The 55,330-nt window shown below is 48.2% G+C and carries 64 protein-coding genes and 4 riboswitches (2 of these 68 running past the window's edge); of the genes, 6 read left to right on the top strand and 58 right to left on the bottom strand.

Annotation, left to right across the window (positions count from 1 at the left end):
- The 10 genes from ACLQ3M_RS06065 to queA form a co-directional block, all read right to left on the bottom strand.
- Positions 1-731 carry the 5' portion of a DUF624 domain-containing protein gene (locus ACLQ3M_RS06065; protein WP_411676796.1) on the bottom strand. It extends 70 nt beyond the left edge of the window, so the window shows 731 of its 801 coding nt (coding positions 1-731); the start codon lies at positions 729-731; its stop codon lies beyond the left edge, outside the window.
- Positions 732-745: 14 nt separating this feature from the next.
- The gene (locus ACLQ3M_RS06060) at positions 746-1,639 is read right to left on the bottom strand and encodes a tyrosine recombinase (RefSeq protein WP_411676795.1); all 894 of its coding nucleotides are present in this window, start codon (positions 1,637-1,639) and stop codon (positions 746-748) included.
- 23 nt (positions 1,640-1,662) lie between these two features.
- Positions 1,663-2,307 (bottom strand): stage II sporulation protein M, encoded by a 645-nt coding sequence (locus tag ACLQ3M_RS06055; protein ID WP_411676794.1) that lies wholly within the window; start codon positions 2,305-2,307, stop codon positions 1,663-1,665.
- A 63-nt stretch (positions 2,308-2,370) separates the two neighbouring features.
- Positions 2,371-3,180: a pyrroline-5-carboxylate reductase gene (gene proC, locus ACLQ3M_RS06050; protein ID WP_411676792.1), complete on the bottom strand. Its 810-nt coding sequence runs from the start codon at positions 3,178-3,180 to the stop codon at positions 2,371-2,373.
- Between the two features lie 145 nt (positions 3,181-3,325).
- Entirely contained in the window at positions 3,326-4,696 is a 1,371-nt protein-coding gene (gene scfB, locus ACLQ3M_RS06045) for a thioether cross-link-forming SCIFF peptide maturase (RefSeq protein WP_411676791.1), read from the bottom strand.
- A gap of 83 nt (positions 4,697-4,779) precedes the next feature.
- Positions 4,780-4,926 carry a six-cysteine ranthipeptide SCIFF gene (gene scfA, locus ACLQ3M_RS06040; RefSeq protein ID WP_411676790.1) on the bottom strand — a complete coding sequence of 49 codons (147 nt, stop codon included), beginning with the start codon at positions 4,924-4,926 and terminating at the stop codon, positions 4,780-4,782.
- A gap of 73 nt (positions 4,927-4,999) precedes the next feature.
- Positions 5,000-5,401: a TIGR04086 family membrane protein gene (locus ACLQ3M_RS06035; protein WP_411676789.1), complete on the bottom strand. Its 402-nt coding sequence runs from the start codon at positions 5,399-5,401 to the stop codon at positions 5,000-5,002.
- Between the two features lie 90 nt (positions 5,402-5,491).
- Complete coding sequence (gene yajC, locus ACLQ3M_RS06030) at positions 5,492-5,815, bottom strand: preprotein translocase subunit YajC (protein WP_411676788.1); 324 nt, start codon at positions 5,813-5,815, stop codon at positions 5,492-5,494.
- A gap of 67 nt (positions 5,816-5,882) precedes the next feature.
- Complete coding sequence (tgt, locus tag ACLQ3M_RS06025; protein ID WP_411676787.1) at positions 5,883-7,013, bottom strand: tRNA guanosine(34) transglycosylase Tgt; 1,131 nt, start codon at positions 7,011-7,013, stop codon at positions 5,883-5,885.
- A gap of 12 nt (positions 7,014-7,025) precedes the next feature.
- Positions 7,026-8,054 (bottom strand): tRNA preQ1(34) S-adenosylmethionine ribosyltransferase-isomerase QueA, encoded by a 1,029-nt coding sequence (gene queA, locus ACLQ3M_RS06020; RefSeq protein ID WP_411676809.1) that lies wholly within the window; start codon positions 8,052-8,054, stop codon positions 7,026-7,028.
- A gap of 123 nt (positions 8,055-8,177) precedes the next feature.
- Positions 8,178-8,349: riboswitch (Lysine riboswitch) on the top strand.
- 131 nt (positions 8,350-8,480) lie between these two features.
- On the opposite strand from queA, the gene asd reads away from it, so the two are divergent.
- From asd to ACLQ3M_RS06000, 4 genes are read left to right on the top strand one after another with little or no spacing between them, the layout of a single operon-like run.
- Entirely contained in the window at positions 8,481-9,560 is a 1,080-nt protein-coding gene (asd, locus tag ACLQ3M_RS06015) for an aspartate-semialdehyde dehydrogenase (protein ID WP_411676786.1), read from the top strand.
- Positions 9,561-9,589: 29 nt separating this feature from the next.
- Positions 9,590-10,480, top strand: coding sequence for a 4-hydroxy-tetrahydrodipicolinate synthase (dapA, locus tag ACLQ3M_RS06010; protein WP_411676808.1), 891 nt, complete (start codon positions 9,590-9,592; stop codon positions 10,478-10,480).
- Positions 10,481-10,519: 39 nt separating this feature from the next.
- The gene (gene dapB, locus ACLQ3M_RS06005; protein WP_411676785.1) at positions 10,520-11,284 is read left to right on the top strand and encodes a 4-hydroxy-tetrahydrodipicolinate reductase; all 765 of its coding nucleotides are present in this window, start codon (positions 10,520-10,522) and stop codon (positions 11,282-11,284) included.
- 2 nt (positions 11,285-11,286) lie between these two features.
- Complete coding sequence (locus tag ACLQ3M_RS06000) at positions 11,287-11,748, top strand: ACT domain-containing protein (protein ID WP_411676784.1); 462 nt, start codon at positions 11,287-11,289, stop codon at positions 11,746-11,748.
- A 52-nt stretch (positions 11,749-11,800) separates the two neighbouring features.
- On the opposite strand, the gene rlmH is transcribed toward ACLQ3M_RS06000, so the two are convergent.
- The 16 genes from rlmH to rplU form a co-directional block, all read right to left on the bottom strand.
- Positions 11,801-12,280, bottom strand: coding sequence for a 23S rRNA (pseudouridine(1915)-N(3))-methyltransferase RlmH (rlmH, locus tag ACLQ3M_RS05995; protein WP_411676783.1), 480 nt, complete (start codon positions 12,278-12,280; stop codon positions 11,801-11,803).
- On the bottom strand, positions 12,280-13,074 hold the full coding sequence (locus tag ACLQ3M_RS05990; RefSeq protein WP_411676782.1) for an MBL fold metallo-hydrolase: 795 nt from the start codon (positions 13,072-13,074) through the stop codon (positions 12,280-12,282). The genes rlmH and ACLQ3M_RS05990 overlap by 1 nt, the downstream gene beginning before the upstream one ends.
- 79 nt (positions 13,075-13,153) lie before the next feature.
- On the bottom strand, positions 13,154-14,437 hold the full coding sequence (locus ACLQ3M_RS05985) for a UDP-N-acetylglucosamine 1-carboxyvinyltransferase (protein ID WP_411676781.1): 1,284 nt from the start codon (positions 14,435-14,437) through the stop codon (positions 13,154-13,156).
- Positions 14,438-14,694: 257 nt separating this feature from the next.
- Positions 14,695-16,188, bottom strand: a complete 1,494-nt coding sequence (locus ACLQ3M_RS05980) for a peptidoglycan DD-metalloendopeptidase family protein (RefSeq protein WP_411676780.1) — start codon at positions 16,186-16,188, stop codon at positions 14,695-14,697.
- A gap of 326 nt (positions 16,189-16,514) precedes the next feature.
- Positions 16,515-16,979, bottom strand: coding sequence for an S-ribosylhomocysteine lyase (locus tag ACLQ3M_RS05975; RefSeq protein ID WP_411676779.1), 465 nt, complete (start codon positions 16,977-16,979; stop codon positions 16,515-16,517).
- Positions 16,980-16,990: 11 nt separating this feature from the next.
- Positions 16,991-17,866: a zinc dependent phospholipase C family protein gene (locus ACLQ3M_RS05970; protein ID WP_411676778.1), complete on the bottom strand. Its 876-nt coding sequence runs from the start codon at positions 17,864-17,866 to the stop codon at positions 16,991-16,993.
- A gap of 91 nt (positions 17,867-17,957) precedes the next feature.
- Entirely contained in the window at positions 17,958-18,692 is a 735-nt protein-coding gene (locus ACLQ3M_RS05965) for an amino acid ABC transporter ATP-binding protein (RefSeq protein WP_411676777.1), read from the bottom strand.
- The gene (locus ACLQ3M_RS05960) at positions 18,679-19,455 is read right to left on the bottom strand and encodes an amino acid ABC transporter permease (protein WP_411676776.1); all 777 of its coding nucleotides are present in this window, start codon (positions 19,453-19,455) and stop codon (positions 18,679-18,681) included. Before ACLQ3M_RS05960 ends, ACLQ3M_RS05965 begins: the two co-directional genes overlap by 14 nt.
- Positions 19,456-19,531: 76 nt before the next feature.
- Entirely contained in the window at positions 19,532-20,404 is an 873-nt protein-coding gene (locus ACLQ3M_RS05955; RefSeq protein WP_411676775.1) for a basic amino acid ABC transporter substrate-binding protein, read from the bottom strand.
- Positions 20,405-20,504: 100 nt separating this feature from the next.
- On the bottom strand, positions 20,505-21,359 hold the full coding sequence (locus ACLQ3M_RS05950) for an RluA family pseudouridine synthase (protein ID WP_411676774.1): 855 nt from the start codon (positions 21,357-21,359) through the stop codon (positions 20,505-20,507).
- A 394-nt stretch (positions 21,360-21,753) separates the two neighbouring features.
- Positions 21,754-22,680 carry a YitT family protein gene (locus ACLQ3M_RS05945; RefSeq protein ID WP_411676773.1) on the bottom strand — a complete coding sequence of 309 codons (927 nt, stop codon included), beginning with the start codon at positions 22,678-22,680 and terminating at the stop codon, positions 21,754-21,756.
- Positions 22,681-22,686: 6 nt separating this feature from the next.
- Entirely contained in the window at positions 22,687-23,082 is a 396-nt protein-coding gene (locus ACLQ3M_RS05940; protein ID WP_411676772.1) for a Mini-ribonuclease 3, read from the bottom strand.
- A gap of 11 nt (positions 23,083-23,093) precedes the next feature.
- Positions 23,094-24,365, bottom strand: a complete 1,272-nt coding sequence (obgE, locus tag ACLQ3M_RS05935; protein WP_411676771.1) for a GTPase ObgE — start codon at positions 24,363-24,365, stop codon at positions 23,094-23,096.
- 136 nt (positions 24,366-24,501) lie between these two features.
- The gene (gene rpmA / locus ACLQ3M_RS05930; RefSeq protein WP_066644197.1) at positions 24,502-24,786 is read right to left on the bottom strand and encodes a 50S ribosomal protein L27; all 285 of its coding nucleotides are present in this window, start codon (positions 24,784-24,786) and stop codon (positions 24,502-24,504) included.
- A gap of 3 nt (positions 24,787-24,789) precedes the next feature.
- Positions 24,790-25,110 (bottom strand): ribosomal-processing cysteine protease Prp, encoded by a 321-nt coding sequence (locus tag ACLQ3M_RS05925; RefSeq protein WP_187036595.1) that lies wholly within the window; start codon positions 25,108-25,110, stop codon positions 24,790-24,792.
- Between the two features lie 5 nt (positions 25,111-25,115).
- Positions 25,116-25,424, bottom strand: coding sequence for a 50S ribosomal protein L21 (gene rplU, locus ACLQ3M_RS05920; RefSeq protein ID WP_066644195.1), 309 nt, complete (start codon positions 25,422-25,424; stop codon positions 25,116-25,118).
- A gap of 375 nt (positions 25,425-25,799) precedes the next feature.
- Between rplU and ACLQ3M_RS05915 the strand changes: the two genes are divergently transcribed.
- Entirely contained in the window at positions 25,800-26,699 is a 900-nt protein-coding gene (locus tag ACLQ3M_RS05915) for a hypothetical protein (RefSeq protein WP_411676770.1), read from the top strand.
- Positions 26,700-26,774: 75 nt separating this feature from the next.
- Here the strand turns inward: ACLQ3M_RS05915 and ACLQ3M_RS05910 are convergent, their stop codons facing one another.
- The 25 genes from ACLQ3M_RS05910 to ACLQ3M_RS05790 all read right to left on the bottom strand — a co-directional run bounded on the left by ACLQ3M_RS05910 (position 26,775) and on the right by ACLQ3M_RS05790 (position 47,580).
- Positions 26,775-27,317: a hypothetical protein gene (locus tag ACLQ3M_RS05910; protein ID WP_411676769.1), complete on the bottom strand. Its 543-nt coding sequence runs from the start codon at positions 27,315-27,317 to the stop codon at positions 26,775-26,777.
- Positions 27,318-27,396: 79 nt separating this feature from the next.
- On the bottom strand, positions 27,397-28,284 hold the full coding sequence (locus tag ACLQ3M_RS05905; RefSeq protein WP_411676768.1) for a polyprenyl synthetase family protein: 888 nt from the start codon (positions 28,282-28,284) through the stop codon (positions 27,397-27,399).
- Positions 28,271-28,492 carry an exodeoxyribonuclease VII small subunit gene (xseB, locus tag ACLQ3M_RS05900; RefSeq protein WP_411676767.1) on the bottom strand — a complete coding sequence of 74 codons (222 nt, stop codon included), beginning with the start codon at positions 28,490-28,492 and terminating at the stop codon, positions 28,271-28,273. Before xseB ends, ACLQ3M_RS05905 begins: the two co-directional genes overlap by 14 nt.
- Positions 28,489-29,730: an exodeoxyribonuclease VII large subunit gene (xseA, locus tag ACLQ3M_RS05895; RefSeq protein WP_411676766.1), complete on the bottom strand. Its 1,242-nt coding sequence runs from the start codon at positions 29,728-29,730 to the stop codon at positions 28,489-28,491. Before xseA ends, xseB begins: the two co-directional genes overlap by 4 nt.
- Positions 29,727-30,659 (bottom strand): peptidase M22, encoded by a 933-nt coding sequence (locus ACLQ3M_RS05890; protein ID WP_411676765.1) that lies wholly within the window; start codon positions 30,657-30,659, stop codon positions 29,727-29,729. The genes xseA and ACLQ3M_RS05890 overlap by 4 nt, the downstream gene beginning before the upstream one ends.
- On the bottom strand, positions 30,652-31,059 hold the full coding sequence (gene nusB, locus ACLQ3M_RS05885) for a transcription antitermination factor NusB (RefSeq protein ID WP_411676764.1): 408 nt from the start codon (positions 31,057-31,059) through the stop codon (positions 30,652-30,654). Before nusB ends, ACLQ3M_RS05890 begins: the two co-directional genes overlap by 8 nt.
- A 117-nt stretch (positions 31,060-31,176) precedes the next feature.
- Positions 31,177-31,755 carry a SpoIIIAH-like family protein gene (locus tag ACLQ3M_RS05880; protein WP_411676763.1) on the bottom strand — a complete coding sequence of 193 codons (579 nt, stop codon included), beginning with the start codon at positions 31,753-31,755 and terminating at the stop codon, positions 31,177-31,179.
- Positions 31,756-31,777: 22 nt separating this feature from the next.
- A complete protein-coding gene (locus ACLQ3M_RS05875; protein ID WP_411676762.1) occupies positions 31,778-32,368 on the bottom strand; it encodes a stage III sporulation protein AG in 591 nt (196 codons plus the stop codon).
- A complete protein-coding gene (locus tag ACLQ3M_RS05870) occupies positions 32,358-32,837 on the bottom strand; it encodes a stage III sporulation protein AF (RefSeq protein ID WP_411676761.1) in 480 nt (159 codons plus the stop codon). Before ACLQ3M_RS05870 ends, ACLQ3M_RS05875 begins: the two co-directional genes overlap by 11 nt.
- Complete coding sequence (locus ACLQ3M_RS05865; RefSeq protein ID WP_411676760.1) at positions 32,834-33,994, bottom strand: stage III sporulation protein AE; 1,161 nt, start codon at positions 33,992-33,994, stop codon at positions 32,834-32,836. Before ACLQ3M_RS05865 ends, ACLQ3M_RS05870 begins: the two co-directional genes overlap by 4 nt.
- 3 nt (positions 33,995-33,997) lie before the next feature.
- Positions 33,998-34,387, bottom strand: a complete 390-nt coding sequence (locus tag ACLQ3M_RS05860) for a SpoIIIAC/SpoIIIAD family protein (RefSeq protein WP_411676759.1) — start codon at positions 34,385-34,387, stop codon at positions 33,998-34,000.
- Position 34,388: 1 nt separating this feature from the next.
- Complete coding sequence (gene spoIIIAC, locus ACLQ3M_RS05855; RefSeq protein WP_066644185.1) at positions 34,389-34,583, bottom strand: stage III sporulation protein AC; 195 nt, start codon at positions 34,581-34,583, stop codon at positions 34,389-34,391.
- A gap of 16 nt (positions 34,584-34,599) precedes the next feature.
- Positions 34,600-35,097, bottom strand: a complete 498-nt coding sequence (locus ACLQ3M_RS05850; protein WP_411676758.1) for a stage III sporulation protein AB — start codon at positions 35,095-35,097, stop codon at positions 34,600-34,602.
- A complete protein-coding gene (locus ACLQ3M_RS05845; protein WP_411676757.1) occupies positions 35,027-36,046 on the bottom strand; it encodes a stage III sporulation protein AA in 1,020 nt (339 codons plus the stop codon). The genes ACLQ3M_RS05850 and ACLQ3M_RS05845 overlap by 71 nt, the downstream gene beginning before the upstream one ends.
- Before the next feature lie 135 nt (positions 36,047-36,181).
- Positions 36,182-37,066 (bottom strand): aldose 1-epimerase family protein, encoded by an 885-nt coding sequence (locus ACLQ3M_RS05840; protein WP_411676756.1) that lies wholly within the window; start codon positions 37,064-37,066, stop codon positions 36,182-36,184.
- 44 nt (positions 37,067-37,110) lie between these two features.
- Positions 37,111-39,099, bottom strand: coding sequence for an NAD-dependent DNA ligase LigA (gene ligA, locus ACLQ3M_RS05835; protein ID WP_411676755.1), 1,989 nt, complete (start codon positions 39,097-39,099; stop codon positions 37,111-37,113).
- Positions 39,100-39,121: 22 nt separating this feature from the next.
- Positions 39,122-39,751: a sporulation protein YunB gene (gene yunB / locus ACLQ3M_RS05830; protein WP_411676754.1), complete on the bottom strand. Its 630-nt coding sequence runs from the start codon at positions 39,749-39,751 to the stop codon at positions 39,122-39,124.
- Between the two features lie 120 nt (positions 39,752-39,871).
- On the bottom strand, positions 39,872-41,857 hold the full coding sequence (locus tag ACLQ3M_RS05825; RefSeq protein ID WP_411676753.1) for a bifunctional 4-hydroxy-3-methylbut-2-enyl diphosphate reductase/30S ribosomal protein S1: 1,986 nt from the start codon (positions 41,855-41,857) through the stop codon (positions 39,872-39,874).
- A gap of 28 nt (positions 41,858-41,885) precedes the next feature.
- Entirely contained in the window at positions 41,886-42,473 is a 588-nt protein-coding gene (locus ACLQ3M_RS05820; protein WP_411676752.1) for a lysophospholipid acyltransferase family protein, read from the bottom strand.
- Positions 42,474-42,530: 57 nt separating this feature from the next.
- Positions 42,531-43,199, bottom strand: coding sequence for a (d)CMP kinase (cmk, locus tag ACLQ3M_RS05815; protein ID WP_411676751.1), 669 nt, complete (start codon positions 43,197-43,199; stop codon positions 42,531-42,533).
- A complete protein-coding gene (locus ACLQ3M_RS05810) occupies positions 43,180-44,445 on the bottom strand; it encodes an NAD(P)/FAD-dependent oxidoreductase (RefSeq protein ID WP_411676750.1) in 1,266 nt (421 codons plus the stop codon). The genes cmk and ACLQ3M_RS05810 overlap by 20 nt, the downstream gene beginning before the upstream one ends.
- Positions 44,442-45,314 (bottom strand): MurR/RpiR family transcriptional regulator, encoded by an 873-nt coding sequence (locus ACLQ3M_RS05805; protein WP_156991435.1) that lies wholly within the window; start codon positions 45,312-45,314, stop codon positions 44,442-44,444. Before ACLQ3M_RS05805 ends, ACLQ3M_RS05810 begins: the two co-directional genes overlap by 4 nt.
- A gap of 177 nt (positions 45,315-45,491) precedes the next feature.
- The gene (locus tag ACLQ3M_RS05800) at positions 45,492-46,034 is read right to left on the bottom strand and encodes a hypothetical protein (protein ID WP_411676749.1); all 543 of its coding nucleotides are present in this window, start codon (positions 46,032-46,034) and stop codon (positions 45,492-45,494) included.
- A gap of 30 nt (positions 46,035-46,064) precedes the next feature.
- The gene (locus tag ACLQ3M_RS05795; RefSeq protein ID WP_411676748.1) at positions 46,065-46,694 is read right to left on the bottom strand and encodes a J domain-containing protein; all 630 of its coding nucleotides are present in this window, start codon (positions 46,692-46,694) and stop codon (positions 46,065-46,067) included.
- Complete coding sequence (locus ACLQ3M_RS05790) at positions 46,687-47,580, bottom strand: DUF5685 family protein (protein WP_411676747.1); 894 nt, start codon at positions 47,578-47,580, stop codon at positions 46,687-46,689. The genes ACLQ3M_RS05795 and ACLQ3M_RS05790 overlap by 8 nt, the downstream gene beginning before the upstream one ends.
- Before the next feature lie 220 nt (positions 47,581-47,800).
- Here ACLQ3M_RS05790 and ACLQ3M_RS05785 point away from each other — a divergent pair, with 220 nt between their 5' ends.
- Entirely contained in the window at positions 47,801-48,037 is a 237-nt protein-coding gene (locus ACLQ3M_RS05785; protein ID WP_066644175.1) for a hypothetical protein, read from the top strand.
- Between the two features lie 55 nt (positions 48,038-48,092).
- Here ACLQ3M_RS05785 and ACLQ3M_RS05780 read toward each other — a convergent pair whose 3' ends face one another.
- The 7 genes from ACLQ3M_RS05780 to ACLQ3M_RS05750 all read right to left on the bottom strand — a co-directional run.
- The gene (locus ACLQ3M_RS05780; protein ID WP_411676746.1) at positions 48,093-49,118 is read right to left on the bottom strand and encodes a rod shape-determining protein; all 1,026 of its coding nucleotides are present in this window, start codon (positions 49,116-49,118) and stop codon (positions 48,093-48,095) included.
- 91 nt (positions 49,119-49,209) lie between these two features.
- The gene (locus tag ACLQ3M_RS05775; RefSeq protein ID WP_411676745.1) at positions 49,210-49,884 is read right to left on the bottom strand and encodes a ComF family protein; all 675 of its coding nucleotides are present in this window, start codon (positions 49,882-49,884) and stop codon (positions 49,210-49,212) included.
- Positions 49,874-52,090, bottom strand: a complete 2,217-nt coding sequence (locus tag ACLQ3M_RS05770) for an ATP-dependent RecD-like DNA helicase (protein ID WP_411676744.1) — start codon at positions 52,088-52,090, stop codon at positions 49,874-49,876. The genes ACLQ3M_RS05775 and ACLQ3M_RS05770 overlap by 11 nt, the downstream gene beginning before the upstream one ends.
- Before the next feature lie 65 nt (positions 52,091-52,155).
- Complete coding sequence (locus tag ACLQ3M_RS05765; RefSeq protein ID WP_411676743.1) at positions 52,156-52,491, bottom strand: hypothetical protein; 336 nt, start codon at positions 52,489-52,491, stop codon at positions 52,156-52,158.
- Between the two features lie 44 nt (positions 52,492-52,535).
- Positions 52,536-53,720 carry a methionine adenosyltransferase gene (gene metK, locus ACLQ3M_RS05760; protein WP_411676742.1) on the bottom strand — a complete coding sequence of 395 codons (1,185 nt, stop codon included), beginning with the start codon at positions 53,718-53,720 and terminating at the stop codon, positions 52,536-52,538.
- A 92-nt stretch (positions 53,721-53,812) separates the two neighbouring features.
- A riboswitch (SAM riboswitch) is annotated at positions 53,813-53,914 on the bottom strand.
- A gap of 89 nt (positions 53,915-54,003) precedes the next feature.
- Positions 54,004-54,645: an ECF transporter S component gene (locus tag ACLQ3M_RS05755; protein ID WP_411676740.1), complete on the bottom strand. Its 642-nt coding sequence runs from the start codon at positions 54,643-54,645 to the stop codon at positions 54,004-54,006.
- 12 nt (positions 54,646-54,657) lie between these two features.
- Positions 54,658-54,789, bottom strand: a riboswitch (FMN riboswitch).
- A gap of 92 nt (positions 54,790-54,881) precedes the next feature.
- A riboswitch (FMN riboswitch) is annotated at positions 54,882-55,014 on the bottom strand.
- Positions 55,015-55,051: 37 nt separating this feature from the next.
- A protein-coding gene (locus ACLQ3M_RS05750) for a CapA family protein (protein ID WP_411676739.1) crosses the window boundary here: on the bottom strand, positions 55,052-55,330 show its 3' portion. It continues 972 nt past the right edge of the window; the window shows 279 of its 1,251 coding nt (coding positions 973-1,251); its start codon lies off the right edge, out of view; the stop codon is at positions 55,052-55,054.

Raw genomic sequence — 55,330 nt, 5'->3', positions numbered from 1 at the left:
GGATAGATTGTAAAATTAATCAAAAACATTCCGAAAGAAAACAGCAACGTTAATACAAATACGATCCCAATCATCAAACTGAGCGCCATAATCTGAGATAAATAGAGAATCAGTGTCAAAACCGCCAATAGTATGGTAATCAGAATATTACGCCACAATCCGATAATTGCAAAGATTAATGCATTTTTGTAAATTTGCAGAAGATTTAAGTCAAATGTTACCGCCATGAGCGGAACATAATATTGGGCAAATAACAGTAAGAGTGCTATTGCGATGCAAAGGCACAAAGCAACCGCGTATAAAGTTCCATCCGTAAGTTTATGATAATAAAACCGAATCGAAACGCTAAGCACCAAATACAGGAGAATACAAACAACTCCGTTTGCCAGAAACATCTTCCAATTTTGTTTTATCGCATCGAAAAAATCTCCCATTAAAAACGCGTGTTCTTCGCGGGCATAATTTCTTGTTACAAAAGTCAAACCTGCTAAAGACGGTGATATCAGCAGAATGGGTATGATGACCAGCAAAAAATCAGGAATCAGATTTCGAAGCAAATAAGTGATTGCCAGCGCAATGATAGCAAAAACAGAGAATAGTAGATTAAGTTCTACCAATTGAGTAAACTTTCGAAAAAGGATTGCAAAGAAACGGATGAACGCATTCTTTTTCGGCTCGTCTTTCCTTACGCCGGGGCCAGGCTTATTATAGTCAATGTGAAAAAGTCCCAAAAAGTATCTCTCCCCTACCCTAATTTAGCCCTGGGATGGCATTGATTATACACTTCCTTGCAATGATCATTTAATAAATGGACATAAACCTGTGTGGACGAGATGTCGGCATGACCCAGCATGGCCTGAATGTCCTTCAGTTCAGCCCCGTTTTCCAAAAGATGAAGCGCAAAAGAATGGCGCAAGGTGTGCGGTGTAATTTCTTTCACAATTTTGGCCTGTTCCGCATACCCCTTTACGATCTTCCAAAAGCCCTGACGGGTTAACCGGCGCCCGTTCAGGTTGACAAACAAGGCCTGTCCCCCCGCGGGTGTGATCATATGGGATCGTACCCTGACAATGTAATCGGATATTGCGCTGATCGCGGTGGGATATACCGGAATCACACGCTCGCTTCGGGCTGTACTGCAACGCAGCATTCCGGTTCGCAGATTTATGCTGCCGATATCCAGATCCACCAACTCGGTTGCCCGGATCCCCGTCGCATAAAGAAGTTCCAGCATTGCCTTATCGCGGCACCCTTTTGGCTCTCTGGTGTTTGGCTGCGATAACAGCAGTTCAATTTCTTTTCCGCTTAAGATCTGTGGGAATTTTTTTTCGATCTTCTCCAGGTGAATCGCTTTTGCCGGATTAACCGTAGTATAGCCGAAAAGAAGCATATACTGATAAAAGCATCGAATGGATGCGATATTTCGTGTGATGGTTGCGTCGGACTTTTTGTTCTGTTTCATGTCCTCAATATAAGAGTTGATTTGGTCCGCATCAACCAACGCCGGATCATCCTTCCCGCTTTTGGTCAAATAAGAAATAAAATGTTCCACATCTCTTACATACGACTCCAGTGTATTCGCTGAAACCGATTTTTGGTTCACTAAATAATCACTGAAACTTGAACAAAAATCCTTCATTTTGTTCTATCCCCTCAATTTTGTTAAAAAGAAAACAGGCCGCCGAAACAGGCGGATAAAAGCAAATCAATCAGTGCCGATAAAAAAGCGACTCCCAAAATGGCGCCGAATTGCAAAATGTAAATTTTCAGCTTTGCTTGGTTTACCGTTTTGGAACCGCAGGACACCAGCAGGCGGGAAAAACCAATTCCCTCCCTGGCGGCAAGCAAAACCGATATGCAACAGGCTAAAGCGCCGGGCAATATCACGACCAGATTAAATAAAATCCCAAGCCCGCCGTAAGCCGCGTAAAGGTACCCGGAAGTAAGTCCCAGTCCAAATCCTCTGAAAAAAGGAATAAACGGGATCAGCAGCACTCCCCACATGGAAAGACCGCATAAAAAACACGCGAAAACGAAAAGGAAAGCCGAAGCAAAAGACGCTGTGAAAATGGAAAGAAAAGAAGCGGTCAGGCGCGCTTTAAAATTCCCGGCAAAAAGGAAATCCATCCGCTCCAGCGCCTGCGTATCCGCATTTCTTGCGTAAACGGCCCCCACGGCCATTCCCGCCAAAAACACAAGCGCCAGAAGTACCAGCTCCCAGTTCAGCCGCGCCGCTTTCAACATCTCACGCCCGCAGAATGTTGATTTTTTACGAATTCCGCGGGCAACAACAATTACCCTGCTCATACTCATACATTCCTCCCAACGGAGCATCTATCAAAATGTATGAGGGACAAACGGATTCTATGTTTACTTTCCCAATTCAATCGCTCGCTCAGTACAAGCTTTCATGGCTTCATCGATAACCTTTTCGAATTGGCTCTTCTTCAAAACATCCAGCGCCGCAACCGTTGTGCCTCCCTTGGAAGAGACTTTCTGAATCAGCTCATCCGGCGTATTTCCCGAATCCAAAAGCATTTTAGCACTGCCTTCCAGCGTCTGGCAAAAGAGAGGAAGCGATATGCCAGGCTCTATTCCCTGCTTCTCCGCGCTTTCGATTACCGCTTTGGCAAACAGATAAATATAAGCCGGGCTGCTGCCGTTTACGCTGATGACAGCGTCCATTTGGCTTTCAACAATCTGTGAAACGATACCGCAGGAAGAAAAAAGATTTAAAACCAATTGATAGGCAATGTCCGTTACATTTCCGGTTCTGCAGACGGCAGTAGCACCCTTGCCCATTAAAAGCGGGGTATTCGGCATTGCGCGAATCACAGGGCAACTGCAGGCAAGGGCATCTGTAATGGACTCTGAAGAGATGCCGGCTGCAATAGAGACCAAAGTTTTCGTTTCATTGACCGCCGAACGGATTTCAGAAAGCATCTCAGGAAAGCTCTGGGGTTTTACAGCGAGAAAAATAATATCACATGTTCTGACCAGATCGAGGGCCGAATCCACGGCCAAAACACCTGCTTTTTGGTGCAGATTCTCCCGTTTCTCCTGATGAATATCAAATACATAAATGTGATCCGCAGGGAAAGTATTTGCTTTGGCGACACCACAAACAATGGCGGACGTCATATTTCCGCCTCCGATAAATCCAACTTTCTGAGATTCCATTATCTTCCTCCGGACGATTTTATATCTTTATACTAAACCAATTCACGACTCGAATCAATACAAAAAAATACAGGATCTTCATTTTTATAAATTATGTAAAAATTAGGCCTGCAAATTTATGTAAACCTATAAAAATGAAAAAAACTTATTTTTGATCTGCCAGCGCCGCCTGAATCATGATGGCACATTCAAGCCTCTTCTTTTCCAGCGAACAGGAAATGGCATGCGGCTTGTGAATATCTCCCTCGTACTGCAGGTTGTTTGCGTTGCAGCCGCCGCTGCAGTAAAATTTAGCCCAGCAATTTTTGCACTCCGGTTTAGAATAAACGTTGGCTAGAGCAAAGCTGTCCTTCATGCCGGTATCCAGACTGCCGTCCAGGACACTGCCCATTTTCCATTCTTCCTGGCCCACAAACTGATGGCACGGATAAATGTCTCCCGTGGGGGTTATCGCAACATATTCGTTTCCGCAACTGCAGCCGCGCAGCCTTCTGATGGCACAGGGGCCCTGATTCAGATCGATCATAAAGTGGTAAAAGTCAAATCCCTTCCCCTCTTTACTGCGCTGAATAATCAAATTGGACAGTGTTTCATATTCCTCGAAAATTCTGGGCAAGTCCTCTTCCTTGACGGAATAATCCAGCTTTTCTTCCGAAACGACCGGCTCCATAGAGATTTCATTGAAGCCCAAATCCAACAAATGCTGAATGTCCTTTGTAAAATCCAGATTATATTTCGTGAAAGTTCCCCTGACGTAATAATCCTTATCTTTACTGCGCTTCTCGACCAGCTTTTGAAATTTCGGCAAGACGCTGTCATAGCACCCAGAACCGTCCACTCTGACTCGAAGCCTGTCATGAACGCTCTTTCTGCCGTCAAAGGATAAAATACAGTTGGACATTTCGCGGTTAATAAAATCGATCTTATCATCACTTAACAGCAAACCATTCGTCGTAATGGTAAATCGAAAGTTTTTATCGTATTTTTTTTCAATACTGCGCGCGTATTCCACTGTTTTTTTCACTACGTCAAAATTCATCAGCGGTTCGCCGCCAAAAAAATCGACCTCAAGATTATGGCGCCCTTTTGATTTCTCAATCAAAAAATCGATTGCGCTTTTTGCAACCTCAAACGGCATCAGCATTCTCTCTCCGCCAAAATCCCCCTGAGCGGCAAAACAGTATTCGCACCTAAGATTGCAGTCGTGCGCAATATTCAGACACATGGACTTGATTGGCGCGCTTTTCAGCATAGCCGCAAATTTTTCATACTCATCCGGAGAATACAGCTGGCCTTTCCTGTTCAGCTCCCGTATTTCCTCATATGCTTCCCGCACTGTCTCTTCATCATAACGGTCCTTTAAAGCGTCCATCATCGCTTCAGGCAGGTGTTCGGGAATTTCGCCTTCCTCCAAATAATCCAGCATGTCAAACGGAGCGTCGTCAAACAAATGCACGGCACCGCTGTTGGCATCCAAAACGATATGATAGCCGTTTAAGGAATACTTGTGAATCATTTACATTTCTCCATCCGAACAAAATTTAAGGGACAGAATTCTGTCCCTTTTGCGGTTATTTTAAAACCATTCAAATTCTGTTATTATCTGTTCTTATTTTCGCATTTCTGGTTGGAAACCGTGCAGGAAGTCTTGCATGCCGACTGGCAGGATGCCTGGCATTCGCCGCAGCCGCCTTTTGCAGCGCTTTCCTTAAGATTCGCTTGATTCAGCGTTCTAATCTGCTTCAATTTAAAAGCCTCCGTTTCACTGTGTTAGATAAGGTCGAAACTATTATAGCAACGTTACAAGAAATAGTCAAAATTATTTATGCTTCGACTTCGTTTTTTTGCTGACCGACAGAACACCGCCGACAGAACCGGACAAAACCATAACCAACAGACGGACACCGGATTGGGCCGGCTCCGTCGCTTTATTAGAAATTGCAAGTCCCGAGAACAAAAGCAGCGCAAAAAGAAGCATTCCGGCCGCCGCGCCGAACAATAGCCCACGTTTTTTCGAAATTTTAGCCGCAATATATCCGGCGGCAAACGCGCTGAGAACAGACACTGCTATGACCAAGGGCGACAAAAGCCCCTGCGGGATGCTTTCTGCCGAAACAAAAGCCAATGCTAAAACTCCCAAAAAAGCAGCACATAGGAAAGCCCCTGCAACGGAGCCGATCACAATCGCGCGAACAGCGTCCAGAACAGGTTTTTTATTCATTGACTTAGAACTTTTTATCGTAACCGCCCCCTCCAATATCCTGACTAATAGATATTCAGAGAAAGCGGCGGATATTACTGCTGAAAATGACTATTCCGCAGTATCATGGACCGTATCCACACTTCCAACTGCCCATTTTTTAATTTTCATTTTTGCACGGTCGGTACCGGTTTCAATAATCAGTGTGTTCGCATCGTCTTTCATTCCTACAACACGGCCAACAATTCCGCCGATTGTCGTGATATCATCGCCGATCTGAACACTGCTGCGCATTTTTTCTTCCTGTTTCTTCTTCTTTTGCTGGGGTCTCATCAAAAGGAAGTAAAAAATGCCGACGATTACAGCCATATAAAGGATGGTAATCCAAAGGCTGTCGCCCGCTCCGGCAGCTCCGCCGGTCAGTAAAAAGTTCATTAGTAACCAACACCTCTCTCTTAATGCTTAGATTATATCAGCAAAAATGTTTTCATGCAAGGTTTTCTCAAATTCTGCGGTTTAAAACTTCCAGATTCTCCTGATAATACCGTTCAAAGGTCCCATTGTCCAAAGAAATCCTGATTTTTTCAAACAGACTGTTGTAAAAATAAATATTATGCATGACGCAAAGCCGCATGGCCAGCATTTCCCCGCTTTTGAATAAATGATGGATATAAGCACGGGAAAAATTTTTGCAGACCGGACAGTCGCAGTCGGAGTCCAGCGGGGATTCATCCAACTCGTATTTTGCATTGAACAGATTCCGCCGTCCCTGCCAGGTGAAAACATGCCCATGCCTGGCGTTGCGGGTGGGCATGACGCAGTCGAACAGGTCCACACCCCTTTTGACCGCTTCCAAAATGTTCTCCGGCGTTCCAACACCCATCAGGTATCTCGGCTTGTCCTGCGGCATTTCCGGAATAACCGCATCAATAATGCGGTACATTTCCTCACTGCGTTCCCCGACAGCCAGACCGCCGATTGCATAGCCATCCAGATTAAGCTCCCGGATCCTTTTCATGCAGTCGATCCGAAGATCTTCATAGGTGCTTCCCTGATTGATTCCGAACAGCATCTGTCTCGGATTAATGGCTCCGGGCTCCCGATTCAGACGATCCATCGCCGCTTTGGAACGTTTCAGCCAGCGGATGGTACGTTCGCAGGATTCCCTCGCATATTCGTATGGTGCGGGATTCTGCACGCACTCGTCAAAGGCCATTGCAATCGTGGATGCAAGGTTCGACTGTATTTTCATGCTTTCCTCCGGCCCCATGAAAATTTTCCGGCCGTCAATATGGGACGCAAAGGTAACGCCGTCTTCCGTAATATTTCTCAGTTTTGCAAGAGAGAAAACCTGAAATCCACCGCTGTCCGTTAAAATCGGGCCGTCCCAACGGGTAAACTTGTGAAGTCCCCCCAGTGATTTTACAGTTTCATCGCCAGGGCGGAGATGCAGATGATAGGTATTGCAAAGCTGCACCTGACATTTCAGTTTTTTTAAGTCCAGCGCGGATACCGCGCCTTTAATTGCCCCGGCGGTTGCGACATTCATAAATGCCGGCATCTGAATCGTACCGTGCGGCGTTTCAAACTCGCCGCGCCTGGCCGTGCCGCAGTTTTTCATGAGACGATACATAGCAGCCATCCTTTATTCATAGATAAACATCGCGTCACCGAAACTGAAAAAGCGGTATTTCTCTTCAACCGCTGTCCGGTAAGCATTCATAATATAGTCATAACCGGCAAGGGCGGAAACCAGCATGATTAATGTGCTTTCGGGAAGATGAAAATTTGTAATCAACCCATCCAGCACCTTGAACCGATAACCAGGATAAATAAAAATATCCGTCCATCCGGCACATTCCCGAATACAGCCTTCTTTTGTCCCTACTGCCTCCAGCGTCCTGCAGCTTGTGGTTCCAACGGCGATCACCCGCCCTCCGTTCTTTTTCGTCCTGTTGATGAGGTCAGCCGTCTTCGCGGAAAGATAGTAATGCTCCGAATGCATCTTATGCTCCGTAATTTTTTCGGCTGTGACAGGGCGAAAAGTGCCAAGACCAACGTGAAGCGTAACAAAGGCGAGCTCAATTCCTTTGTCCCTGATTTTCTGGAGCAGTTCCGGGGTAAAATGAAGCCCCGCCGTCGGCGCGGCGGCCGACCCAACTTCTTTTGAATAGACAGTCTGATACCGTTCGTTATCTCTCAGTTCTTCTTTGATATAGTGCGGCAGCGGCATCTGTCCTATTTTGTCCAGTATTTCATAGAAATTTCCTTCACAGGTGAAACGGGCAAGGCGGTTCCCGTCTTCTATGATATTCAGGACCTCCGCATGCATAAGTCCGTTTCCAAACGTAAATTTCGATCCGATTTTAGCCCGTCTTCCGGGTCCGGTCAAAACCTCCCAGATATCCCCTTCCCGGTGATTCAGCAGCAGGAATTCAACCTTGGCGCCCGTTTCGTCTTTTATTCCGAACAGCCTCGCCGGAAGGACACGGGAATCATTGAGCACCAGGCAGTCCCCCGGATTCAGGTAATCGATGATATCATAAAAGTGCCGATGCTCTATTTCTCCCGTTTTGCGGTTCAGCGTCAGCAGGCGGGAAGAATCCCTCGGTTCCGCCGGCGTCTGCGCAATCAATTCCTCTGGAAGATCGTAGTAAAAATCTTTTGTTTTCAGATTTTTTAAATCAAGTTCCATTTTTATTCTCCCATTCAGTTGCTATTAGTCTACCAACAGTCTATTATAAATAAATTGACAATCAATAGCAACCCATGCTATTATATTTTAAGATTTATCTATACTACAGATAGAGGCGCGAATTTCAAAATTAGCGGGTGCGAGGCAGCCAAAGCCGAAGACCCCCCGCGAAAGGGAAAATCGCCGAAGGGGATGCCGCGGCAAGGGATCCGCCTGGTTAACCTGCGAACAGCATGTTAACTGTCATCAGTTTTGATGGAGAGCTATCGGCTTTATGAACGCGGCGTTTGCCGTCTTATAAATCGACAGTACCAGAATATTCTGATGACCGGTATTTTACCGGCTTTTTTATTACACAGATATTTTTTCTTGTCCTTTCATATATTATTTAGGAGGCCTGTTGTCATGAAAAATTATCGGGTTGGAATTATCGGCGCGACAGGCATGGTGGGGCAGCGTTTCGCCGTGCTTTTGGAAAATCATCCCTGGTTTACCGTAACCGCGTTGGCTGCAAGTGAACGGTCCGCCGGAAAGACCTATCGCGAAGCCGTGGGCAACCGTTGGCTGATGACCTCTCCCATGCCGAAACCTATGGAAAACATGATTATCATGGATGCCGAAAAAGACAAAGACAGAATTGTAGGAATGGTCGATTTTGTCTTCTGTGCGGTTAATATGGAGAAACAGAAAACCCGTGAGCTTGAAGAGATGTATGCAAAAGCGGAATGCCCCGTTGTTTCCAACAACAGCGCCAATCGCCTGGTTCCGGATGTTCCGATGCTGATTCCGGAAATCAACCCCGGCCACACAGACGTCATTCCGGCGCAGCGGAAGCGGCTCGGGACAAAACGCGGCTTTATCGCGGTAAAGCCAAACTGTTCCATTCAGACTTATGTTCCGGCAGTCACTCCCCTTCTGGATTTAAACGTTACTAAAATTCTCGCATGTACCTATCAGGCAATTTCCGGGGCCGGCAAAACCTTTGAAACATGGCCGGAGATGATCGACAATGTGATTCCGTTTATCGGCGGCGAAGAGGGCAAATCGGAAAACGAGCCGATGAAAATCTGGGGCCATGTTGAAAACGGCTCCATTGTAAATGCACCGACCCCAAATATTACGACGCAGTGTCTGCGCGTTCCGGTAAGCGACGGTCATACGGCTGCCGTATTTCTATCCTATGAAAAGAAAATCCCGATTGATGAAATGATTCAGCGTTGGGAAAATTTCAGCGGGGAACCACAGAAATTGGGACTCCCCAGCGCCCCGAAAAAATTCCTGTATTATTTTCAGGAAGAGGATCGTCCGCAGTCACGCCTGGATCGGAACCTCGAAAACGGTATGGCGGTTTCGATCGGACGTTTGCGCCCGGACAGTCAGTACGACGTTAAATTCGTCTGCCTGTCGCACAATACGCTGAGAGGGGCCGCCGGGGGCGGTGTTTTGATGGCTGAATATCTCTGTGCAAAGGGATTCATGGATTAATATATTGATTACCGGGAGGTAGAATAATGATGAAAAGGCTTGTCTTCACGGGTTCCGGCGTTGCTTTGGTAACTCCTATGAAACAGGACGGCTCCGTGAATTATGAAGTACTGGAACGTCTGGTCGATTTTCATATCAAAAGCGGTACCGACGCGATTATAGCCTGCGCCACAACCGGCGAATCCCCCGTCCTCAGTCATGAAGAGCACTGCAAGATCGTCGAATTTATTGTAAAGAAAGTTGATAAAAGGATTCCGGTGATCGCAAGTTCCGGAAGCAATGATACCAGATATGCCGTGGAATTGTCACAATCGCTTCAGGATGCCGGCGCGGATGCGCTTCTGCTGATCACGCCCTACTACAACAAAACGTCGCAGACCGGATTTATCAGGCATTTCCATTACATTGCCGACCGGGTAAATCTTCCCATGATTTTATACAACATCCCATCCCGAACCGGCTGTAATATTAAACCGGAAACTTATGTCGAACTGGCGAAGCATCCTAATATCGTCGGAACAAAGGAAGCCAACGGCGACCTGGCCGCCTGTGCAAAAACCATCTCTTTGTGCGGTGACGACCTCGCCGTTTATTCCGGGGAAGACAATCTGACTCTGCCGATTCTTTCCTTAGGAGGCAAAGGGGTAATCTCTGTTTTCTCCAATCTGCTTCCGAAAGTGATGAAGCAGATCTGCGCGGATTATTTCAACGGAAACACAGAAGCTTCCCGTCGATCGTTTTTAAAGTATCTGGAACTGATGGACGCGCTTTTCTGGGATGTGAACCCCATTCCGGTCAAAGCCGCAATGAATGATATGGGATTCGACTGCGGAGAATGCCGTCTTCCCCTGACCAGTTTAAGTGACGATTTAAGCCATAAACTGCTCGGGGTACTGGAAAAATATCAGTTAGTCAAATAGAAACACAGCAAATCATTGAAAAAGGACGAATCAAATAAAATGATAAAAATGATCCTAAGCGGATGCAGCGGCACAATGGGAAAAGTGATTGCCCATTGCACGGCTGAACGTAATGATATTGAAATTGTCGCAGGGATTGACCTGCACACCGGGACCGATCATTCTTTTCCGGTTTACCCTTCGCCGGAACAAGTCGACCGCGCAGCCGACGTCCTGGTCGACTTCTCGAATCCGGCCCTTTTAAATCCGCTTCTGGAATTTGGCAAAAAGACAAAACTGCCTGTTGTGCTCTGCACAACAGGGTACGATAAAAGCCAGGTCGAAGCCCTGAAAGAAGCCTCCGGGGAAATCCCGATATTTTATTCCCGCAATATGTCCATGGGAATCAACTTGTTGATCGAGCTTGCCAAGAAAGCGGAGCGTGTTCTTGGCAGCGGCGGCTTTGATGTGGAAATCGTCGAAGCGCATCACAATCAAAAGCTCGACGCCCCAAGCGGAACCGCGCTGATGATAGCAGATTCCATTGCCGAGGCTTCCGGGGAACAAATGCACTATCTATATGACCGCCATTCACAGCGAAAAAAGCGTTCCGCCCGGGAAATCGGAATCCATTCGATTCGGGGCGGCACCATTGTCGGAGAACACCGGGTGCTATTTGCGGGTCCGCATGAGGTTCTTACGATTTCTCACTCCGCTCAGTCCAAGGAGATTTTCGCGCACGGTGCGATCAATGCGGCCGTATTCCTTGCGCGTAAAGAAAAAGGACTTTACAGCATGGCTGATCTCATTCAAGAGGAGGACTGAAAATGAATTTGTCGCCAAAAATCACCACCGTCTCCGACATTACGCTGATCACTCTTCAGAAATGCCCGTCGGAACTGGAATTCATTGCAAACATCTTCCAAAGAATTGCAGGACTTGGCGTTGATGTAGACATGATTTCTCTGGCCCCTACGCAGGGAGCTTATACCTCGGTTTCCTTCACAATTTCGGATAATAGCCTTGACAAGATATTAAGCTTTACATCCGAGCTTCGCAACCAACGCCAAATCAGCGCGGTTGCCAGCAGCGGCAACTGCAAAATATCTGTTTACGATGCCGGAATGATCAATTCGCCGGGTGTTGCGGCCGAGGTTTTTGATGTTGCTTCTACGGTTCACGCGGATATTCGTTTGATCACAACTTCTGAAGTTGACATCTCGCTTCTGGTTACTGCGGCGGATTTTCAGGAAACCCTGAACGCGCTGACAAACAGGTTTCACAAATAATTGCAGGATGAGGGAATCCCCGGTTACAGAAAATTTGTAACCGGGGATTCCCTTATTTATGGTACTTACCGTGATTGATGATTTGAAACGCACGGTAAATTTGTTCGCAAAGCATTACTCTGGCAAGCTGGTGCGGAAAGGTCATCGCAGACATGGAAAGGCGAATAGAAGCATATTCTTTGACTCGGTCCGAAAGGCCAAACGAGCTTCCAATAACAAAGCTGATTTCGCTGGTACCGTGCAGGCTTAAAGTACGAATCAAATCCGCCATCCGCTCTGAGGAAACGGGCTCCCCCTCGACGCACAATGCCGCGGCGAAGGTATTTGCCGTCAGATTCAAAATCCGGTCGGCTTCCGCCTCCAAAGCCGCTTGTATCTGTGCTTTACCGGGGTTATCCGGCAAGCGGCTTTCCGGAAGCTCCGTGATCGTAAACCGACAAAAGGAATGCAGCCGTTTTTCATATTCCTCACAGGCTTTTCTCCAGTAGTCTTCCTTCAACTTTCCAATACAAATCAAATTGCATCTTAACATTAAAAAATAATTATTTTCCCTTCCGCGTTTTCCTTCGGCGCGATAGAAAGCTCGAAGTCAACCCCCTGCTTTAACCCTGACATGGTCAGGGAGCACAGAGAGGTTTGATAAGCCAGCTCCGGCGTATTGTTTTCTGAGCTGAGATGCGCCAGCACAAACCGGGTTGTTCCGCTTGCCGCCAGGCCATTTAATTCTTCCGCGCAATCCGTATTGGACAGGTGCCCTGTTTTTGACAAGATCCTTCTTTTGAGCGGGTATGGATACGGCCCGTTTTGCAGCATTCCAACATCGTGGTTAGACTCTAAAACCACCATGTCCGCGCCTGTAAGCTCGTGACGAACCTCATCCGACAAAAAGCCAAGGTCAGTCGATACCGCGACCGTTCTGCCGTCACGGGTTTCAATTCTGTACCCTATGCCCTCCGCACAGTCGTGAGACGTATGAAACGGCTTTATGTACATACCCGCATATTCCACGCCGTTTCCGCCGATCATTTGCGCTTCATATTTTTCGCTGAGGCAGTCAAGAAGTTCCAGCTCGGATAAGGTTCCTGCAGAAGCAAAAACAGGCAGTCGATGGCGCGAAGCAAAAACCCGAAGTCCTTTGATGTGATCGGAGTGCTCATGCGTTACAAAGATTGCCTTAACCGCCTCGCATTTAATTCCGCAGTGTTCCAGCATTGCATCCAGCTGTTTTGCGGTTCTGCCCGCATCGATCAGAATTCCCGATTCTTCGGACCCTATGTAATAACTGTTCCCGCTGCTTCCGCTGAAAAGGGTACAAAAACGTGCCAATTTATTTCCTCCATTGTCTTTTCTCGCCAAAATACTAAAAAAAGGGACGACTTTTGTCCGTCCCCTTCCCCTGAAACCGTTAAACAACTTTAGCCGATTCGCTGTCGGGAATATGAATCCGGCGAATATCCGCACCAAGCAGACGCAGCTTGTTTTCCAAATCTTCATAGCCGCGTTCAATGTGGCGGATATCTTCAATCTGCGTTACTCCGTGCGCGCAGAGAGCCGCTATGATCATCGCCGCTCCCGCGCGAAGATCCGTAGCGCGTACCGGGGCGGCATTCAGGTGGTCTATTCCCTCTATGACGGCAATTTTTCCGTCAACGGATATCTGGGCTCCCATCCGCTTCAGCTCCTCAACATAGCGAAAACGGTTATCCCACACGCTCTCGTTAATCATGCTCGTCCCGTTTGCAATAGAGAGAAGCACCGCAATCTGAGGGTGCATATCCGTAGGAAAGCCGGGATGAGGCATCGTTTTGATATTGCACTTATTCAGCAATCCGTTTCGGGCCACACGAATGGAATCGTCAAATTCTTCGATTTCAACGCCCATTTCTTCCAGCTTGGCGGAAATGGATTCCAGATGCTTTGGAATTACATTTTTTACCAGTATATTGCCACCAGTTGCCGCCGCGGCAACCATATAAGTTCCCGCTTCAATCTGGTCCGGAATAATCGAATAAGTGGTGCCGTTTAAATGATCGACGCCGTAGATTTTAATGACATCGGTACCGGCCCCCCTGACATCGGCCCCCATGGAATTTAAAAAGTTGGCCAGATCGACAATATGCGGCTCTTTGGCGGCATTTTCAATAACCGTCGTACCTTTCGCCCTGACGGCGGCCAGCATAATATTAACCGTGGCGCCAACAGACACGACATCAAGATAAATGCTGCATCCGGTAAGCTGGTCGGCAGATACGTCCACCATACCGTTTTCCAGCTTATATTTCGCGCCGAGGGCTAAAAAGCCTTTCAGGTGCTGATCGATCGGACGGACCCCGAAATCACAGCCGCCCGGCATTGTAACCACCGCATGATGAAAACGCCCCAGCAACGCCCCCATCAAATAATAGGAGCCGCGGATATGCCGTGCAAGTTCGTCAGACACAATATGGGTATGAATGGATCTGGAATCAATTTCAAACGTCGATTTATTGATCGTGCGAATTTTAGCGCCCATATCATATAAAATGCCTGTAATGGACGACACGTCCGTAATATCCGGGACATTTTCAATTCGGCAAACACCGTCTGAAAGAATCGCCGCCGGTATGATTGCAACAGCTGCGTTCTTCGCGCCGCTGATATTGACCTCCCCGGAAAGACGACATTCACCTTTAATAACGAATTTATCCAATGCGGTCGCTCCAATCTTAATTGACAATACTATTATAACAAGTTTTTTTCAAATATTTAGACTATTCGTCATTTTACCGCACTTGTAAATATTTGAATAAAACCACGCAAATTTGAACATAAAAAATGGTATAAGCCTACATCCAATTAAAAGGGAATTCAGCCATATTACACCTTATTGATAATAATACAAGGAACTTTAAAAGTCAATATCAACACAAAAATGATTCGCCGTTTGAAGAAACGGCGAATCTCTATTTAATTGTGGACATATAACATAGGATTTACCTTTGTTCCATTTTTTATAACCTCAAAATGACAATGTGGCCCGGTAGAATTCCCTGTGCTGCCCACTTTCGCGATTGCCTGACCTTTTGAAACCTTTTGTCCCACCGTAACAAGAATTTTGCTGCAATGTCCGTACAAAGTGCTTATGGTGCCGTTGTGGCGGATGACAACACGGTTTCCGTAACCTCCGTCCCATCCTGCCGCCGCTACAACGCCGCCGTCTGCGGCGACAATCGTCTTTCCATATGCGCTTGAGCCGGATATATCAATCCCGGTATGAAAGCTCCCCCAGCGCCAGGTAAAATAAGTTGTAATCGTATGCAAAGACGGCACAGGCCACATCAGATTTCCGCTGCTGACACCGCTTCCCGTTTTCGGTCTCTTTTTGGTGCCCGTCAAAACAACTTTATTAACAGGCTGAGAGAGTACGGTATTGCTGATGGATTCCCGCTTTGTTTCTACTCCGTTTACGGTATATACCTTATCGACGCACTCCTGTAATCCATCTGCGCCCTGTGTCAGAACTTTCGTGTAGTCCGTATATTTGGTATCATCATTTTGGGTAATTGTTTTAAATGGAATCGAAACCCGATAACTCTCGGTCTTAACGAGCTCAACCTTCAGCTTTGGTTCGGCAATTTCAAGATTAATCAGGTCGCCCGGATGGATGGAATCGCCAAGTTGATTGTCGTTAATTTTGTTGAGATCGGAAAGCGTCATGTTATTTGCTTTGGCGATGGATGTAACGGTATCCCCATCCTTGACGGTGTAAGTTACCCCCGCTTTCGAGGTACTGTTCAGAATTTTTTTCATATCATCCGTTGAAATGATTGAAATCGTTGGGTACAATCCGTTTTCAATTTCAACATTCTGTGTAAACTGAGCCGTTGCGTTTTGATCATTGCCCTTTGCAGTATCCAGCAAATTCTGAATCAAATATCTTAAGTCCGCACTGCTTTTCACAGCGCCAATCAGTTCACCGTCAACATATAATCCGCTGGCTTCTTCAATAATGCCGTTGGACTGCTCGATCAACTTGTTACAAACAAAAGAGGCGGTTGCAAAGGCACTGTTCCCTACGGAAAGCTTAAAATTCGGTTTAAAGCTCAGCTGAGATTCACTGTCCACAGTATCGTGGACCATTCGCTGGTTCACCATTTCCGTGGCCTGTTCATAAGTGTTTTCGTTCTGTATTACGGCGATTTGTTTCCCGTTGTTCTCAAGAACCAGTCCATAACTTAAATGATTCCAGTATTGAACGGTGAAAAACAAAGCTAAAATAGATACGGTCGGTACGGCAATATTGAGGACGGAAAAAACAAATCTTTTGTGAAGCCGGAAGCTGATACCGGTAATGTGAAAACATTCTTTTAAAACAGCCAGCGCGCCCTCACGCCGGGCATCCGATAACCGTTTTTTCGCGATCGAAAAGCCCTTTCGAATCGAATGAAGCTCCGTTTTCAACCAAAGAAATCTTCTGCCCAGCAAAAGAAAGTACAAGCGCTTACAGACATTCGTAAACGGTCGAAAGAATATCGATAATTTGCGCCGCTGATGCTTAAGAATCCGGATCGATTGTATTCCAACAATATATAAGAAGCGGCAAAAGCAGGTACCTGTATCCTGTAACTTCAGCCGGGCCGCCCCCCAGTCAGGGTCCGGCAGCTTGGCCAGCTTTTGAACCCGCATGCAAACAAATCCTTTCAAGGTTTAAATAATTACAACTTTGTAACTCCCGCTCTTTATCATATAACAAAAGTTACAAGTTTGCAACCCTTTAAAAGGAATTCCTATCCTTGGAAATTATAATTCAATTTTTCAACCGTCCAGTTTTCAATGACCGGCAGAAAGGCTTTAACTTCCTGTACCGTACCAGACAGGTCATGCTCCAGGTAATTGCCGCATTCCGAAGCCGCAGCCCCGGGAATAGGCCCGTCATATTCCGAAATTTTCTGAAAAGTATCGACAATCAGGCGAATCGCTTCGGACGGTTTCGTATTCCGAAGCAAAAGATAAAAGCCGGTTCTGCATCCCATCGGCCCAAAATAGATCACATGATCTTTTGTCTCCGAGTTCCTTGCAAAAGTGGCAAACAAATGCTCTATGGTATGAAGAACCGGATTTGGAAGAAACGGCGGAATATTCGGTCTTCTCATCCTAATATCGTAGGTGACAATATCTCCGTCAACGCGTGAGGTGTAAATACCGGGTAAAAGTTTGTTGTGGTCAACGCAAAAGCTCGCAATTCGTTCCATAATAAGCCTCCTTAACAAAATGGAATATCATGTGTCAACTCGGTCAGGTCAGACGTTTTAAACTCATGCAAAAAATACTGACTTTCCTGAACGGACAAATCAAACAAATCAAAAAAGCTTTCTTTTCTTACGATCGAGTCTTTTTCCGGATTCTTCCATTCGGAATGCAGGATATTCGCGTAATCAAATTCATCCTGTTCGTTGATTCCGCGAATCACGCTGGAAACAAGATATTTTTTCGTCAGCTTTTCCAGCGCTTCCGCAACCGGTTTTTTAATCATCCATTTATCGTTGAGGAATCCGCAGACCTTTCTGCAGTCCGCCAATGCATGAAGCAGCTCGTTCTGCCGGTTGTGGATCCCATAGAGCCGTTCAAAGACATAAGAGTACAGCCGCACGACTGATTCCTGTACTTCCTTATTTTCAGGCACTGTGATTCTTAAATCGAAGTCATTCGCAAGAGTCCCGGTGATTGAGCGCAGGATAATGCCGTCCAATACGGATTCCACGTGATTGTGAAGAAATCCGTCCCCTCTGCCGGGATACTTTTTGCGCAAAGTTTTGACGTTCCAGTAAACAAACGGATGGGCAGTCCTATCCAGACTGTAATGACATAAAAATCCGGAAAGATAGGCCTCCGACCTTTCATCTCCTCTTGTTTGCTGATAATCGCGCATTGCGGATAGCAGCCGGGACGGCTTTTCATGGTGCAGCCGGCTGCCCATGGTGCGCAGATTTTCCCGAAACGGCTGAAAAAGTCTGTGGTAATAAAGAAAATCAGGCCCCTGTGCGCCCCAAAGAAAAGCGTCCCTGGATTTCGGGCTGTTGCTTTCCTGAACCTGTAGCGCATGGTAGTAATGTGTAATGGCGGCGGGCAATTCTATCATCGTCCCAACTAGAAAAATTTATTCCTTTGCAAATAGAAAAGGAATGCAGCAGTCTGCCGCATTCCTCATTTTAGCACAGGACCAAAGGATTTTAAAGGACCTTTGATAAAAAGTCTTTCAGCCGCGGATTTTTCGGCTGCGTAAAAAACTCGTCGGGCTTGGCCTCCTCCAGAATCTGACCATCCGACATAAACAAAACCCGGGTCGCCACTTCTCTCGCAAATCCCATTTCGTGGGTTACGACGACCATGGTCATACCTTCATCGGCCAGTTCCTTCATCACCTGAAGGACTTCTCCAACCATTTCCGGGTCAAGCGCGCTGGTAGGTTCGTCGAACAGCATGACATCCGGCTCCATCGCAAGCGCCCGAACAATGGCAATACGCTGCTTCTGACCGCCGGACAACTGCCCCGGGTATGCGTCCGACTTATCGGCTAGTCCCACCCGCTCCAAAAGCCGCTCTGCCTGCCTGTCGGCGTCCTTAGGGGCTTTCAGCTTCAAGGTGACGGGAGCAAGGGTAATATTCTGTCTTACCGTAAGGTGAGGAAACAGATTAAAGTGCTGAAAAACCATTCCCATTTTACGGCGGTGACGGTCAATATCGCACTTGGGGGTGTTAATCTGCTGACCCTCAAACCAAATTTCGCCTTTCGTCGGCTGTTCAAGAAGATTCAGGCATCGCAGAAACGTGCTTTTTCCGGAACCGGACGGTCCGACTACAACAACCTTTTCCCCTTTTTCTATCTCCTGATTAATCCCTTTGAGAACCTCGATGTCACCGTCAAGCGTATGAAAGCTTTTGGAAAGATTTTTAACGGTTATCACTTCTGTGCAGCCTCCTTTCAAAGCGAGTGAGAGCTGTGGTGAGTCCTATCACGATCACTAAGTATACCGCCGCGGTCGTTAAGAGCGGCGTATACGGCTGGTAAGTAATGCTGAGAATAATATAGCCGCCCTTTGTCAAATCCTGAATCCCAATATAACCGGCCACGGATGTTTCTTTCAGCAGAGCGATAAATTCATTACCGATTGCGGGAAGGACATTTTTCAAGGCCTGCGGAAAAACTATTTTGATCATTGTTGTTCTCTGGCTTAAACCGAGCGATCGCCCTGCTTCAATCTGTCCTTTATCAACCGACTGAATTCCGCTGCGGATGACCTCCGCCACATAAGCCCCCGAATTAATTCCAAACGCTAAAATAGCTGCGGTAACGTCACTGACCTTTGCTTGATTCAAAATAATATAATACATAATCATCAGTTGAACAACCACAGGTGTTCCACGGATTAATGTTAAGTACAAACTGCAGATGTTATTCGCAATCCGTAGTTTTTTAGGATTATTTCCATGGCCTACTTTGACTAACGCTACCAGTGTACCAAGCAGCACCCCCAGCAGCACTGCAAACAGCGTGATAATCAAGGTGTTTTTCAAACCATCTATAATGTAATGATAGCGGTTCTTATAAATTAAACACTGATAAAGCTGATCGGACAGTTTCAGGTATAGGTTTACAAAAAACCGCGTAAATTTGCTGCCCGTATCCGCCGCTAAAGTGATTGAAAAAAAAGAAAACAGTAGGTTCATTAGCATCCTCCCGCTGAAAACAGCAGTATGCAGGGCGCAGAAACACTCTGCACCCTGCATATTTTATTTCTTCAAATTATTCCCCAGTCAGTGAAGATTGATATTTTTCTATAATCTGATCCAATTCTCCACTTGATTTCATCTCTTTCAGGACCTCATTAATTTGATCCAGCAGCGCAGTATTTCCTTTTTGAACTGCGATTGCGTACTGTTCGCTGGTTAATGAATCGTCCAGCTTAACAAGTTTATCAGAGTTTTTCTGAACAAATTTTGTGGCCGGGAAATTATCTATGACAACCGCGTCGATTCTTCCGTTGATCAAATCGGAAATGGCATCCGACCCTTTGTTATAGCGCTTCACGGAAGCTACCTTAATGTCACTTGTTCCGTCTTCATTTGTGCAAAAAGTATCACCGGTCGTGCCCTGTTGAACTCCCACATTTTTACCATTTAAGTCCGTACGGGATTTAATAGCACTGCCCTTTGGGACAATGATTGCCTGTGACGCGTCAAAATACGGATCAGAAAAATCGACATTCTTTCTACGATCATCCGTTGCCGTCATGCCGGCTGCCACAAAATCACATTTATTCGTCTGCAATTCCATGATCAAAGATGCAAATTCAACATCATTAATCTTCAACTCAAGGCCCAGTTTATCAGCAATTTTATTCGCGATTTCCACGTCAATGCCGACAATCTTGCCGCTGTCTCTATACTCAAACGGTTCAAATTCCGCATTGGTGGACATGGTCAGCGTACCGTCCGTAATCGTCTTTACAGCACCGGAAGAAGATGCCGAAGACGCCGTCTTCGCGGAAGAAGACGTTTCCGCAGAAGCGTCTGATGCAGCCTTACTGGAAGAACTGCTGCTTTGCGAGCAGGCTGCCAAAGAAGCAGACATAGCAATCGTAAGGACAAGCGCCGCAAACCTCTTTGCTTTTTTCATAACGAACAACCCCTTTATTAAATTCGGAAATCATTGTCTGAAAGGATTATACCGCATAATTATTCACAATTCAAGTCGTTTTACGAAATATATTGAAAAATTATTCACAAAAATCGGTATATCCGGAATTTCGCATAAATTTCAGAAGCTTTTCCATGTCATCTGGTAAACTATGAACAAATCTCATTGTTCGCCGGTCAACCGGATGAAGGAACCGGATTTCAGTACAGTCGAGGGCCTGTCTGCTTACTTTTAAAAGATTCCCGCCATAGAAATCATCCCCCGCAAGAGGATGGCCGGCACTGGACAAATGAACTCGAATTTGATGAGTCCGTCCCGTTTTTAATTTTAGAGCCAGCAGGCTGTGTCCGTGCCCGGAAAAAAGGCTGCGCCATCGGGTCAGTGCATATTCGCCGTCAGAACGCACAGCCCGCTGCAGCTTGTGACCTTCCTTAATCCCAATCGGTTTCTCAATTTCTCCGCTTCCGGTCAAAATACCTTCGCAAATGGCCAGATATGTCTTTTTTACATTTTTGGCAAGCACAGAGGCCGCATAGGAATGCTTTGCCAATAAAACAAGACCGGTTGTATCGCGGTCAAGCCGGTAAACCGGCCGAAACGAGTGCTGTTCCCCTCGGCCCGAAAAATAATTTGCAACCGCGTTTGAAAGGCTGTCGCGGTCATGTCCCGGCGACGGATACATCGGCATTCCAGACGGTTTATCAACCACAATCAAGTCCGTGTCTTCATAGACAACCACAATTGGAATATCCGCAGTTTGGGGTATTTTATGATCCTGAGGCAGGCAAAGGCTGATGTGGTCTCCTTCCCCTAAACAGTCGGTTACGATCGCATGTCTTCCGTTTACGACAATCCCCATGGGCGTTCTTTTCAATTTTGCCAGCAGTCGAGTCGATATCGCACAATAATTTCGAAGAAAACTTTTCAGTTTCACACCCTGATATCCGGACGGTACCGTAAATTCAATGATTCGTATTTTAAACTCCACCATTCACACAAATCTTTTCATTCCGATCACCAAAGCAAAATTCTCCTTTGGCAAAGATCCGTTTCACCTCTTGAAAAGATTGGTATATTTGCAGGAAAAAGAATCATAATAGACTCTGAAAAGGAGGTGAAGTGGCTTGGATAAGCAATCTTCAAGGCAGGACAGTCAACAATGCTCCGGCCGGAACACAAAATATGACAGCAATATGAAACAGAATAAAAACAACAAATCCTGCGAGAGTACGGAAAGCCAAAAAAACACTCAGGCCTGCAACAGGAACAACCAAAACAGCAAAGGCTGAAAGACACTTGTACCGGACGATTCTGCTGAATTCGCCCGGTTATTTTTTTTCGGATTTTAATCTTTCAATCAGTTCGCGAAGTGTTTTATCTTCCGGTCTAACTTCCCGAAAACCCTCACCCGTAATTTCACCTGCATCCCCAACAATCAAAAAAGCGTTTCTGTCAATGGTCCGGACAATATCCTTGATTTTTACGACCTCATAACGACGCGCGGCGCAAAGCAGGACCTCGCCTTTCCTGCCGGTATAAGCGCCTTTGGAATCCAGATACGTCACACCGCGTTCCACGTCCGTCAGAATTTCCTGCGCGATCTGATCATTCTTTTCCGAAATGATAAAAATCACCTTGCCGGTCCCAACATCCGTGCCGTATAAGATTGTGTCGATCATCCTGGATGAAACAAAAATCGCAATCAAAGCATACAGCGCACTTTCAATGCTGCGATAAGCGATCGCTGAGATCACAACAATTACAAAGTCCACGCACAGCATCAGCTTTCCCATCGAAACAAACCGCACTCTGCGGTTCAGCAACCGCGCGATCAAATCAGTTCCGCCGGTCGTAGCGCCACGCATAAAGACAAGGGAAAGGCCCGTGCCGTCCAACAGCCCCCCAAAAATTGCAGCAAGCATCGGATTGCCGCTATAGGGCGGGATCAAAACGGAAAGGATATCGATCGCACTGGCAACAAAAACGGTAGCGATCATGGTCTTTCCAACCAGCTTGTAGCCGATTTGCAGAATTGCCCAGATAAAAATCGGTATATTTAGAATCAGACTCATCATTCCGATCGGCAAACCGGACAGATAATTGATTACCGTGCTGAGCCCGGTTACACCGCCGGGCGCAATATGATTCGGAGCAGTAAACATTCTGACGCTGACAGCGCACAGAATACTCGCAGCGGCATAGTAAAGAAAATCAAGCAGCAGCTCTTTCGCTCCGTTTTTCAGGTGCAGCAGCATAAACTTTTAATCCTCCCCGCAAACAGTTTCAAACAGTTCGCGCAGACGGTCCAGTCTCCCGCTCAGATATAGATATCCGAAAAGGGATTCAAAGGCGGTAGCGGCATGATATTCAGCGGGGTCCGAATTTTTGGGGACATGATTGCTGTGGGCATTTCTGCCTCTCCGCAAAACATCCTGCTCTTCCTGGGTCAAAACAGGCAGAAGCTTTTGTACAAATGCGGCCTGTGCGTGTGCGCAGACCTGTTCAACGGCAGCCCGGTGTAATTTTGAAACCGGGCGCTCTGCCTGACAGACCAGTCTTTCACGAACAAACACTTCAAATACCGCGTCGCCGATAAATGCCAGGGACAAAGCCCCCATCCGTTTTGGGTCACATGCAACATTGTAAAATCGTTCCAACCGGCGCACTCCTACTCCATATAATCAAATTCAACCCCGTAAATACTGACCGTGTCACCCTCGTGAACTCCCGCTTTCCGCAGCGCATCATCCACACCGGTATGAAGCAGCACTCTTTCAAAATAACGAAGAGAATCCACGTCGTCAAAGTTGACAGAGCGCAGGACCGGAATCAGCCATTCGCCCTCCACAACATAAACGCCGTTGCTGTTTTCGACATTCACTTCGTGCCGGCCAATCTCTTCAACCGGAAGCTGCGGCTCCGGCTCCGGATCATAACGCCGCACCGGCGGAAGCTTCTGCAGCAGCTCATCAATTCGTTTCATAAGCGGATCCACCTGATAGCGAATTGCCGCCATCATCGGGAAAAATTCAAATCCCTGCTTCTCGACAAACGCTTTAAAATCCTGAATCTTGGTATCATCCGTCAGGTCGCATTTATTGCCGGCAACCAACATCGGCCGTTTCGCAAGTTCCGGATTGAATTTTTTCAGTTCGGAATTAATGACCTGAAAATCCTCTTTCGGGTCGCGTCCTTCGCTTCCGGAGACGTCGACAATATGGATCAGCAGCCTGCACCGTTCCACATGCCGCAGAAACTGATGTCCCAATCCGGCTCCCTCGTTCGCCCCCTCAATCAGCCCCGGGATGTCGGCGATGACAAACGAGCGCTCCGGCCCCATGCGAACAACGCCAAGAACCGGCGTAAGAGTAGTAAAATGGTAATCTGCAATTTGAGGCTTCGCCTCGCTGACAACGGAAACCAAAGTTGATTTCCCAACGTTCGGAAATCCGACAAGTCCGACATCCGCAAGCAGTTTCAGCTCCAACTGAACTTCGAACGCTTCACCCGGTACGCCGGGCTTTGAAAATCGGGGAGTTTGCCTGGTTGCCGTCGCAAAGTGGGAATTTCCCCAGCCGCCCCGGCCGCCCTTAGCAATAACCTGAGGTTCATCCGCCGAAAGGTCGGCAATCAGCCGTCCTGTTTGGGCGTCTTTCACAAGCGTGCCCCGCGGAACGCGGATGACCAAGTCTTTGCCGCCCCGCCCGCTGCAGCGCTTTCCAGACCCGTTCTGTCCGTTTTCCGCCGCAAACTTTCTGCGGTAACGAAAATCGGACAGCGTTGATTGATTATCGTCCACCTGAAAAACAATGTCTCCGCCCCGGCCGCCGTCGCCGCCGTCCGGACCGCCCGACGCGACATATTTTTCTCTGTGGAACGCGACGGCCCCGTCGCCTCCGTCTCCCGCTTTTATATTGATTTTTGCGTGATCTATAAACATAAGTGAAGCTCCTTTACTCCCGCTTCTGCCGGATCGACCATAACTTTCCAGTAGCAGTATACCATATTTTGCTCCATAATAGCAAAAAAATCCCGGGTTTACCACCCGGGATCTTTTTCTGTACCGTAAGGCGGAATTACTGCTCCTCGGCATAAACGCTGACCTTTTTACGGTCGCGGTCATAACGCTCGAACTTCACCTTGCCGTCAATCAGGGCAAACAGAGAATCATCGGACCCAATGCCGACATTGTTGCCCGGATGAATATGGGTACCGCGCTGTTTTACCAGAATATTGCCGGCCAGAACAAACTGACCGTCACTGCGCTTCACGCCGAGGCGTTTAGACTCGGAATCACGGCCGTTCTTGGTGGAACCCATTCCTTTTTTATGAGCAAAAAGCTGAATGTTAATCTGCAGCATGCTTTACACCTCCGTATCAATGATCTGAATATTTTGAGGATACTGCTGACGGAGTGCCGTCAAATGAAGCCGCAGCCCCCTTAGTGGAACTTTACAGGCTTCGGCATCCTCCGAAGCAATTTTACAGTCCAAGTAACCGTCTTTTACGCACAGCGAAGCGTTCACTCCCACGACATCCGTAATCGTGTTTGCCGTAAGATAAGCCGCGGAAGAAACCGCAGCACATACAATATCGTAACCCGCTTCGTCGGCTCCGGAATGGCCGCTGATACAAAAACCGGCGTTCTTCCCGTCGCGAAACGTAAAAAACTCAGCACAAATCATAGGTTTCAGGCGTTGATTTCCGCAATCTGAACCTGAGTGTACGGCTGCCTGTGACCCATTTTGCGCTTTTCATTCTTTTTAGCCTTATAGGTAAAGACCGTAATCTTCTTTCCCTTGCCCTCTTTCAGGACCTTGCCCGTTACGGTTGCGCCGTCAAGATACGGCGCTCCAACCTTTGCGCCATCCTCGCCGACAATGGCAAGTACCGGGAACTGAACCGTGGAATCTTTTTCCAGCGCAAGCTTTTCCACAAAAATGACATCGTCCTTCTGGACTTTGTACTGCTTGCCGCCGGTCTCAATCACTGCAAACATGAAATGTAGTTCCTGCCTTTTCTTAGTCTCGCTATTCTCGGGCGGGTTTCCCTCTTTCAGCCCGGAATAAGCGGCTTATCTATGGTATCATATTCCGTCAAATTTGTCAATGTGTAATATTGATATACCAATTAAACATTGCCGTAGTTTGATGGGGAAATCATGAAAAGTCTCATACCAAGGCAGTTTTAAGGCCATTTATAGTGGAATGGTTTATTCGGGGGAGCAATAGCATAGACTGAAATACTTCTATATAAAACTTGATATTTTTTCCAAAATAGTATATTATTGGGTATAGTGATTTAAAAGGCAGGTGAAAATAGTTCCATCGAAAAAAAGTACGCAATTAAATCAAAATTGAAAGGATGGTATTACATGAAAAAGTTAATTTGCACTCTCTTAGTTAGTCTACTGTTGATAACAAGCGTTTCTCCGGCATTTGCTATCAGTAAAAGTACAAACGCTATATCAGCACTAAGTGCTTCTGTAACCTCTAATGAATTTCCAAACGCATACATTAAGCAGCGTTTTGTTGCTAATCCAAAATCATTGGAGAGCTTCTCTCTTTTAAAAGATGGAAAAAACGTCGGCTATGTTACTGCAACAGCTTATGTAGAAGAAACTTACGAAATTTTAAATAGCAAACCGATGATTACTAGTAGTAGATTGCTTTCCAAAAAAGAAGTTAAGACTATTGGAGAACAGAATTTTTCTGATATAAATTCTGCAATGAGCTCGTTTTCTACTACTAAACATAAGCATAAAGTAAGAGGAAAGTTTAGTATGACTTTTACTGTAAAAAAATACAGCAATCAATATAAACTGCAACTTATAAATAATTGGGATATAAACGGCTTCTGGAATTCAGGTAGTAATGGTCCTGCGGCTGGTCCGGACTACATGGGTTTCGCGTGGGGTGGTGGTTTCGACTATGACAACTATGATGCGGATACTGAAAACTCCGAGAATTATCATTCAACACCCGACGTGGCAGATATTTCGCCCAACGGAGGGATCGCTTGGTCATTTGATGATCTACAATGGGGTAGCCATACAAATATCTGGGTTAAAAATTCGTCATGCTGGACAACAATCGGCAAAAATACATTAACAGGTAAAGGTAACACCACAAGTGTTGTTGGAGAATATATACACACTTGGAAAGATGTTCAAGGTTCATTGTCTTTTTCGACTTCAGGTGATATAGGCATTAACTATTCTATCAAGGATAAAAAATGGTCATTAAAGCTATCTATTTCCGGAATTCCATATTAAATTAGACACTAACAAGTTAAGGCTGATTCTATAGGAACACATCCTGCTAAGATTTTTCTCAGCAGGATGTGTTCCTTATTCATTAATCGCACAAATTTTATTTCCGTTTTTGTTATAAACAAACCCTTTATCGCTCTGATCCGTTGCATGTTTAATCCAATAAATATCCAGCACATACCGCCCCAGATTTTGCTTGGAATACATTCTGCCGCTGTTTGTAAACTGATAAGATGCTGCTCCTAACTTTGTATTGTCGCCATAAACAATAATCAACGATTGCTGCCCGTCCCGCGTCCCTTCCTGATAATTATACGTTTCAATTTCAGAGCCGCCGCTCCCTTCTCCGAAATAACGGTACCGGTCAGGAAAAATGAGGTCTCGCTCCAGGATAATCAGTTTCGCTTCGTTCCCTTTGTCATATAGGGCTGCCAAAAAATTGTTTTTCCGGTCAACGGCATCTACCCGAATCTGTCCCTCTTTAGATTCGGTTTTTTGGGTGATATAATCGTGCAGGTCACTCTGATTTAAAATTTGCACCGTTGAGATGCAATGCCAGCCTAAAAAGAGCAAAATACAGAAACATAAAACAATAAATATAGAAAAGGTTGATTTTTTCATAATGTTTTGCCACCGTCTTCCTTTATTCAAGTATAGCATAAATAAAGTGAAAGAAGCAAGATCTAAGCACAAACTCGACTCAGCTTTTCCGCTGAGCTAAGTTCCCGGCCAGTTCGCGCAAATAATCTCCCCGCGTGCCGAAACAGGAAAGCGCTTCCGTTGCCTCATCGGTCAGCTCCCGTACGAGCGCATGGGCTTTTTCCATACCGAGGATGGAGACATAGGTGCTTTTAGAATTTTGCAGGTCGCTCCCGATCGGTTTGCCAAGCGAGTCCTGCTCGCCTTCCACGTCGAGGATATCGTCCTGAATCTGAAACGCAAGACCGATCGATTTGGCGTATTTTTCAGCCGCATGCAGTTTTTCCTCCTCTGCGCCTGCAAGGACGCAGCCCATTTTTGCGGCCGCCACGATGAGTGCGCCCGTCTTGCACTCATCCATGTAAATCAGAGTATCGGCTGAAATCCGCTTGTCTTCGCTTTGCAGGTCGATCATCTGCCCGCCCGCCATTCCGTAGGCGCCGGAGGCCTTTGCCAGAATACCGGCCGCCCGTGCAGCGCGCTGTGGGCCAACCGAAGCAATGCTGTCTTGCGAAAGCATCGTTTCAAAGGCCATCGTCAAAAGCGCGTCTCCCGCCAGCAAAGCCCGGGCCTCTCCAAACACAACATGATTTGACGGTTTCCCCCGGCGCATGGAGTCGTCGTCCATACAGGGAAGGTCGTCGTGGATCAGCGAATAGGTATGGATCATTTCGAGAGCACAGGCAAACGGAATCGCGGATTCCTGGTCGCCCCCGCAAGCGCCGCAGAATTCCAGAAGCAGAATCGGTCGGATTCTCTTGCCGCCTAACAGAAGGCTGTACCTCATTGCCTGAAACAGCCCGCCCTGCAAGAGCTTTTCCTCGGGGATGTACTTCTCAAGGCTTGCCTGAATTACTTTCATATAATTCTGCGGCTCAATCCTGCTCATCCGCTTTTCCTTCCTTATGATCCATTTCCGTAATCGTTCGAACCTTTTGCTCGGCCTCGGTCAGTTTCCGGTAACAGAGCGAGGACAGGGCGGAACCTTCTTCAAAAAGTTTCAGGGATTCTTCCAGAGAGGTCTCCCCCGATTCCATCTTCCCGACGATTTCTTCCAGCCTCGCGGCGGCCTCTTCAAAGGTCAGCTTCTGTTTCATAACTTACCCGCCTCCGATCGTTTCTTTTTTTGCATCCGGACATTTTCCACCAAACAGCCGACATTGCCATCGTTCATTTTGATCGTAAGAATTTCGCCTTTCCTTACTTTGGAAGCACTGCCGACCGGGCTCCCGTTTTCATCACAGGTTACCGCGTATCCACGCGACAGCACGGCAAGAGGACTGAGTGCGTTCAGCCGCCCGCTTTCGGATGACAAAATAGTGTGACAGCTCTGTATTTTCCGGGTCATATGACTGTTCAATACGGAAGAAAGCTGTGTGATTTCCTGCTTTCTCTGTTCCAGCCGCTCCGCCGGGTTTCGAAAAACATCGCTGTCGGAAAGTCGGTCAATTCGCCGGCCCGCGTCGGAGAGAACGGACTCTATCGCCTGATGAAGGCGCTTTCTCATACCGCGAAGCCCCGCCGCCAGCTCTATTCTGTCGGGGACCGCCAATTCCGCCGCTGCGGAAGGCGTCGGTGCCCGCAGGTCTGCGGCAAAGTCACAAATCGTAAAATCCGTTTCGTGCCCGACCGCGGAAATCACCGGAATACGGGAGGCCGCAACCGCACGGGCAACCGATTCCTCGTTAAACGGCCACAAATCCTCCAGCGAGCCTCCGCCTCGCCCGACGATCAACACATCGGCGCAGTTTAAACGATTGAACCGTTCAACCGCATCGACGATCTGGGGCGCGGCCTCCGTTCCCTGCACCGCCACAGGACAAAAAACAATTTCAGCCGCCGGGTATCTTCGGCCCAGCACCGTAAGAATATCATGTACCGCAGCGCCGGAGGGCGAAGTGATGACTCCGATTCTCTCCGGATATTTCGGAATCTGCTTTTTCTTTCCGAATAAGCCCTCGGCCTCCAGTTTTCTTTTGAGCTGTTCAAACGCAACGCTCAAAGCGCCGACTCCGTCGGGCTGCAGATCTTCAATGTAAAGCTGATATTGACCGGTCGCCTCATAAACGCTTACACGGCCCCGGGCAATTACTTTCATGCCGTCCTCCGGCACAAACCGCAGGCGCTCCGTATAACGCGCAAACATCACCGCTTTTATGACGCTCTTTTCATCCTTTAACGACAGATATAAATGCCCTGAGCGATAATAATTTTTAAAATTTGAAATTTCTCCCGAAACAAAAACCTGCGTCAGGTGCGGATCCTGTTCAAAAACGGAACGAACGTACGTATTCAGTTGCGTAACGCTCAAAACCATCGGCGTAATCCGGTTCACTGCAAATAACCTTCTTTCCGGGCGGCAAGCACGGCGATCCCGGCGGCGTTGTCACAGGAATATTCGGGCTCGGCAAAAAACGCTCCGTACTTTTTTTCCAGTGCGATCCGAAGAATGCCGTCACTCATGACGCCGCCCGCAAATACAAGAGGTAGTTCCCCATACTGCTTTAAAAGGACTTCCGCCATTTCGTCCAATGCCGCCAGAATAGAAGCAAGGCAGAACGCGGCAATCTCTTCTTTCGGTGTGCCCCTGTCCAGCATGGCCCTGCAACGATTTTCGATCCCGGAAAGTGAGCAGTCCGCTCCCTTCAAAGTCGCCCGAACGACTGATGGACGCTTTGCTCTGCCCGCGAGCGCCTCCAGTTCCTTTCCTGCCGGAAAAGGGAGTCCCAGCATGGCGCCAACCCGGTCAACTGCCTGTCCGCCTTTCAGGTCCAGCGACCTGGCTACGATTTCAGTCAGAAAAATCTGTTGCTCATCCGGCGTTGCCAGCACGGCTTCCGTCGTTCCTCCGGAAACGTGAAACGCAAGGAACCGCGTCTTAAGAAGATCGACTTTACCCGCAGAATACAGTGCCGCGGCTATATGCCCCTGCTGATGGGAAAACAAATGCAGCGGCGACCGGCAGACCTGGGAAATTGCTTTCGCAGATCCAAGGCCGGCAAGGAAGCATGGCATATAGGAACTCTCCATGCTTCTTGGCCGGTCGGATGCTCCAACCGCCTCGATTTCCGAATCAGCAAGAGGAAGCGCGGAGAGCACCTGTGGCAGCTGGACCACATGATGGAAAACGGCGTCGCTCTGGCGAAGGCCCAGTTCCCCTTTCTTCACCGGCAGCAGCATTTTGTTCTGGCGGACTACTCCGTCATTCCAGAGAGCCGCGGAGGTCGTATAGTTACTGGTATCGATTCCCAATACGCTAGGCATGTTCCGCTTCCTGTGTCTTTGCCAGCGAACCCAGGACTCCGTTTACAAACGGAGCGTCTTCGGCGGTTCCATATTTCTTGGCAAGTTCGACCGCCTCGTTGATGGATACACTGATTGGAATATCTTTTTCATATAATATCTCATATACTGCCAGGCGCAGAATGGAGAGGGACACCTTTGAAAGGCGGCTGACTTTCCACCCGCGGGTAAAACTTTCGATTGTTTCATCCAGCGTCGATTCATTTGTCTGCACGTTTGCCGCGACCGTTTCTGCAAAATCGTCGATTGGAAAGTCATTGGCCTCGTTTGCGGCGGTTACGACGTCGTCTATGTTTTCATGGTTGATGCTCCTTGCAAAAATCAGAGCAAAAGCCTGCTCGCGCGCTTCGCGTCTTTTCATTGATTTCCCCCGTGAGTTTATAGTTTCGATGAAAAAACCCTCCACATTGTGGAGGGTTCAACCCGTTCACCGTATCATCCACGGGAATTATTATACCACATTTGCCTGTGAACACAACTATTCGCATTCAACAATCTTGATTTTATCATAGGAAATCCCGGCCTGATCGGCAACAATGTCCCGGATCACGATCGCGTCGTTCTGCGTATTGGTCTTGGTCTTAACAACGACGCTGCATTCATCGTTCTGCAGGAATACGACGCAGTCGTTAAAACCTTTCGCCTTAATCAGATTTTCGATCTCAGCTTCCTTCACGATGTTCTGGGCAATCGTGTTTGCCTGCGACACAGCCGTTTGCTTTGCCGCGTCTGTTTCGCCGGAACCGCTTACAACCTTTTGCAGCATTTCAACGGATTCGTCCCGGGCCTTTTCCCGCGTAAGTCTCGCAGATGCAAAATAGTCGTCTCCCGCGACGCTCGCGCTGGTATCGACCGCCGAAGAATTTTCGCCGGAATTTGCGCCACTTTCATTTCCGGACGCGTTGACCAGCAGAGTTTCACCCAGCTCCCGTCCGGACGTGACGGCATTCGTCGCGGAAAGCTGCGTATTCCCCATCAGCGCCCAGTTCAGATAGACGGCCGCCCCCAGCGCAACAACCAAAGACGCAAGAACGAGCTGCCGTTTGCCCATTGTCATAATCGAATTCCCCCTGTTTTCTTTATTTTGCTTTTATGACGCACACCCGTACGGAAGAGATATCGAGAGCCGTCGTGACGGCGTCGATGACGCTCTGCTGTACCACCGGATTTCCGCCGCCCTCGCAGACCACAACGACGCCCTTGACAACCGGCTGGATCTCGGTGACCGAAAGCGCCTGTTCGGAACCGTCGGCGCCTTTCACCAGAATGTAATTTGTCTCGTTGCTTTGATCCTCTTCATTTCTGGTCGTGCCGTCCGACTGGTCCTTCGTCGTCTGGCCACTGGCCTTTTCTTCCTTTGCGTAAACCGACTGCTTGGTCTGTTCCAGGGTCACCATGACGCTCGCGCTGCCGACCCCCTGAATTTTAGTAATCAGCTCCGTCAGTTCGTTTTCAAGATGTGTTTCGTATTCCTCCGCCGTATAAGTTTTTGATGGTGAAGCCGCTGTTTGCTGCGTTTTCCCGCTGTTTGTCAGAAACCCGGAAAGAAAAATGAGCGCAATTCCAACCAGACCGGCGCCAAGAATAATTTTACGGTAATTTTCATTTTCTGCCAAAAGGTCCAAAAGACCGGTTCCCCGGGCTTTTCCCTCTTTTTCGTCACCCTTCATTGGAAACGACCTCCGTTTTGATTCCCAGCGTCTTTTCCAGCGCGGACGACACACCGGCGCGTCCAGATGCTGCTTCCCCATCAACAGTCACAACGACTTTATTAATTGATATGCTGCCGTTTTCATCCGTATCCATAATCACCTGAACATTTTTACAGTTTATCCCCATTCTCTTTAATTCCGAGTGAACCAGTCCGGTAATGCTCTGCTGCGCGGCGTCCTCAAACTGCCGGTCCACTGTGGAGTTCAACCGTTCGTTTTCTTTTGCCGGATGATTTTCCGTTTCCAGTCCGGCCCGTATCTGCGGAACAGCCTTGGAGATTGGAGCAACAAGGGCACAAATGATAAAAGCACCGATGACAAACCTCGCCATCCGTTCCATGGAACCGTTTGGGACAAGGCTCTGCAGCATGGCGGCGGACAGAGCGGCAAGGCAGATCACCGTCGCCCATTCCCTGACCCCGTTCATTTCACGCCCCCGACAACAATCATAATGACTGTTGAGATAATCAGAATCATCATACTGCAAAGCAGAACCGCCAGCATTGTTGATACAACGTCCGAGGATGCTTTCAGCAGCGAGGAAATATCGTTTAGATCGAAAATCTGCCCGATGCCCGCACACAGATTCAGGGTCAGTATCCAGACAATACATTCCGCGATAATCGGCAGAAAGATAAAGATCCCGGCAAGAAGCCCAAATGCACTGACGCCTGATTTCAGTAATTTGACACAGCCTGTTACGGTCTGCAATGCCTCTCCAAGCGCATTGCCGACCACCGGGACAAAACTGCTGACAACAAACTTTGCGGCTTTCGAACTCGTGTTGTCCAACGACGAAGCAACAATGGAGTGCATGGTGATCAGGCTGGTGAACAGCGTCATGCACAGCCCCATGATCCATTTGACCATTTTATTGAGCGCCGCGCACAGCCCGCTCAGATTAATGCCGGGTGAAACGGCCGATACAATTGACAGCGCCAAAAATATATTCAGCATCGGAATAAAAAAGGTCGATGACAGGATAGAGATCGCATTTCCGGCTGCGAGCATCAGAATGTGGTACGATCCGGCGGAAACCGGCTGCCCCGCCGCGATCATGATTCCGGTAAGAACCGGGATGCAGGCCAGCAGAAATCCGGAGGCGGCGTTCAGCACATCCGCGGCGTCATGAATACAGGATACAATCGGGACAACCACAATCGTACAAATGCAAAGCGTCCCGACCATTCCGATTACCCCGCCCATCGGTTTTTCTCCGAAGGACAGCTTCATCCCGTTCAAAAGTGCACAGAGCAAAATCACGGCAAGCACGCCGCATAGTATTTTCAATGGATTTTTAGCCTGTCCTGTAAATACGCTTAAGATTTTCTGAAAGTAATTCTGAGGTGAAATAGAGGTGATGGTCTTCCAGTCCGTTCCTTCCACCCCGAGATCGCTCAATATTTTTTTCGTTTCCGGAGACAAGCTGTCCGGCAGCTCATCCGCTCCGCTCTGCTTCAGCTGGTCCTCATAAAATTTATCCGTCAGCTGAGGCAACCCGGATTCCGTCGCCGCCGCGAATATCGGATGTGAAAATAAAATTGCGGCGGCTACCGCAATGATCAGGCAGACTGCTTTTTTCATTCTTCACCCACCGATCAGATTCACCGCTGTCTCCGCAATTTTTTCAAACAGAGGCAGAGACAGAATCACGATAGAAATTTTTCCGGCAAGTTCCATTTTAGAGGCCAGCGCGTTTTCCCCCGCGTCCCGGCAGGAGTCTGCCGCAAACTGTGCCAGGAAGCTGATTCCGAGCGTTTTCAGCAAGATCAGGATATAGTCCGTGGTCAAGCCCGTTGCGGAAAACAATGTTTGAATCTGATGCATGGCGGGAGCGACGCTTGCAAAAATTTCGAGCAGAATCACAACTCCCGCCGCAATGCTCAGTAAAGCGGCGTACTCCTGATGATACCGGCGCAGCATGGCGGCAATTACCGCCGCGCAAACGGCGATTCCCGCAATTCCAACGATATTCATGTTATAAACTGAATATGGATTTGATCGTCTTAAACAATGTGCTGATCTGCTGGATAATCATCATCAGAACAACGATCAGCCCCGCCAGGGTGGTCATCATGGCCTGCTCCTGACGGCCGGAACGCTCCAGCAGCTGATTTAAAACCGCGACAATGATACCGATTGCGGCGATTTTAAAAATCAAATCCACATCCATTTTTCTTCCTCCGTTTTCAGCACAGCAGCAGCGCCGAGGATAAGCCGGCGAATATGCCGAGCATCAGATATAATTTTGATTTCCTGTTCCGGTCTTCCCGAGCCGATTTCAGATTTGCCCCGAATAACCCGGAAAACAGTTCCAGGTGTGAAATCTGGCCATCCGTATCGCTGGCTCCGAAATCCTCTCCGAAAGAGAGCAGCATTTCCCTGTCCCGTGCGGTAAATCCGTCGTATTTTGAAAAGCATACCACGGCGGAATTCCATGCTGCGGCAAACCCCTTTCCGCCGTCGGATTGTTTCGCACACTCCCGCATAAAACGAAAATCTGTTCCATGCCTTTTTAAGACCTGAACGACAGGAACTGCGGAATAACGAACCTCCGTTTTTGCGGCGGAAAGGAACCGCAGAAACGATTCCAGGCTTTCTACTCTTACGGAAAGCTTACGCGATTCCATAAAGCCCCAGAGAGTTCCCGCCATAATCAGCAGAAGCGCCCCCACCAGCTTCAGCAAGCAAATCACCCGCTTTATAAATTCCTGCAATTTTTCCGGGCCCGTTCTTCGCATCCAAAAGAGCGACAGAGGCAAACGCTCCCGTTCTCAGCAGTTTTTGCGTCTGCACGCGCCGCATCAGTTCCTGAACGGACCCGGCATGAATGCTTGCAATCATCGTGACGCCGGTATTTAGCCCCTGCTCCACCGCGGTTACTTCACTTTCAGATCCGATTTCATCACAGATGATAATTTCCGGCGATAAGGTTCGCACGGCAAGCAAAATTCCATCGGCTTTGGGGTATCCGTCCAGCACATCGCAGCAGCACCCCAGATCATTCTGCGGAACGCCCATATAGGTCCCGGCGATTTCTCCGCGTTCGTCAACGACGGCAACCTTCTTCAGGTTTCCGCGGGAACCGCCGGACAACTGCCTTGCAAGGTCGCGGAGGATTGTTGTTTTTCCGCTGGAGGGAGCTCCCGCAAGCAAAAGTCCTTCCTGCAGGCGATTCCCAAGCTGATCCAGCAGTAAATCGGCGGCGCCCCGGATTTCGCGCGAGATTCTTAAGTTGATGGAAGAGATTTCGCGCACGGAACCGACGACCGCAGACTGTAAAACCGCCGTGCCGCAGATGCCCGCCCTATGTCCCCCGCTCAGGGTGATATAACCGTTTTTAATCTCGTTTTCATGGCTGTAGATGGAATAGCTGCACAGATTTCGAAAGCTCTCTTCCAAATCCCTGCGCTCCGCGACTACCAAGCCCGTAACCACACGGCACGCAAGGCGCCCTCCGGGGCCAAGAAAATAGGTGCCCTCCGCGCAGCAGATACAAACCGGACGGTTCACGCGTAGCCGAATTTCCTGTGTGTGTTTCTTGACATCGGCTGGCAAATTGAAAAGAGCCGTACTAATTCGTTCACAGATACATTTGGAAGCGGTGTCAAACCGCTCGTCCCTTTCTTCGATCATTACCTTGTCCTCTCCCTTCATCCAATAGATATGGACAAAACGGTGAGGTTAGAACAAAAAAAAATAAGCCTCCTGGCCAAACCCGGCATAGGCCGAAAAAATCTCCGGCCCCTGTTAGGAACCGGAGATTCTATTTTAGGAGCCAATTATTTCTATTGTGTAGTGAAACGACTTACTTTGTCCCGGCGGAAGAAGAGTCATTCCTCTTTTCTTTTCAAACGAATCTCCCTCATCCGTACAGGTAGGCAGCCCGCTCCAGGGTTCCAGTGCTACAAAAGGACCGCCGTTTGAACTGGACCAAATCAGAAAATATTTGAAATCGTGAAATTCCATTTGAATCCCGCGGCCGGTCTTCGGGCTATACAGCTTTACCGCTCCGGAACGCAGGGAATCGAAAATCAGCGCGTCGTTTTCAAACAAATGATGATTTAACTTCAGAACCGACTCTTTATTTAAGATTGTTCGGCGCCGGCTTAAATCGACAAGCCCGGTTTGTGAGTCGGGTGACGGGCAGTCCGCAGTCTCCGGATATTCGAACTCGACAATATAGTCCTCGAAAAGCTCCCCGGCGGCCAGCGGACAGCGAAAGCCCGGATGTCCTCCAATCTGAAACGGCAAATCGGAATTGCCCGGATTGTAAACGGTGTACAGGGTCGTCAGGCTTTTACCAAGCAGAAGATACTGAATCTCCAATTCAAAATCGTAAGGAAACCGTTCTTTTGTTTCCAAATCGGAACGCAAAGCAAACGTAATAGAATCCCTGCTTTTGTCCTTCAGCACAAATTCCCTTTTGCGCGCAACGCCATGCCGCTCCATCCGGCAGATCTGACGGGAAGCCGTTACAGCCTGTTTATTTCGAAGACTGCCCACGATTGGAAAAAGAACCGGTGCCTGCCCGCTCCAGTAAGTTTTGTCTCCCTGCCATAAATATTCCAAGCCCGAACAGCGAAGTGAAATCAGTTCCCCACCGAATGTATTAAAATCCGCAGTTGTATTTTGATTCGAAAGTGTATCTTTCATGACAAATCCCCCGTTTCAAATTCGATGTTCCGTTATTTTCGAAGTCAGGAGTTTTCGCCAAGCATCTCTTCGAGCTCGTGCTCCGAAATTACGGCAACACCAAGCTGATTGGCTTTTGTCAGTTTACTGCCGGCGTCGTCGCCGGCCAAAACATAATCCGTTTTCTTAGATACACTGCCGCTGACCTTTCCCCCGTGCTTTTCGATCAGCTCCGTTGCCTGTGCTCTGGACAGGTTTGGCAGCGTTCCGGTCAGCACAAATGTCTTTCCCTGAAAACGGCTGTCCGAAACGTCGGTCAAACAAGACATGTTAACTCCGGCGTCTTTTAAGCGGCCAATCAAATGCGCCGTATTGGACAAGCTGAAAAATTGATGCACACTCTGAGCAATAATGCCGCCTATACCTTCCACCGAGGCAAGATCGTCTTCTGCCGCCTGAAAAATTCCGTTGATGGTCCGGAAACGGGCGGACAGAAGCTTTGCCGCTTTTTGTCCGACGTGAGGAATTCCCAGGGCAAAAATCAGACGATAAAGATCGTTCGTTTTGGAACGGTCAATTGCGGCAATCAGATTATCAGCGGATTTTTCGCCCTTTCGTTCCAGTTCAAGGATTTGTTCCTTCTTTAAAAAATACAGATCGGCCGGGGACGACAGAAGATGTTTTTCAACAAGCTGCTCAATGACGGCCGGTCCCATCCCGTCTATGTCCATTGCGTCACGGCTGCAAAAATGAATCAGGTGCCGGAGCAGTTGGGCAGGGCATTCCGGATTCGTACAGCGAGTGGCGGCTTCCCCTTTTTCCCGCACCACCGGCGCGCCGCAGGACGGGCAAACCTCCGGCATCGTAAAGGGCAGAGAATCTTCCTCATGGCAGACCACGCCGACCACTTCCGGAATGATCTCTCCCGCCTTTCTCATCACGACCGTGTCACCGACACGAATTCCCTTTTCCTCAATAAAGTCCTGATTATGGAGCGTCGCACGGCTGACCGTCGTACCCGCAAGTTCAACGGGCTCAAAGATCCCGATCGGCGTCAGCGCGCCGGTCCGGCCGACATTAACCTCTATTCTTAGGAGTTTTGTCTGTTTTTCTTCCGGAGGATATTTAAACGCTTCCGCCCACCTGGGGAATTTTGCCGTGCTGCCGAGCACTTGTCTTTGTGAAAAGGAATCGACCTTTACAACCGCGCCGTCAATGGAATAATCAAGAGTCCCGCGTAATTCCCCAATCCGTCCTACCTCTTCAAGGACTTCCTCAACAGTATTGCAGGTGCGATAAAACGGAGGAACCGCGAATCCCAAATCCTTCAAGAAATCCAGCGATTCTTTATGACTGTGCAATTCGGTCCCCGCGACCTGCTGCACATTGAATACAAAAATATCGAGTTCGCGGGCGGCAGTGATCCTGGCATTTTTCTGTCTCAGGGAACCGGCCGCGGCATTACGCGGATTTTTAAACGGTTTTTCTCCTTCAAGCTCCTGAATCGCCGCAAGTTTAAAGAAGCTGTGATGAGACATGTAGACCTCACCCCGCACTTCCAAGAACGGAATCGGCCGCGTTAGCTTTTTCGGAAGACTTCGAATCGTCCGGAGGTTTTCGGTAATGTCTTCGCCCACCGCGCCGTCTCCCCGGGTGGAACCCCTGACAAAGACGCCGTCCCGGTACTCAGCGGAAACTGAAAGCCCGTCGAATTTCGGTTCCACGATATAGGTTGGTTTTCCCACTGCCGCGCGTACACGGCGGTCAAAGTCTTTCATCTCTTGATCGGAAAAGGAATCATGAAGGCTTTCCATCGGAACCGCATGAACCACGGGGGAAAATTTATTCAGAGCCTCTCCCCCTACCTTCTGGGTCGGAGAATCCGGCGTGACAAGCTCCGGAAACTGCCCCTCGATCTGTTCCAAGCGTCTGTAAAGCTCATCGTACTCAAAATCGTCGATTTCAGGTGAATCCTCGACATAATATTTTTGGTTATGGTAACGGATCTGCTCCGAAAGCCGATGCCATAATTGTCTTGCTTCTTCTAGTTCCAAAGCTTTCCGCCTCCTGCGAATTTCAGTCCCAATTTGCAACCACCTGCGGCACAGAGCCAACGACGACCGTTTCCGCAACCAGAATATTTGTTTTGACATCTGTTGTCGCATCAAATCCGGGCAAGAAGGAATAGATACTCGTATTGATGTCCAGATAAATCTGATGCTTTGTCTGATTGATTCCCGCCGAAGTCAGTTCGCTGTTGAATTCGGCCGTCACGTTGCCGGAAAGCGACGCCTTCAGCGCAATTTTGGGACCTTTTCCGTGAAAAAAGTCGCCGCCGAATAAAGTACCCAATGGGACCCATACGGTAGAATATGTATCATTGTTTAACTTATCCTGAATATTCTCTATGATTTTCGCCTTGAGCTCATTCATTTTCACCATATTGGTCGTAATGGCCAAAACCTGACCGTCGCTGCCGCGCTGAACCGTAATCAGGTCGTCATAAGATATGTTGTCCCGATTCAGCTCTTCCATTACCGCATTGTTAATCGTGTTCACGGACTTGATTTTCGCCTCGTTTGCCGTAATAGACTCTATGACCGGCCTGATCTGGCTATTGAAAATCAGTATGAACGCCAAAAAAACAAACAGAAAAAGAATGAGTCTTCCTCTGGCGGGCATCTGGCTCCGTCTTCTCCGCCTCATGGGACGCACCTCCCAAAGTATATTACTGCATAATATACAAGGAGGAATTATTATGTGAATGAAACGGGCACAAAGATACTTGCGAATCTTTGTGCCCGTTATTATTGTTGAATCGTTTGATTATTCAGCCGTTTCATCCCCGGCGGGTTCCGCGGGCTTTTCAGACTCCTCTTCCGGCTCCAACAGAGCGCGGATGGAAAGACTGACGCGATGCTTGTCAAAATCAATATCCGTAATCTTAACCTTCACCATATCATTGATCTTCAGAACATCCTGCGGCTTTTCGATCCGGTGATCGGCGATCTGAGAGATATGAATCAAGCCGTCGATCCCAGGAATAACCTGAGCAAACGCGCCGAACGTCGTCATACCGACTACTTTTACCTCAGCCACACTTCCGACCGGATATTCGTTTTTCAGGATTTCCCACGGATTATCCTCCGGCTTTTTATAGCCGAGAGAGATTTTGCCCTTCTCCTGATCCAAACCCTTAATATAAACCGTTACATTGTCGCCAACATTCACTACTTCGGAAGGATGTTTAATTCTGGACCAGGAAAGTTCGGAAATGTGAATCATTCCGTCGATGCCGCCCAAATCGACAAAAGCACCATAAGAAGTCAGGGATTTAACAACGCCGTTATATTCTTTTCCCACTTCAGCGGTTTCCCAGAATTTATCGGCCTGAGCCTTGCGTTCATCTTTCAAAACAGAACGAATGGACCCGACGGCACGCTTACGGCTGCGGTTTACTTCGATAATGCGGAACTTAACTTCTTTTTTCAAAAGAGCCTCAATCGGATCCGTACGGGACGCCGTTGCCTGAGACGCGGGAATGAAAACGCGCACTCCGTTTGTAACGGCAATTAAACCGCCCTTGATAATCTCAGTGACAACGCCATCCAAAACAGACTGATCCTCTTCCGCCGCATCGATCTTCTCCCAACCCTTTGTGGCATCCAGGCGCTTTTTGGAAAGCATGATCGTTCCTTCCTGATCGTTTGTACGCATAATGAGAAGATCCAACTCATCTCCGATTTTCACCAGATCTTCAGGTTTTACATTCGGATCAGCCGAAAGTTCGGAAGCGGGAATATATCCGGCCTGTTTTCTGCCTACGTCTACCAGAACTTCGCTTGGCGTTACTCCGACAACGACACCGTGAACCTTCTCATCTGTATTTAAACTTTTGAGAGACTCTTCGAGCATTTCCTCAAAGCTTCCCTCGGTATTATTTTCTTTGGGACCGGCACCCTGGTTGATTTCTGACATGGTATCAAGTACCTCCTTTATAATGCTTGCCGGCGTCGACGCGCCCGCAGTAATGCCAATGCATCCAGCCCGACTCAGGGCCGGCAGCGGAAGCTCGTCCGCAGATTCGACAAGATAGGCGGCGCAGTTCTTTTTGCACAATTCAAAAAGCTTGGCGGTATTGGAACTCTGTTTGCCGCCTATAATAATCATTGCGTCGCACTGCCGCGACAGTTCAGCCGCTTCAGACTGGCGTATCGCAGTTGCATTACATATTGTATCAAAAACTGCGGCATTTGTATATACCCTTTTGATGATTTCCAAACAATTTTCCCATTCATTCACACTGAAAGTTGTCTGCGATACTACACAAACGGGCTCTTCGGGCCTTACGGTTTCCCGGTCAATGATTTCTCTCAGCTCGTCGGCATTTTTAAAAACCAGGCAGCGGCCGCTGCAATGACCTATGATCCCTTTGATCTCCGGGTGTTCCGCATCTCCGGCAACAAGAACAGTTTTCCCCTCATTTGACGCATAAGCCACAATATTTTGAATTTTTTGCACGAAAGGGCAAGTGGCATTGCAGCACTCAATTCCACGTTTTGCAATTTCATCCAGAGTGTCACCGGAAACTCCATGGGAACGAACCACCAGAGTTGCGCCTTCCGGGACTTCCGCAGGCGAATTCACGATTTTTACTCCGCGCTGCTCAAACCGGCTCAGTGTTTGTGGATTATGAATGATCGGGCCCAGAGTGCAAACCTGCATCCCCTCATCAAGCAGTCTGCACACCGTTTGTACTGCACGGTCCACGCCGAAACAAAACCCGGCGGATTTTGCCACTTTAATTTTCATGATATCACCCCGGAAAACCGATTCATTTTCATCCTCCGGATTTCCCGAGATCCGCCTCCCTCAGTTCCGCAATTCTGGCCATAACCAGCTTGCTTGCATTCCGTAATTCCGACGGAGTACCGTTTATGATTCCAAGCTCTTCCTCTGAAATAGGGGCCCCATATGAAACATAGCATGAATGAAACAGCCTTGGCATTCTGCCTTTTTTAGGTGTAATGCAGCACGGAACAACCGGAGCATGGCAACTGTGCGCCAGCATGACCGCACCGGATTTCGGGTGCAGAAAATTTCCGTCCCTCGTACGGGTTCCCTCGATAAAGATCCCCAGAATCCGGTCGGTGTCCAGAATATCCCTGGCCGTATAAATTGCCGTTTTATCTCCTTTTCCCCTTGAAACGGGAAAAGCTCCCAATGATTTGATGATCGGTGCAAGCAATTTAATATGAAATAATTCTTCTTTCGCCATAAAATAGATCTGGCGTTTTTGACTGTAGGCGAGCCGAAGTGGGTCCGTCATGCTCATATGGTTGCAGCAAAGAATCGCCTTTCCGTCTTTCGGCAAATTTTCCGCGTTTCGAATCCGAATCGGCATTAAACTGCGAAAAAACCAAGGCATAAAGATTCTTAAAAAAGAATAAAGAGGAGTCCGTTTCATTCTTTCACCAATTTTCATTCAGATTTTCAAGCCGGAGCGTATCACATCGACGACCCGATTGACCGACTGCTCCAATGTATTCCCGGTTGTGTCAATCTGCACGGAATCTTTCGCGGGAATCAGCGGAGCAACCTCGCGGTGTGAATCCTGATAGTCACGCTGAATCATATCCTTTAAAACCTCGGAGTATTCCGCCTTTTTACCTTTTTGCAGCAATTCTCTGTATCTTCTTTGCGCCCGTTCTTCCGGTGAAGCGGTAAGAAATATTTTGACCTGAGCACTCGGAAGAACCACTGTGCCGATATCGCGGCCGTCCATTACGACATTTCGCTCGGCGGCAAGAGCCCTTTGCATGGAAAATAAAAATTGCCGTACCTCCGGGATCGCTGAAACCGCAGAAGCGGCGTTGGAAACCTCTTCAGCACGGATTTCCGGCGTTACGTCGCTGCCGCAAAGAAACACTTTCTGCTCTCCATCCTGAAAATCAAGGGAAACAGACACGTTTGAAAGCGCGGCGCAAACGGCTTCCCGATTGACCGGCGCTATCCCGTGATTAATCATGTATAGACCAATCGCACGGTACAAAGCTCCCGTATCAACGTAAACAAATCCAAGAATTTTAGCCGCCCGCCTGGCTACCGTACTCTTCCCCGCCCCGGCCGGTCCGTCAATCGCAACAGCAATCATCTATGATCCCCCTAACTGGTACGGAATTTCCGGCCAGCCGGCCGGTAGAAAACGCAATCTGCAGATTGTATCCGCCGGTATAGGCGTCCACATCCAAAACTTCGCCTGCAAAATACAAGCCCTTTATCAGCTTGGACTGCATCGTCTTCGGGTCAACCTCCCGAACAGAAACCCCTCCCGATGTGACCACAGCCTCTTCAATCGGACGAAAAGCGTCGATCGAAAATGAAAAGGATTTCAGCAGGAAAGCAAAATCATGGCGTATTTCCCTGGTAATCAGATTACATTTGATGTGAGGTTCTATCCCGGACCTGCGAACCGCCACGGGGATCATCGCTCTTGGCAATAAAGAGGAAAGTGAATTTTCAAAATCCCGGTTCTGATTTTCTCTGAACTCCCGAACCAGGCGGGCATCCAGCTTCTCCGGACTGAGAGCGGGCTTTAAATCGATCGCAATACGGTAACGGCCCGGCGACATATCGCGAAGATGAGCGCTGGCACTGAGGATAACAGGGCCGGAAAGCCCGAAATGGGTAAACAGCAGTTCGCCGAAATCTTCATAGATGATTTTGCCGGATTTCAGATCTTTAACGCTGATTGAAATATTTTTTAGAGACAGCCCCATCATTTCTTTGCAATCCGTGCCCTGAACAACAAGCGGAACCAGTGAAGGCCGAAGCCGCGTCACGGTATGTCCCGCTTGCCTTGCAAAAAGATACCCGTCCCCTGTTGAACCGGTTGCGGGATATGATTTTCCGCCGCAGCAAACTACCACACTCTGCGCAGAAATTTGGCTGCCGTCCTTCAGGCTTACTCCCTGAATACGGCCGTCTGAAATCAAAAGCTGTTTTGCTTCTCTGTTTATCATTTGAGCGCCCGATGCTTTGACAAACCGCTCCAATGCCCCGACGACATCGGCAGCTTTGTCGGACTGGGGAAAAACCCGGTTCCCGCGCTCAGTTTTGAGCGGCACGCCCAAATTTTCAAAAAAGCTCATGGTATCATACGGAGAAAACCGAGAAGCCGCGCCGTATAAAAAGCGGCCGTTTGTCGGTACGGAAGCGATGAACTCCGGCACGCTGCAATGATTCGTGAGATTACATCTTCCCTTGCCGGTAATTCCGATCTTTCTGCCCGGTTTCTGATTTTTTTCCAGCAGGCAGACCCTTAGGCCCCTCTGGGCTGCTGTCCCCGCCGCCATCATCCCTGCGGCTCCCGCGCCGATTACTAAAACATCAAACTTCAATTCGAGCTGTCATCCACCTTTTCATAAACGCCGTAAGCGTCCCAGATATCTTCGAGATTCTGAAAGATTTTTTTAGACTCTTCAGACTTTTTCAGGGAAGTCGCGACAATCAGCGCATTGATCAGGCTGAGCGGCGCACAGAGCGAATCCACAATGGAAGCAATTTCGCTTCTGGCAAGCAATACACAGTCGGACGCCTGAGCAACCGGCGAAAGGGAACTGTCTGTAATCCCTATCACTTTGGCACCCCTGTCATGCGCAAAATTCATCGCTTTCGCGATTTTTCTGGAATAACGCGGAAAGCTGATCCCAATGACTGTGTCGCTTTCATCAACCCGGATCATCTGCTCAAAAATTTCGCCTTCGCTCGTAGCCTGAACCAACAGAACATTTTCGAACAACAGGTTCAGGTAATAAGAAAGAAAAGTCCCAAGCGCCAACGCGCTTCGTGCCGCCAGGATATAGATCTTTCTGGACGCCACAATGGAATCTACGGCTTTGTAAAAGCTGTCGTGATTTGTTTCCTCCATCGTACGGCGTATTACGTCGATATCCTGATTAAATACAAAATCAAGAACATCTGAATTTCCTATCCGTTCCGTCGTAACCTCCATACGCTGAAAGGAGGTCAGCTTATTCCGGATCATTTCCTGTATCGCCTGCTGAAGCTGCGGATATCCCGCATAGCCGATCTGGGTGGCAAAACGCACAACCGTCGATTCACTGACCCCCACGGTGGCTCCCAGCTTGGAGGCCGTCATAAACGCGACTTTATCATAATGTTCTTCTATATATGCTGCGATACGCTTTTGACCTTTTGAAAAACTGTCAACCTTGTTCTGAATTCTTACCGCAAGTAAATTATCCATTCCAACTCCGCCTTTTCTCTGCATTTGTCCCGGACGGCCCGCCCAGAGCATTTTGAGCCGGGGGACTCTTTTTTCATCAAAAAGAGTGGCCGGATATTGATTTCCGGTCCAATCCTTATTTTAATTCCGCAGTCGTTAAAAATCAAGTAAAACTTCCGCAGGAAGGACAAGGTAAGCCTATTTTGACCGGAACAGTTTTTTTATCATTGGATGTATCCTGCTGAAGTATGTGATTACCAGGAGCGAAACGGCGTAATCATAAATCAGGAAAACTACGTTTCCGGCAACCAGGAACAGCCAAGGAAGATAATAGCCGAAAATCGAAAAGCTCTCTTTGGGTACGCTCAGAAAAGCAACCGACAGACAAAAATCCAGTACGGCGGCAGCATTGAATACAATCAATTTCACGGCCGTCTGGAACTCTATCCTGCGTAAATGATTTTCCAATAAAGACTTGAGAATCGGATAATACCCGAAAAACAAGACAAAAAATAAGACGGCCTCCTTATCCGCAGCAAGAAGCACGGAAAGAATGGACTGCACCGTATAGACGCTGAAAGCCCAGCCGGTTCCGGCTTCAGCCACAACGGAAATCATCAGTATCCCCGCAAAAGCAGGAAGCGCATAGGTTCCAACCGGGATCATTCCGGTCAGAATCATCACCGCGGTGCCGAGTGCAGCTACCACAGAGCAAAAAGCCAGTCGTAGACTGTGGTTCAACTCAATCTTCCTCCAAAAAAAACGAATGGATCAGCAGCAAGGGTAAACGCTTCCGCCAAAGCAGTTACAGCAAAGGTTCGCAAGGCACAGAGATGTGCACAGATCGCAACCGCCAACCCCTCCGTATTGCGGGACATTGGGATTGTATCCGCCGAACATGCCGTTACGCTGATTCGTTACCTGGTTAAAAGCCGCACGGTACTCTGCGTTGGAAGGATCCATCCGGCAGGCGTTTGCAAAATCGTTATAGGCTTCATCCAGCCATCCGCGTCTGTAAAGAACGGTGCCCTTCAAAAAGAACCATTCTGCATTCCGGCTTTCCAACGGAACTCCGTCCAGAATCTGTTCGGCATCCGCGATTCTTCCGGAATTAATCAGGTTGCGTACGTCATAAAATCCCGTACTCCGGCCTGAATAGCCTTCAGTTCCTGAGTACCCCGCGTATCCGCTTTGACCGCCGTTTTTTCGCTGCCTGCGTTCTTTGATAATCTGGTCGTATGCCTCGTTGATTTCTTTCATTTTTTCTCCGGCAAGATCGGCCAGCGGACTGTCCGCATAATTATCCGGATGATATTTTTTCGCAAGTTCCCGGTAGGCGCTTTTTATTTCGTCATCCGTTGCGTTCGGCGATACTCCAAGAACTCTGTAAGGATCAGGCATTCGTTTTCTCCTTTTTAAACAACAGTTCCTTCTGCATCTGCGGCAGGCCCAGAAAAACGACATTCCGGACAATAGAACCCATTGAATTCATTTCCATCAAATTGTAAGCTGCGCCAAGCTGCGACAGCGTCTGGTTTAAAACCTCATTTGCATAAGCCCTCGCTTTTCGGATATTCTCGGGATCGCTTTCGCCATTCAGATGAAACCGGATCGCAAGCGGGTTAAACGTGCCTTCTTTGAGATCGTCGCTCAGGTCGTCCGCTGCGTCCATAAAGTAAATCCAGCGGCCAATATAATAGCCGAACCGATTCAAAACGCGTGATTTCGGCGTGGACGGATCTTCCCCTGACGAGAACTCCATAACGCGTTCCATCATCCGTGCCGTCGGTTCCGCACAGGAATCCAGTCCGGGCGAATCCCTATGTTCAATCTCACGCTGCCGGTCCATTGCCTCCGATATAATTTCACCAAGTCCCGGATAATCGGCTGCCGCCTTGCGATAGGCATGTCTGACAATCGGCAGAACAAAAATGCGCAGATACTTTTTGAAACCTTTCGAATCAAAAATATCGTCTTTCAGCTTATGATACAATAATATTATCGTAAGAGCAGAAGCCTGTTCAAATTCCAGCCCGGCTTTTTCGCAGAATGCGCATTGCTTGAGCGGGTTAACCACACATCTTCCCTTTACTAATTTTGGAATCGGATTGGAAGAAGCTGAAATTAAAACAAGCGCGTAAAAAGTACAGTCATAATTCAAAGCGAGCCTTGCAGCAATCCCGTATTTTTTACCGAGAATCTTGCAAAGCGAGCAGTAAATTCCGTTATACGCTTCAAGTTCCCGTACAAGAAGTTCCGATTTCTGCGGTTTCACATAACCAAACAAAAAAGATCATCCTTATTTCTATTGAAATCGCCACAAGTTCAATCTTATTTTACTCTACCCCGCACCGACATTTAATTAACAATGTGTAAATTTTACAGGGATGCATCGGAATATCCCTCTGTTCCGCGTGCCAAAAATGATATTACCGGAAAAAGCATTGTTTTTTTCAAAATGACATCGTATAATGAAATAAAGTAATAAGGACAGGAGGTTATAAAATATGAAATTATATGATATCGACGTGATTAAATTAATTGAATTGCTGGACCAGTCCAAAGGAAATGTTTATCTGGTGACGGATGATGGAAACAAACTGAATCTGAAAAGCAAGCTATGTCAACTCTACGGCGTGCGGGCTCTGCTTGAAAAAACAAAAAACTCGACTGTATCGGCGGAATTAAGTGTAGAAAACCCAGAAGATGAGTTGATGTTTATAAACTATATGATGAGTAAATAAAATTAATTTTGAACGCCGCTGTATGATTGCAGCGGCGTTTTTTGATCCCTTCAGCTTAGTAAGCCGCGCTCAGCGGATTCAGAATTCCATAGGATTTATTCTCGATGTCATCGATAAAGCGGATCGCCTTTCCGGCGCCCACCGCGACGCAGTTCTGAGGATCGCCGGCAATATGCACCGGCATTTTTGCCTTCTTGGAAATCAGACTGTCGAAGCCAAACAGCTGTGCGGAACCGCCCGTTAGAATCATCCCGTCGGAATAGACGTCCCCGACCAATTCCGGAGGGGTCTTTTCCAGCATTTCCTGAATGACGCGAATCACCTGCATGACGCTGTCGATTAAAGCCTCCAGAATCTCGTCACTCGTAATATCTGCCCACTGCGGCAGTCCGGTCATCGCGTTGCGGCCCTTCACCCGAAATGTTGAAACATCTTTTCTGGGATAAACACACCCGATTGCCAGCTTGGCGTTTTCAGCCATGCGCCGCCCGATAATCAGGTTGTATTTTCTCCTGATGTATTTGATAATCGCTTCATTGAAAGCATTGCCGGCCACTTTGACGGAGCGGGAAATCGCAATGCCGCTGAGTGAAAGCACCGCCATATCCGTTGTTCCGCCGCCGATGTCGACAACAAGGGTTCCGTGTGGCTCTGAAATGTCCACTCCCGCCCCCAGCGCCGCGGCCACAGGCTCTTCGATCAGACAGATTTTTCTCACGCCGGAAGAACTGATTGCATCGACAACCGCTCGTTTTTCCACTTCCGTTATTTTGCAGGGGACGCTGACCACGACGCGCGGCATTACAACGCGGCTCTGATTGATCTTTTTTAAGTATGTTCCGATCAGGTACTGGGCCAGGTCAAAATTTGAAATCACTCCGCCCTCCAATGGCAGGCAGACATTAATTTTATCAGAAGTCCGCCCAATCATCGTGTAGGCTTCTTTTCCGGTTGCAACAACCTCACTTGTTTCAACATTAACCGCCGCAGCGGAAGGCTCGTTCAGAACAATTCCCTTACCGTCAAGATAGATTTTTGTCGTAGACGTACCAAGGTCGATCGCAAGGTCGGTTCCCAGCACATAATCACATCCATTTCTTATAAAAACACACATTTGAAAGCAAATGCGGACTAAATTCACTCGCTTATTATAAAATAAAATACGTTCAATTTCAACAAGGGGACCTTTCAACCTGCGCGATTGCGGCACACGAAACCGCTTCTGCTCCGCTTTCCAGAAGGACCCCGGCGCATTCACAAAGGGTTGAGCCTGTTGTTACAATATCGTCTATCAGTAATATGCTGTTCCCGGCGGCCAAATCTTTGTCGGCGCGGTAAATCCCCTTGACGTTTTTCATTCGCTCCGTGCGCGGAAGCAGATGCTGTTCAGGATTATCGCGAATTTTCTCAAGGCATTCCCGATAAGGAAGATTCAGTTTTTCAGCGATTTTTCTTGCAATCAGCTCGGACTGATTATATCCGCGGCCTTTTTTTCGTTCGCGGGAAATCGGAACCGCCGTCACCACATCAAAGGAAGATGCGTTCATTCGGCTCCCAATCAATTCAGAAAGCTGATCCGCATAAAATTCCGCATTGCTTTTTTCTCCGTAAAACTTGAAACGAATGATCGAATCACGAACCTGATCCTCGTAGGAGTAAAGGACGGCACATGGAATATTCTGTCCGCCACCGGAAAGATTCATGCAGCGCATCGCGCTGACCGGCTTGATTGCACTGGAGCAGCCCTGACAAACTTTTGTTCCCGGCGCAACGATTTTGTCGCAGAAAACACAATGCGGCGGAAAGATCAGTTCAAGGCAAAATAAAATTATTTTTTTAAATTTCATCCTCCCCGCCCCCGGTTAAAAGATAGGCCAATCCCGTGTACCGTCTGGTTTTGCGGTTGTTTTCAACCATAGAACGAACCGTTTCGGGCGTACCGACAAGGATCAGCAGAGACTTTGCTCGGGTCACCGCAGTATAGAGCAGATTTCGGTAAGCAAGCTGAGGCGCGCCCCGGTACATCGGAATGACTACCGCAGGAAATTCATTGCCCTGGCTTTTGTGTACCGTCATCGCATAGGCAAGTTCCAGTTCAGCCGCAGTCTCAGACTTGTAAGCGACAATTCGGTCGTCCATGCGCACTGTGATCACAGAAGCTCGGCGGTCTATCGACTGAATAATACCAAGGTCGCCGTTAAATACTCCCTCTCCTACCGAACCGTCCAAGCGGTTCCACGGCAGATTATAGTCGTTGCGAATCTGCATAACTTTGTCGCCCTCGCGAAAAAGTGAACCGTTTATCCGGATTTCCGTCTTTCGGCCGTCCGGCGGATTGATTGCCAACTGAAGTTTTTTATTCAATTCCGTTGTTCCAAGCTCCCCTTTTCGTGACGGCGAAAGTACCTGTATCTCTGTCAGAGAAGAAAAGCCGTAGCTTTCCGGAAGCCGGCGGTTGCATAAATCAACAATGGTTGCGCCGATGTTTGCCGGAACAGCGCATTTCAAAAAGAAAAAGTCTTCATTTCTGATGTCGAGTTCCGGCATTTCCCCGGAAACAATCCGGTGAGCGTTTCTTACAATCAGACTCTGCATGGATTGCCGGAAAACCTGCCGAAGCTGCACGACGGGCAGAAGCCCGGAAGCAATCAGATCTCCGATCACATTCCCCGGCCCTACGGAAGGAAGCTGGTCGCTGTCGCCGACAAGAATCAGCCTGCGCCCAAGCGGAAGCGCCCTTAAAAGGGCTTCAAAAAGGGCGGTGTCAACCATGGAAAGCTCATCGATGACCAGCGCGTCGCACTCAAGCAGATTTTTTTCATTCCGGGCAAAGACGGGCCTGTCCTCTTCGTCCCACTCCACCTGTAAAAGCCGATGAATGGTTTTGGCTTCCCTGCCTGTCAGCTCCGACATCCGTTTCGCCGCCCTGCCGGTCGGCGCCGCAAGCAAAACCTTCTCACCGCTGCGCTCCAGCAAACGGATGATCGCGTTCAGCGTCGTTGTTTTTCCGGTACCCGGGCCGCCGGTCAGAATCAGAATTCCTTTGGACAAAGCCTCTCGCACAGCCTGCTTTTGCCCTTCGGCGTACTGAATTCCAAATTCCCTTTCAACCTCCGCAATCCTGTCGTCAACTCCTGTGACCGACGGAGCCGGAAAGCGGAGCAGCATTTTAATCCGTTCCGCAGAATAAACCTCAGAGTGATAAAGACTCGGAAGAAAAATAAATTCCCTGTCCCGAAAAGTACAGGAAACAACGGATGTATCCGCTTTTAAATCCTCAAGGACGTCGCGGGTCAGGCTCTGTTCCACTCCCAGCAGGCGGGCTGCGGCCGAGGTCAGCTTGTCCGCAGGTAAACAGGTATGTCCGTTTCCCATGTTGTGTTTGATCACGTAAAGGATACCAGCACGAACACGGCAGATGTCGTCCTGAGGACGTTCCAGCGACGCGGCAATCCGGTCGGCCCGGTCAAAACCGATGCTCACGCCGTCCTCGCAGAGGCAGTATGGATTTTCTCTGACGCGGTCTACTGACTGCGCGCCGTAATATTTCCAGACGCGCACGGCCTCCTCGGGAGAAATTCCATATCCGCCGAGCTGTACCATCATCTGCCTGATTCCGCCGAGCCTTTTTACCTCTTCACAGATTTTTTCCGCCTTTGGCTTCGTAATGCCCCGAACGGAGCAAAGGCGTTCCGGCTCGTTTTCCATGACCTCCAGCGCAGTACCGCCAAAAAGCTCCACTATTTTTTTCGCCGTAGACGGTCCGATCCCCTTTACGGCGCCGGAGGAGAGATATTTCAGCATAGCCGCTTCATTGGCCGGTTTGGAACGCTCAAACGCCTCCACATGAAACTGCTCCCCATAATTCTGGCTGGTAATCCAGTTTCCAACGACATGCAATTCTTCGCCGGCACCGACAAACGGCAAATTCCCCACCGCCGTAATCAGTTCTTCGCCGTTATTGATTTCAACAACGGCGTATCCGTTTTTTTCGTTTCGAAAAATAATCTGTTCCACCGTTCCGGTCATTTCCAGAAGCCCTGTTTCCGCCATCCAGTTCCCTCTTGTTCGCGTTGTAATATCTCTAGTATAAACGATCCGATATGTATTTGCAAATATTAACGGCAAAGGATATTTTGTACTTCATCCGGCCGGCAGAGCTGGATTTCCGGCAGTTCGTAGCAAGCAATTTCACAGATTCGTCTGGTCTCTTCGTCCATACCACAATCGACGGCCAGAAGCTGCGCTGTACTGTCCGGAAACCATTTAATCCGCTCGCAGGCACTTCTTAAAACCAATTCCGCTTCTTCATCATGCCCGCTCATGGAAACAATCAGAAAAAATCTACCCGGATTTTTTGTTTTCAGCAGCCAGAATAAAAACATCCGGAACGCTTCCACAATTCCAAGAATGGCAAACAGCACGAAAACAATTTTGAAAATAATTTCAAACATAAAAACCACCCCAACACATTCTATGTGCCGGGGCGGAATTTTGATTATTTTTTCAATACGGCTTTCAGTGCATCCACACGATCGCATTTTTCCCAGGAAACGCCGAGGTCCTCTCGGCCCATATGGCCGTAATTGGAGACAGAGCGGAAAATGGGGCGCCGGAGGTCCAAATCCCGGATGATCGCACCGGGTCTTAAATCAAATGTCTTTTCAACCGCATCGGAAAGTTCTTCTCCCGTGTAAGGTGAAGTTCCGAACGTGTCGACGCGTACGGAAACCGGCCTGGCAACACCGATCGCATAGGCGAGCTGCACCTCGCATTTTTTGGCTACTCCCGCCGCGACAAGGTTTTTGGCGATGTAGCGGGCGGCATAGGACGCGGAGCGGTCGACTTTCGTCGGGTCTTTCCCGGAAAATGCGCCGCCACCGTGACGGGCATATCCGCCGTAGGTGTCAACAATGATTTTTCTTCCGGTCAGCCCGCTGTCTCCGACCGGTCCGCCGATTACAAACCTTCCGGTTGGATTGACATAATACTTTGTTTTTTCGTCAAGCCACTGCTGCGGAACAACCGCCTGAATCACATGTTTCATTACATCGCCGCGAATCTGTTCCAAGGTGACATCCGGGCTATGCTGAGCCGACACCACAACCGTGTCTACACGGACAGGCCTGTCTTCCTCGTATTCCACAGTAACCTGAGTTTTGCCATCCGGCCTCAGGTAAGGAATCAGTCCGGTTTTTCTCACTTCGCTCAGCCGTCTGGCCAGCTTGTGAGCAAGTGAAATGGGAAGCGGCATCAGTTCGGGGGTTTCATCGCAGGCATAGCCGAACATAAGCCCCTGGTCTCCCGCTCCGATCAGGTCGTATTCATCCGTTGCACCGTTTTTTGCTTCGTAGGAGCGGTCTACACCCATGGCGATGTCCGGCGACTGCACGTCGATCGAAGTTAATACCCCGCAGGTGTTTCCGTCAAAGCCGCAATCCGGGTTATTATATCCGATATCCTTGACGACGTCCCTTGCAATGGAAGCAATATCCACATAACAGTTTGTCGAAATTTCTCCCATGACATGAATGATCCCTGTCGTCGCCGTAACCTCACACGCAACATGCGCCACCGGGTCCTGGGCTATGATTGCGTCCAAAACGGCGTCCGCAATCTGGTCACACATTTTATCGGGGTGACCTTCCGTTACGGATTCAGACGTAAAAAAATGTTTTGACATATATTTGTTTCCTCCTGACTTTCCTCAGCTGGCCTGCGGCCATTGCTGAAAAATAAAAAAATACCGTCCGGAAAACCGGACGGTATTAATCCACCTCATCTTTCGGCTTTCCCGCAGGATTTGGCACCTTACTTTCTTAAAAGCAGGTTGTCGGACATCACAGGGCCTGTTCCCTCCGTCACTCTTGATAAGGACCTATTCATTTTTAATAATCAGATTATAGCACAGGCCGCGGAAGTTGTAAAGCGTTAACCGTAAAATACCCGGTTCATCCTATTCTATGTCATTTGCCGATCCTGTTGTGTAAAATGGGACTGACTTTTTTATACAGCAGCATGGTCAGGCAGGAAACGGTAACTCCTTTAAACAGGTTAAACGGTGCTACGGCCAGCATAATAAAGGTCGTAAGTCCCTGAATCGATGGGTTAACAGCGGAGCCCATACTGATTAATGCATTCATCGGCATGTGAAAAGCAGCCGCATAAACAGGAAGAAGCACATAGGCATTCATCAGGCTGCCGACTACAATCAGTGCCAGCGTTCCGGTAATTAAGCCGACAATCGCATACCGCCTTGATTTATGATGCTGATAAATGACCGCGCTGGGAATCACCATGGAACTTCCGATTAAAAAATTGGCAAGGTCGCCCACGCCCGCAGTAGAACTGCCGTGAATCAGCATATAAAGCAATACCTTGATCAGCTCAATCAGCACCCCGGCCGCAGGACCCATTGCAAAGGCTCCGATCAGGACCGGTAGTTCACTGAAGTCAAGCCGGTAAAATGCCGGAGCAAACCAAAGCGGAAACTCAAACATCATCAGTACGAAAGCGATTCCCGAAAGAACGCCGATCTGCGCGATACTCCTGGCATCCAGCTTTAATCCCTGTCTCTTGCCTGCTTTTTCATAATCCATAGAATTCATCTAATTTTCTCCTCTTCTTTCATCCGGACTTTACCGTCGGCTTCGGAATCGAACCGAAATCTGCGGCTGACTGCCGCTCGCGGGCTGATCGGCTTTTGCCGTTTTACCGCCGGTGGGGAAGTTCGCCCCGCCCTGAACCTTTTTCTTAAAAAATCATCCCGGATGCTCGGCAGGGTCAACGGATGAAATAAAAAAAAGTCCCGCAAAAATGCGGGACGGAATAAACGTTAAAAAACGCTTTTCTTCTTCCATCCGGACTTTACCGTCGGCTTTGGAATTCAACCAAAATCTGCGTTTCCGCTCGCGGGCTTGTCGGCTTACTGCCGCTTTACCGCCGGTGAGGAATTTCACCTCGCCCCGAAGACTGATTCATTTATTTACAGTATATCACGGGAATCAGGTTCTGTCAAGATTCCGCCTGATATTCCTTTGGAATATTCCGGTCAATAATATCCTGTATGAACTGCTTGCTGAATTCCGGAGTCCGTTTCCGGATGCTGTGTTTCTTTGCCAGCGCGTCCGTATATTCGCTCAGCGGGTAAATCGCAAGATTCTCAAATCTGGTTTCATAGTGCGTGACAATCGGCTCAAATTTCATACTGGAGTATGTTGTTTTTCCTGTTTCAAAGTTTTTTGTCATTGTCACGGTCAGGAGACCGCTGACCATGTTTCTGCCATAGAGCTG

The organism is Caproicibacter sp. (genome assembly GCF_046707225.1).
GTDB lineage: Bacteria > Bacillota > Clostridia > Oscillospirales > Acutalibacteraceae > Caproicibacter.
This window is presented reverse-complemented; position numbering and strand designations above follow the sequence as displayed.

What these genes read in the sequence shown, in the direction of transcription:
- ACLQ3M_RS06060 (WP_411676795.1), bottom strand. Translation starts at nt 1,639, where the DNA reads ATGAAGGATTTTTGTTCAAGTTTCAGTGATTATTTAGTGAACCAAAAA.
- ACLQ3M_RS05865 (WP_411676760.1), bottom strand. Translation starts at nt 33,994, where the DNA reads ATGAAAAAAGCAGTCTGCCTGATCATTGCGGTAGCCGCCGCAATTTTA.
- scfB (WP_411676791.1), bottom strand. Translation starts at nt 4,696, where the DNA reads ATGATTCACAAGTATTCCTTAAACGGCTATCATATCGTTTTGGATGCC.
- ACLQ3M_RS06000 (WP_411676784.1), top strand. Translation starts at nt 11,287, where the DNA reads ATGAATTTGTCGCCAAAAATCACCACCGTCTCCGACATTACGCTGATC.
- ACLQ3M_RS05770 (WP_411676744.1), bottom strand. Translation starts at nt 52,090, where the DNA reads ATGGCGGAAACAGGGCTTCTGGAAATGACCGGAACGGTGGAACAGATT.
- ACLQ3M_RS05955 (WP_411676775.1), bottom strand. Translation starts at nt 20,404, where the DNA reads ATGAAAAAAGCAAAGAGGTTTGCGGCGCTTGTCCTTACGATTGCTATG.
- rpmA (WP_066644197.1), bottom strand. Translation starts at nt 24,786, where the DNA reads ATGCTGCAGATTAACATTCAGCTTTTTGCTCATAAAAAAGGAATGGGT.
- ACLQ3M_RS05805 (WP_156991435.1), bottom strand. Translation starts at nt 45,314, where the DNA reads ATGGATAATTTACTTGCGGTAAGAATTCAGAACAAGGTTGACAGTTTT.
- spoIIIAC (WP_066644185.1), bottom strand. Translation starts at nt 34,583, where the DNA reads ATGGATGTGGATTTGATTTTTAAAATCGCCGCAATCGGTATCATTGTC.
- ACLQ3M_RS05910 (WP_411676769.1), bottom strand. Translation starts at nt 27,317, where the DNA reads ATGAAAAAATCAACCTTTTCTATATTTATTGTTTTATGTTTCTGTATT.
- ACLQ3M_RS05905 (WP_411676768.1), bottom strand. Translation starts at nt 28,284, where the DNA reads ATGAGCAGGATTGAGCCGCAGAATTATATGAAAGTAATTCAGGCAAGC.
- ACLQ3M_RS05820 (WP_411676752.1), bottom strand. Translation starts at nt 42,473, where the DNA reads ATGCCTTGGTTTTTTCGCAGTTTAATGCCGATTCGGATTCGAAACGCG.
- rlmH (WP_411676783.1), bottom strand. Translation starts at nt 12,280, where the DNA reads ATGTTAAGATGCAATTTGATTTGTATTGGAAAGTTGAAGGAAGACTAC.
- nusB (WP_411676764.1), bottom strand. Translation starts at nt 31,059, where the DNA reads ATGAAAAGACGCGAAGCGCGCGAGCAGGCTTTTGCTCTGATTTTTGCA.
- ACLQ3M_RS05840 (WP_411676756.1), bottom strand. Translation starts at nt 37,066, where the DNA reads ATGAAAGATACACTTTCGAATCAAAATACAACTGCGGATTTTAATACA.
- asd (WP_411676786.1), top strand. Translation starts at nt 8,481, where the DNA reads ATGAAAAATTATCGGGTTGGAATTATCGGCGCGACAGGCATGGTGGGG.
- ACLQ3M_RS06055 (WP_411676794.1), bottom strand. Translation starts at nt 2,307, where the DNA reads ATGAGCAGGGTAATTGTTGTTGCCCGCGGAATTCGTAAAAAATCAACA.
- ACLQ3M_RS05970 (WP_411676778.1), bottom strand. Translation starts at nt 17,866, where the DNA reads ATGATAGAATTGCCCGCCGCCATTACACATTACTACCATGCGCTACAG.
- ACLQ3M_RS05915 (WP_411676770.1), top strand. Translation starts at nt 25,800, where the DNA reads ATGAAAAAGTTAATTTGCACTCTCTTAGTTAGTCTACTGTTGATAACA.
- yajC (WP_411676788.1), bottom strand. Translation starts at nt 5,815, where the DNA reads ATGAACTTTTTACTGACCGGCGGAGCTGCCGGAGCGGGCGACAGCCTT.
- ACLQ3M_RS05825 (WP_411676753.1), bottom strand. Translation starts at nt 41,857, where the DNA reads ATGAAAATTAAAGTGGCAAAATCCGCCGGGTTTTGTTTCGGCGTGGAC.
- ACLQ3M_RS05925 (WP_187036595.1), bottom strand. Translation starts at nt 25,110, where the DNA reads ATGATTTGTGCTGAGTTTTTTACGTTTCGCGACGGGAAGAACGCCGGT.
- ACLQ3M_RS05880 (WP_411676763.1), bottom strand. Translation starts at nt 31,755, where the DNA reads ATGACAATGGGCAAACGGCAGCTCGTTCTTGCGTCTTTGGTTGTTGCG.
- yunB (WP_411676754.1), bottom strand. Translation starts at nt 39,751, where the DNA reads ATGAGGCGGAGAAGACGGAGCCAGATGCCCGCCAGAGGAAGACTCATT.
- ACLQ3M_RS05795 (WP_411676748.1), bottom strand. Translation starts at nt 46,694, where the DNA reads ATGCCTGATCCTTACAGAGTTCTTGGAGTATCGCCGAACGCAACGGAT.
- cmk (WP_411676751.1), bottom strand. Translation starts at nt 43,199, where the DNA reads ATGATTGCTGTTGCGATTGACGGACCGGCCGGGGCGGGGAAGAGTACG.
- proC (WP_411676792.1), bottom strand. Translation starts at nt 3,180, where the DNA reads ATGGAATCTCAGAAAGTTGGATTTATCGGAGGCGGAAATATGACGTCC.
- tgt (WP_411676787.1), bottom strand. Translation starts at nt 7,013, where the DNA reads ATGTATCGTCTCATGAAAAACTGCGGCACGGCCAGGCGCGGCGAGTTT.
- dapA (WP_411676808.1), top strand. Translation starts at nt 9,590, where the DNA reads ATGAAAAGGCTTGTCTTCACGGGTTCCGGCGTTGCTTTGGTAACTCCT.
- ACLQ3M_RS06035 (WP_411676789.1), bottom strand. Translation starts at nt 5,401, where the DNA reads ATGAATAAAAAACCTGTTCTGGACGCTGTTCGCGCGATTGTGATCGGC.
- ACLQ3M_RS05960 (WP_411676776.1), bottom strand. Translation starts at nt 19,455, where the DNA reads ATGAACCTACTGTTTTCTTTTTTTTCAATCACTTTAGCGGCGGATACG.
- metK (WP_411676742.1), bottom strand. Translation starts at nt 53,720, where the DNA reads ATGTCAAAACATTTTTTTACGTCTGAATCCGTAACGGAAGGTCACCCC.
- rplU (WP_066644195.1), bottom strand. Translation starts at nt 25,424, where the DNA reads ATGTTTGCAGTGATTGAGACCGGCGGCAAGCAGTACAAAGTCCAGAAG.
- ACLQ3M_RS05845 (WP_411676757.1), bottom strand. Translation starts at nt 36,046, where the DNA reads ATGATCGAAGAAAGGGACGAGCGGTTTGACACCGCTTCCAAATGTATC.
- ACLQ3M_RS05775 (WP_411676745.1), bottom strand. Translation starts at nt 49,884, where the DNA reads ATGAAATTTAAAAAAATAATTTTATTTTGCCTTGAACTGATCTTTCCG.
- ACLQ3M_RS05890 (WP_411676765.1), bottom strand. Translation starts at nt 30,659, where the DNA reads ATGCCTAGCGTATTGGGAATCGATACCAGTAACTATACGACCTCCGCG.
- dapB (WP_411676785.1), top strand. Translation starts at nt 10,520, where the DNA reads ATGATAAAAATGATCCTAAGCGGATGCAGCGGCACAATGGGAAAAGTG.
- ACLQ3M_RS05785 (WP_066644175.1), top strand. Translation starts at nt 47,801, where the DNA reads ATGAAATTATATGATATCGACGTGATTAAATTAATTGAATTGCTGGAC.
- ACLQ3M_RS05765 (WP_411676743.1), bottom strand. Translation starts at nt 52,491, where the DNA reads ATGTTTGAAATTATTTTCAAAATTGTTTTCGTGCTGTTTGCCATTCTT.
- ACLQ3M_RS05875 (WP_411676762.1), bottom strand. Translation starts at nt 32,368, where the DNA reads ATGAAGGGTGACGAAAAAGAGGGAAAAGCCCGGGGAACCGGTCTTTTG.
- ACLQ3M_RS05755 (WP_411676740.1), bottom strand. Translation starts at nt 54,645, where the DNA reads ATGAATTCTATGGATTATGAAAAAGCAGGCAAGAGACAGGGATTAAAG.
- ACLQ3M_RS05975 (WP_411676779.1), bottom strand. Translation starts at nt 16,979, where the DNA reads ATGGAACGAATTGCGAGCTTTTGCGTTGACCACAACAAACTTTTACCC.
- xseB (WP_411676767.1), bottom strand. Translation starts at nt 28,492, where the DNA reads ATGAAACAGAAGCTGACCTTTGAAGAGGCCGCCGCGAGGCTGGAAGAA.
- ACLQ3M_RS05870 (WP_411676761.1), bottom strand. Translation starts at nt 32,837, where the DNA reads ATGAACGGGGTCAGGGAATGGGCGACGGTGATCTGCCTTGCCGCTCTG.
- ACLQ3M_RS05860 (WP_411676759.1), bottom strand. Translation starts at nt 34,387, where the DNA reads ATGAATATCGTTGGAATTGCGGGAATCGCCGTTTGCGCGGCGGTAATT.
- obgE (WP_411676771.1), bottom strand. Translation starts at nt 24,365, where the DNA reads ATGTTTATAGATCACGCAAAAATCAATATAAAAGCGGGAGACGGAGGC.
- ACLQ3M_RS05945 (WP_411676773.1), bottom strand. Translation starts at nt 22,680, where the DNA reads ATGCTGCTGCACCTGAAAAACGGAGCGAAAGAGCTGCTGCTTGATTTT.